This window comes from Pseudomonas pudica (assembly GCF_015680405.1).
Taxonomy (GTDB): domain Bacteria; phylum Pseudomonadota; class Gammaproteobacteria; order Pseudomonadales; family Pseudomonadaceae; genus Aquipseudomonas; species Aquipseudomonas pudica.
In genome coordinates this window covers 1-57,281 of record NZ_JADLJS010000005.1, presented here as the reverse complement: position 1 = coordinate 57,281, position 57,281 = coordinate 1, and the positions used below count along the sequence as shown (strand labels likewise).

51 protein-coding genes (1 of these 51 running past the window's edge) are annotated in these 57,281 nt (G+C 63.2%); 22 read left to right on the top strand and 29 right to left on the bottom strand.

The annotated features are described in order from the left end of the window. Positions 1-163, top strand: the 3' portion of a protein-coding gene (locus IRZ77_RS05575) for a sodium:solute symporter (protein WP_046614663.1). Its footprint begins 1,217 nt before the window's first position; 163 of the gene's 1,380 nt are visible here — the last part of the coding sequence; its start codon lies beyond the left edge, outside the window; its stop codon occupies positions 161-163. 183 nt (positions 164-346) lie between these two features. On the opposite strand, the gene IRZ77_RS27070 is transcribed toward IRZ77_RS05575, so the two are convergent. Then, on the bottom strand, positions 347-475 hold the full coding sequence (locus IRZ77_RS27070) for a PA1414 family protein (protein WP_009683677.1): 129 nt from the start codon (positions 473-475) through the stop codon (positions 347-349). Positions 476-599: 124 nt separating this feature from the next. Beyond that, positions 600-1,493 (bottom strand): putrescine utilization regulator PtrR, encoded by an 894-nt coding sequence (gene ptrR / locus IRZ77_RS05570; protein WP_046614664.1) that lies wholly within the window; start codon positions 1,491-1,493, stop codon positions 600-602. A 106-nt stretch (positions 1,494-1,599) separates the two neighbouring features. On the opposite strand from ptrR, the gene IRZ77_RS05565 reads away from it, so the two are divergent. Beyond that, positions 1,600-2,772 (top strand): MFS transporter, encoded by a 1,173-nt coding sequence (locus IRZ77_RS05565; RefSeq protein WP_085602120.1) that lies wholly within the window; start codon positions 1,600-1,602, stop codon positions 2,770-2,772. Between the two features lie 127 nt (positions 2,773-2,899). On the opposite strand, the gene IRZ77_RS05560 is transcribed toward IRZ77_RS05565, so the two are convergent. From IRZ77_RS05560 to IRZ77_RS05545, 4 genes are all read right to left on the bottom strand, one after another. Further along, positions 2,900-3,826: a DMT family transporter gene (locus IRZ77_RS05560; RefSeq protein ID WP_196173081.1), complete on the bottom strand. Its 927-nt coding sequence runs from the start codon at positions 3,824-3,826 to the stop codon at positions 2,900-2,902. A 106-nt stretch (positions 3,827-3,932) separates the two neighbouring features. Continuing rightward, positions 3,933-4,328, bottom strand: coding sequence for a hypothetical protein (locus IRZ77_RS05555; protein ID WP_013973698.1), 396 nt, complete (start codon positions 4,326-4,328; stop codon positions 3,933-3,935). 77 nt (positions 4,329-4,405) lie between these two features. Then, entirely contained in the window at positions 4,406-4,660 is a 255-nt protein-coding gene (locus IRZ77_RS05550) for a BrnA antitoxin family protein (RefSeq protein WP_196173079.1), read from the bottom strand. Continuing rightward, positions 4,638-4,916, bottom strand: coding sequence for a BrnT family toxin (locus IRZ77_RS05545; RefSeq protein WP_196173077.1), 279 nt, complete (start codon positions 4,914-4,916; stop codon positions 4,638-4,640). Before IRZ77_RS05545 ends, IRZ77_RS05550 begins: the two co-directional genes overlap by 23 nt. Positions 4,917-5,183: 267 nt before the next feature. Here IRZ77_RS05545 and IRZ77_RS05540 point away from each other — a divergent pair, with 267 nt between their 5' ends. Next, the gene (locus tag IRZ77_RS05540) at positions 5,184-5,456 is read left to right on the top strand and encodes a hypothetical protein (protein ID WP_025340165.1); all 273 of its coding nucleotides are present in this window, start codon (positions 5,184-5,186) and stop codon (positions 5,454-5,456) included. Between the two features lie 123 nt (positions 5,457-5,579). Here the strand turns inward: IRZ77_RS05540 and IRZ77_RS05535 are convergent, their stop codons facing one another. Beyond that, the gene (locus IRZ77_RS05535) at positions 5,580-6,941 is read right to left on the bottom strand and encodes a DEAD/DEAH box helicase (protein WP_046614669.1); all 1,362 of its coding nucleotides are present in this window, start codon (positions 6,939-6,941) and stop codon (positions 5,580-5,582) included. 103 nt (positions 6,942-7,044) lie between these two features. Here IRZ77_RS05535 and IRZ77_RS05530 point away from each other — a divergent pair, with 103 nt between their 5' ends. Next, complete coding sequence (locus IRZ77_RS05530) at positions 7,045-8,346, top strand: mechanosensitive ion channel family protein (RefSeq protein ID WP_196173075.1); 1,302 nt, start codon at positions 7,045-7,047, stop codon at positions 8,344-8,346. Positions 8,347-8,538: 192 nt separating this feature from the next. On the opposite strand, the gene IRZ77_RS05525 is transcribed toward IRZ77_RS05530, so the two are convergent. From IRZ77_RS05525 to IRZ77_RS05510, 4 genes are all read right to left on the bottom strand, one after another. Beyond that, positions 8,539-9,915: a purine-cytosine permease family protein gene (locus tag IRZ77_RS05525; RefSeq protein WP_196173072.1), complete on the bottom strand. Its 1,377-nt coding sequence runs from the start codon at positions 9,913-9,915 to the stop codon at positions 8,539-8,541. Positions 9,916-9,987: 72 nt separating this feature from the next. Beyond that, positions 9,988-10,869: a carboxylate/amino acid/amine transporter gene (locus IRZ77_RS05520; RefSeq protein ID WP_046614672.1), complete on the bottom strand. Its 882-nt coding sequence runs from the start codon at positions 10,867-10,869 to the stop codon at positions 9,988-9,990. Between the two features lie 285 nt (positions 10,870-11,154). Beyond that, positions 11,155-11,754: an FMN-dependent NADH-azoreductase gene (locus IRZ77_RS05515; RefSeq protein ID WP_196173070.1), complete on the bottom strand. Its 600-nt coding sequence runs from the start codon at positions 11,752-11,754 to the stop codon at positions 11,155-11,157. Positions 11,755-11,863: 109 nt separating this feature from the next. After that, complete coding sequence (locus IRZ77_RS05510) at positions 11,864-12,178, bottom strand: hypothetical protein (RefSeq protein WP_012051530.1); 315 nt, start codon at positions 12,176-12,178, stop codon at positions 11,864-11,866. A gap of 48 nt (positions 12,179-12,226) precedes the next feature. On the opposite strand from IRZ77_RS05510, the gene IRZ77_RS05505 reads away from it, so the two are divergent. The 6 genes from IRZ77_RS05505 to IRZ77_RS05485 all read left to right on the top strand — a co-directional run bounded on the left by IRZ77_RS05505 (position 12,227) and on the right by IRZ77_RS05485 (position 17,725). Further along, positions 12,227-13,150 carry a LysR family transcriptional regulator gene (locus IRZ77_RS05505; protein WP_012273620.1) on the top strand — a complete coding sequence of 308 codons (924 nt, stop codon included), beginning with the start codon at positions 12,227-12,229 and terminating at the stop codon, positions 13,148-13,150. 13 nt (positions 13,151-13,163) lie between these two features. Continuing rightward, positions 13,164-13,976 (top strand): alpha/beta fold hydrolase, encoded by an 813-nt coding sequence (locus IRZ77_RS05500; RefSeq protein WP_108481276.1) that lies wholly within the window; start codon positions 13,164-13,166, stop codon positions 13,974-13,976. Beyond that, the gene (locus IRZ77_RS05495) at positions 13,970-14,527 is read left to right on the top strand and encodes a peptidylprolyl isomerase (RefSeq protein ID WP_108481277.1); all 558 of its coding nucleotides are present in this window, start codon (positions 13,970-13,972) and stop codon (positions 14,525-14,527) included. Before IRZ77_RS05500 ends, IRZ77_RS05495 begins: the two co-directional genes overlap by 7 nt. Before the next feature lie 63 nt (positions 14,528-14,590). Continuing rightward, positions 14,591-16,423, top strand: coding sequence for an ABC transporter ATP-binding protein (locus IRZ77_RS05490; RefSeq protein WP_085602095.1), 1,833 nt, complete (start codon positions 14,591-14,593; stop codon positions 16,421-16,423). Positions 16,424-16,523: 100 nt separating this feature from the next. Beyond that, on the top strand, positions 16,524-16,883 hold the full coding sequence (locus IRZ77_RS26890) for a transposase (protein WP_051100362.1): 360 nt from the start codon (positions 16,524-16,526) through the stop codon (positions 16,881-16,883). Then, positions 16,880-17,725, top strand: coding sequence for an IS3 family transposase (locus tag IRZ77_RS05485; RefSeq protein WP_328315379.1), 846 nt, complete (start codon positions 16,880-16,882; stop codon positions 17,723-17,725). The genes IRZ77_RS26890 and IRZ77_RS05485 overlap by 4 nt, the downstream gene beginning before the upstream one ends. Before the next feature lie 76 nt (positions 17,726-17,801). Here the strand turns inward: IRZ77_RS05485 and IRZ77_RS05480 are convergent, their stop codons facing one another. Continuing rightward, positions 17,802-18,929, bottom strand: coding sequence for a GNAT family N-acetyltransferase (locus IRZ77_RS05480; protein ID WP_085602125.1), 1,128 nt, complete (start codon positions 18,927-18,929; stop codon positions 17,802-17,804). A 263-nt stretch (positions 18,930-19,192) separates the two neighbouring features. Here IRZ77_RS05480 and IRZ77_RS05475 point away from each other — a divergent pair, with 263 nt between their 5' ends. Next, the gene (locus IRZ77_RS05475; RefSeq protein WP_015271304.1) at positions 19,193-20,437 is read left to right on the top strand and encodes a putative porin; all 1,245 of its coding nucleotides are present in this window, start codon (positions 19,193-19,195) and stop codon (positions 20,435-20,437) included. A gap of 200 nt (positions 20,438-20,637) precedes the next feature. Here the strand turns inward: IRZ77_RS05475 and IRZ77_RS05470 are convergent, their stop codons facing one another. Both IRZ77_RS05470 and hrpA read right to left on the bottom strand, forming a co-directional pair. Beyond that, complete coding sequence (locus tag IRZ77_RS05470) at positions 20,638-21,759, bottom strand: beta-ketoacyl-ACP synthase III (RefSeq protein WP_196173068.1); 1,122 nt, start codon at positions 21,757-21,759, stop codon at positions 20,638-20,640. A gap of 221 nt (positions 21,760-21,980) precedes the next feature. Then, positions 21,981-25,886, bottom strand: a complete 3,906-nt coding sequence (gene hrpA / locus IRZ77_RS05465) for an ATP-dependent RNA helicase HrpA (protein WP_196173066.1) — start codon at positions 25,884-25,886, stop codon at positions 21,981-21,983. 523 nt (positions 25,887-26,409) lie between these two features. Between hrpA and IRZ77_RS05460 the strand changes: the two genes are divergently transcribed. Both IRZ77_RS05460 and IRZ77_RS05455 read left to right on the top strand, forming a co-directional pair. Beyond that, on the top strand, positions 26,410-27,774 hold the full coding sequence (locus IRZ77_RS05460; RefSeq protein ID WP_108481284.1) for a glutamine synthetase family protein: 1,365 nt from the start codon (positions 26,410-26,412) through the stop codon (positions 27,772-27,774). Positions 27,775-27,798: 24 nt separating this feature from the next. Then, a complete protein-coding gene (locus tag IRZ77_RS05455; RefSeq protein WP_085602092.1) occupies positions 27,799-29,106 on the top strand; it encodes an NAD(P)/FAD-dependent oxidoreductase in 1,308 nt (435 codons plus the stop codon). A 149-nt stretch (positions 29,107-29,255) separates the two neighbouring features. Here IRZ77_RS05455 and fadD1 read toward each other — a convergent pair whose 3' ends face one another. Beyond that, a complete protein-coding gene (fadD1, locus tag IRZ77_RS05450; protein ID WP_046614682.1) occupies positions 29,256-30,953 on the bottom strand; it encodes a long-chain-fatty-acid--CoA ligase FadD1 in 1,698 nt (565 codons plus the stop codon). Between the two features lie 358 nt (positions 30,954-31,311). Continuing rightward, positions 31,312-33,000: a long-chain-fatty-acid--CoA ligase FadD2 gene (gene fadD2 / locus IRZ77_RS05445; protein ID WP_108481280.1), complete on the bottom strand. Its 1,689-nt coding sequence runs from the start codon at positions 32,998-33,000 to the stop codon at positions 31,312-31,314. A gap of 219 nt (positions 33,001-33,219) precedes the next feature. Here fadD2 and IRZ77_RS05440 point away from each other — a divergent pair, with 219 nt between their 5' ends. Next, the gene (locus tag IRZ77_RS05440) at positions 33,220-34,164 is read left to right on the top strand and encodes an alpha/beta hydrolase (RefSeq protein ID WP_046614684.1); all 945 of its coding nucleotides are present in this window, start codon (positions 33,220-33,222) and stop codon (positions 34,162-34,164) included. Positions 34,165-34,198: 34 nt separating this feature from the next. Further along, positions 34,199-34,669, top strand: coding sequence for a MaoC family dehydratase (locus IRZ77_RS05435; protein ID WP_012273633.1), 471 nt, complete (start codon positions 34,199-34,201; stop codon positions 34,667-34,669). A gap of 126 nt (positions 34,670-34,795) precedes the next feature. Here the strand turns inward: IRZ77_RS05435 and IRZ77_RS05430 are convergent, their stop codons facing one another. The 5 genes from IRZ77_RS05430 to IRZ77_RS05410 form a co-directional block, all read right to left on the bottom strand. Next, positions 34,796-36,034 carry an RNA polymerase sigma factor gene (locus IRZ77_RS05430; RefSeq protein WP_135002387.1) on the bottom strand — a complete coding sequence of 413 codons (1,239 nt, stop codon included), beginning with the start codon at positions 36,032-36,034 and terminating at the stop codon, positions 34,796-34,798. Then, a complete protein-coding gene (locus tag IRZ77_RS05425) occupies positions 36,034-36,519 on the bottom strand; it encodes an SRPBCC family protein (protein ID WP_046614686.1) in 486 nt (161 codons plus the stop codon). The genes IRZ77_RS05430 and IRZ77_RS05425 overlap by 1 nt, the downstream gene beginning before the upstream one ends. A 21-nt stretch (positions 36,520-36,540) precedes the next feature. Further along, entirely contained in the window at positions 36,541-36,885 is a 345-nt protein-coding gene (locus IRZ77_RS05420; RefSeq protein WP_196173064.1) for a YciI family protein, read from the bottom strand. Between the two features lie 44 nt (positions 36,886-36,929). After that, positions 36,930-37,355, bottom strand: a complete 426-nt coding sequence (locus IRZ77_RS05415) for a YybH family protein (protein WP_196173062.1) — start codon at positions 37,353-37,355, stop codon at positions 36,930-36,932. Between the two features lie 261 nt (positions 37,356-37,616). Then, positions 37,617-37,874, bottom strand: coding sequence for a DUF2790 domain-containing protein (locus IRZ77_RS05410; protein ID WP_004375752.1), 258 nt, complete (start codon positions 37,872-37,874; stop codon positions 37,617-37,619). Positions 37,875-38,228: 354 nt separating this feature from the next. On the opposite strand from IRZ77_RS05410, the gene IRZ77_RS05405 reads away from it, so the two are divergent. Further along, the gene (locus IRZ77_RS05405) at positions 38,229-38,597 is read left to right on the top strand and encodes a GNAT family N-acetyltransferase (protein WP_046614689.1); all 369 of its coding nucleotides are present in this window, start codon (positions 38,229-38,231) and stop codon (positions 38,595-38,597) included. Here the strand turns inward: IRZ77_RS05405 and def are convergent. The 3 genes from def to IRZ77_RS05390 form a co-directional block, all read right to left on the bottom strand. Next, positions 38,552-39,088 (bottom strand): peptide deformylase, encoded by a 537-nt coding sequence (def, locus tag IRZ77_RS05400; RefSeq protein WP_135003020.1) that lies wholly within the window; start codon positions 39,086-39,088, stop codon positions 38,552-38,554. The two genes, IRZ77_RS05405 and def, sit on opposite strands and share 46 nt — an antisense overlap. After that, positions 39,085-40,044: a YihY/virulence factor BrkB family protein gene (locus IRZ77_RS05395; RefSeq protein WP_046614691.1), complete on the bottom strand. Its 960-nt coding sequence runs from the start codon at positions 40,042-40,044 to the stop codon at positions 39,085-39,087. Before IRZ77_RS05395 ends, def begins: the two co-directional genes overlap by 4 nt. A gap of 220 nt (positions 40,045-40,264) precedes the next feature. After that, entirely contained in the window at positions 40,265-40,444 is a 180-nt protein-coding gene (locus tag IRZ77_RS05390; protein ID WP_015271319.1) for a CsbD family protein, read from the bottom strand. A 186-nt stretch (positions 40,445-40,630) separates the two neighbouring features. On the opposite strand from IRZ77_RS05390, the gene IRZ77_RS05385 reads away from it, so the two are divergent. Continuing rightward, a complete protein-coding gene (locus IRZ77_RS05385; RefSeq protein WP_013973727.1) occupies positions 40,631-41,011 on the top strand; it encodes a hypothetical protein in 381 nt (126 codons plus the stop codon). Here the strand turns inward: IRZ77_RS05385 and IRZ77_RS05380 are convergent, their stop codons facing one another. Then, positions 41,012-41,848, bottom strand: coding sequence for a CvfB family protein (locus IRZ77_RS05380; RefSeq protein ID WP_013973728.1), 837 nt, complete (start codon positions 41,846-41,848; stop codon positions 41,012-41,014). A gap of 130 nt (positions 41,849-41,978) precedes the next feature. Here IRZ77_RS05380 and IRZ77_RS05375 point away from each other — a divergent pair, with 130 nt between their 5' ends. Then, on the top strand, positions 41,979-42,839 hold the full coding sequence (locus IRZ77_RS05375) for a DUF6279 family lipoprotein (protein ID WP_196173059.1): 861 nt from the start codon (positions 41,979-41,981) through the stop codon (positions 42,837-42,839). 110 nt (positions 42,840-42,949) lie between these two features. Here the strand turns inward: IRZ77_RS05375 and aceK are convergent, their stop codons facing one another. Beyond that, entirely contained in the window at positions 42,950-44,665 is a 1,716-nt protein-coding gene (gene aceK / locus IRZ77_RS05370; protein ID WP_153671752.1) for a bifunctional isocitrate dehydrogenase kinase/phosphatase, read from the bottom strand. A 246-nt stretch (positions 44,666-44,911) separates the two neighbouring features. Here aceK and IRZ77_RS05365 point away from each other — a divergent pair, with 246 nt between their 5' ends. Next, on the top strand, positions 44,912-45,787 hold the full coding sequence (locus IRZ77_RS05365) for a DMT family transporter (protein WP_046614694.1): 876 nt from the start codon (positions 44,912-44,914) through the stop codon (positions 45,785-45,787). A 13-nt stretch (positions 45,788-45,800) separates the two neighbouring features. Then, positions 45,801-46,259, top strand: coding sequence for a DUF4265 domain-containing protein (locus IRZ77_RS05360; protein WP_085602086.1), 459 nt, complete (start codon positions 45,801-45,803; stop codon positions 46,257-46,259). Between the two features lie 3 nt (positions 46,260-46,262). Here IRZ77_RS05360 and IRZ77_RS05355 read toward each other — a convergent pair whose 3' ends face one another. Continuing rightward, positions 46,263-47,144: a DMT family transporter gene (locus tag IRZ77_RS05355; protein ID WP_041505660.1), complete on the bottom strand. Its 882-nt coding sequence runs from the start codon at positions 47,142-47,144 to the stop codon at positions 46,263-46,265. Positions 47,145-47,260: 116 nt separating this feature from the next. After that, positions 47,261-47,425 (bottom strand): hypothetical protein, encoded by a 165-nt coding sequence (locus IRZ77_RS05350; RefSeq protein ID WP_170304001.1) that lies wholly within the window; start codon positions 47,423-47,425, stop codon positions 47,261-47,263. A 309-nt stretch (positions 47,426-47,734) separates the two neighbouring features. Between IRZ77_RS05350 and pvdO the strand changes: the two genes are divergently transcribed. Both pvdO and IRZ77_RS05340 read left to right on the top strand, forming a co-directional pair. Continuing rightward, positions 47,735-48,595, top strand: a complete 861-nt coding sequence (gene pvdO, locus IRZ77_RS05345) for a dihydropyoverdine dehydrogenase (protein ID WP_196173057.1) — start codon at positions 47,735-47,737, stop codon at positions 48,593-48,595. A 126-nt stretch (positions 48,596-48,721) separates the two neighbouring features. Then, a complete protein-coding gene (locus tag IRZ77_RS05340) occupies positions 48,722-51,181 on the top strand; it encodes a TonB-dependent siderophore receptor (RefSeq protein ID WP_196173055.1) in 2,460 nt (819 codons plus the stop codon). Positions 51,182-51,390: 209 nt separating this feature from the next. On the opposite strand, the gene IRZ77_RS05335 is transcribed toward IRZ77_RS05340, so the two are convergent. Then, on the bottom strand, positions 51,391-57,281 hold a 5,891-nt coding region (locus IRZ77_RS05335; RefSeq protein ID WP_196173052.1), incomplete at its 5' end, for a non-ribosomal peptide synthetase.

Genomic DNA, 57,281 nt, shown 5'->3' with positions numbered 1-57,281 from the left:
CGCCAGCATGTCGCTGGGCTTTGCCACCGCGCTGCTGTTCATGTTCAAGGATGGGCTGGAAGCCAATACGCCGATCTACTACAGCCTGGCGGTTGGTCTGGTGAGCTTTGTGGTGGTCAGCCTGATGTCACGTAAATCGGTGGCGGCGGTGAAGCTGGCCTGACCTTCAGCCTGAACTGGCCTCTTCGCGGGCTCGCCCGCTCCCACAGGGATACCACAAGCCTTGAAATTCATGGGGTACCTGTGGGAGCGGGCAAGCCCGCGAAGAGGCCGGTACAGGCAACACACAACTGGCAGACACAAAAAGGCCGCTGCACCCACCCAGGTGCAGCGGCCTTTGTCTGTATCAGCGACGACGCGGTTGGCGTTTGCGCTGCTCTTCATCAGTCGGGATCGGCACCGGCTGCAAAGGTGGTGGAATCAGCCCCAAGGCGACAGCCAGGTCGTGGAGCCAGTTGGATAGTGGTTTATTCATAATGCCCCCTTGACGGGTCAGCCTCACGGCAATTCAATCCTGCGATGTTTCATACAGATCATAGCCCTATGTCCTGTATTACGCATGCCTCTAAACCTACAGATACGGGCCATTTTGATACGGATCAAGCCGTAACGGCGCATTCCGACGACTGGTTAATCGTTTCGCTTTGTTGCAGGTCGACCCAGGCCTGCAAATTTGCCCCGCACATGCCCTGGCGCCACATCAACCAGGTGACCGCCTGATCGAACGGCGCCTGCAGTCGGTGCGCCCGTACCCGGTCGCGCCCGGGAAGGCTGTCGAGCATCGACCTGGCCATCATCGCCACGCCCGCACCGGCGATCACGCAGGCCAGCATGCTCTGGTACGACTCGATCTCCATCACCCGGCCCATGGGCGTATGGGCATGGGCATACCAGGCCTCCAGGCGCATGCGGTACGAGCAGCCTTGGCGGAACGTGAACACCGCCTTGCCCGCCACATCCTTGGCAGTGAGCACCGCTGGGTGCTCGGGGCTGGTGATCAGCACCAGCTGCTCATCACACAGCGGAACGCCATCCAGCCCGGCCAGGCTCGGCGGCCCATCCACCAGTGCCGCGTCCAAGGTGTGGTTCAGCAGGCCTTCCAGCAGTTCGCCACTGGGCGCAGCGCGCACCTGCAGGTTCACCGCCGGGTAGGCTTGGTGATAACGCGCCAGCAGCTCGGGCAAATGGGTCGCCGCCGTGCTGTACATGGTCCCGAGTACAAAGTCCCCCGCCGGTTGGCCGCCCCGCACGGCGGCCAGCGCCTCGTCGCGCAAGGCTGACATGCGGTTGGCGTAATCCAGCAGCACCTTGCCCGCCGGCGACAGCTGCAGACGCTGGCGTTCGCGCAGGAACAGCTCGACACCCAGTTGCTCCTCGAGCTGGCGCAAGCGCGTCGACAGGTTCGACGGCACTCGATGCAGGCGCTCTGCGGCACGGGTGACCGAACCTTCCTCGGCGACGGCCTGGAAGATACGCAGTTGGCTGAATTCCACGGCATTCTCCAAAACAGAACAACTTGATCATCATTATTCAATTTTATTGAAAAAGAAACCGCCCTAACCTGCCAGCCATCGCTTACATCCGTGCAGGAGAATCGTCATGTCGCCACTCATTCAACTGCTGGCAAGCGCCGTGGCGCTGATGATGGCCATGGGCATCGGCCGTTTCGCCCTGACCCCGCAGCTGCCGCAGCTGATCGCCGAAGGCCAGTTCGATCTGACGGTCGCCGGGCTGGTCGCCGCGGCCAACTATCTGGGTTACTTCATCGGCGCGGTCGATGCCATGTTCGCCCGCTCGCCGGGCCATGTGCGCCTGCGCCTGCAGGGTGGGCTGTGGCTTTGCGTGCTGCTGACCCTGGCGTCATGGGCTGCAGACGGGTTCTGGAGCCACCTGCTGCTGCGCTTTGGCACCGGAATGGCCAGCGCCTGGGTGCTGGTGATGATCACCAGCCTCAGCCAACAGGTGGCCAATGCCAACAACCGTCAGCGCCTGGGTGCACTGGTGTTCGCGGGGCCCGGCCTGGGCATCGCGCTGACTGGCTTGCTGGCGCTGGTGGCGCATCTGTGGGGGTTGGGTTCGGCAGCACTGTGGCTGATCTATGCCGTGGCCGCGCTGGTGATGCTGCTGGCAGTCCGGCCTTGGCTGCCAAGAGCGCTGCAAGCGGCACCAGTGCCGTCAGCTGCACGCCAGGGCCCGACCCGCAGTGTCGGCATCGGCCGCCTGGGGCTGGTGTATGCACTGTATGGCGTGGGTTACATCCTGCCGGCCACCTTCCTGTCGCAGATGGCCAACCAGCAGTTCCACGGGCAGTGGCTGGCCGACCTGTTCTGGCCGGCGTTCGGCCTGTCGGCGGCACTGGGGGTGCTGCTGGTGAGCCTGCGGCGTGGCGGCCGCACCTCGGCCTGGCTCACTGCCACCCTGTGGCTGCAGGGGTTGGGTGTACTGGCCTGCCTGATGGGTGGGGGTGTCGGGCTGGCGTTGGGCGTGGTGCTGTGTGGCGGGCCGTTCCTGGCCTGCATGCAGCTGGTGATGCAACGTTCGCGGGAGCTGGCGCCGCATGCCACACAGCGCAATGCCGGGCTGCTGACGGCCTGCTTTGCCCTGGGGCAGTTGAGCGGGCCGCTGCTGGCGGCGGTCAGCAGCCATTACAGCGGCGGGCTGCAGCCGGCGCTGATGGTGGCTGCGGGTGGGTTGGTGGTGGCTGGGGGGCTGGTGCTGCTTGGCAGCTCTGCACAGCAGGGTAGCGCCTGTCAGGCCAAGGCAGCATCCTGAATCGTGGCTGCCCGTGCCGGCTTTTTCGCGGGCTCGCCCGCTCCCACAGGGGCCGCACAATCTTCAAGACCTGTGCAATACCTGTGGGAGCGGGCAAGCCCGCGAAGAAGCCGGTACAGGTTATCGATCATCCCACAATCCGCCGCAACTGCTGCTTCACCCAAGGCTCGGCACTCACCAGGACCACCCCCAGCAGCACCATCAACGCGCCAACCACAAAGTTCAGGCTCAGCGGCTCATCCAGCAACAACACGCCAAAGGTCACCCCGAACAGCGGGGTGATGAACGAGAACACTGCCAGGTTCGACGCCAGGTATTTGCGCAGTAACCAGAACCAGGTCAGGTAGCTGATGAACGACACCACAACCCCTTGGAACAGCACACTGCCCATTGCCAGCGGCGTCAGCGTCACCGCGCCGATCTGGCCGCTGAGCAAGGCAATCAGCAGCAACCCGGCAAAGCCCACCGCCAGCTGATAGAACAGGGTCAGGGTCGCCGGCGCTTCCGACAGCCGCGAGCAACGCACCACCACCGTGGTCGCCCCCCAGGCCAGCCCGGCGATCACGCCAAAGGCATCCCCCAACAGTGTGCGGCCATCCATGTGCTCGAACGACATGCCGCCGGCAAACGCCATGGCAATGCCGCCGAAGGCCAGCAGGATCCCCAGCCATTGCAGCAGCCGCAGGCGTTCGCTGGGCAACCTGAAATGCAGGCCCAACGCAGTAAACACCGGCGCGGTATAGAGGAACACCGACATATGCGCCGCCGAGGTCAGCTTCAGCCCCTCGGCAATGAACAGGAACTCCAGGCCGAACAGCCCGCCCGCCACCACCCCGGCACGCCAGGTGCTGCCGACCTGCTCCCAGCCCCCTCGCCAGCACAGCATCAGGCCAACCAGCACGGCGGCGATGCCATTGCGCAAGGCCGCCTGCATCACCGGCGCGATATCGACAGCGGCGGTCTTGATCAACACCTGCTGGCAACCCCAGATCAGGCACAGCCCCAGCATCACCTGGAAGGCAAAGGCGTCGGGGTTCTTGCGGACCGCGCTCATAGGCGGGCCTCTGCGGTAGTCATTGGCATGGGCAAGGGCTCGGCAGTGTTCAGGAACTACCGATTATCGGGTTTCCATGGCCGCCCTTGCCAGCCTCAAAACGACCTCAGGCAATCTGTGCCTTCGCCGACACCTGCTCGAAGGTGGTTTCGTCCAGCGCATCCTCCTGCTCGTCCAGCACCTGGCGCGGGTGCTCGAAGCCGGGAATGCTGCTGTCGATCAGGCTCATCAGCCGCGAACCGCGCTCGGTCAGCACGAAGTTCTCGCCATTGCCGCCATCCTCTTCGGGCCGGGTTTCGATGAAACCACGCTCGAACAGCAGCCTTTCGTATTCGCAGGCACGGGTTTTCAGGTGGTCCAGGTCGCCCACCGGCTCCCCCTTGGCAGCCAGTGCCGCAGCGTGCTGCTCGGCATAGGGGCGTGGCGTGAAGCTGTGACCGGCGCCGTTCTGCACCTCGTGCAGCAAACGCTCGATCAGGTCCCAGTCGTAGGCGATGCTCATGGCTACGGGCTCCTGCTGTGGACGGAAGAGGTACACAGGTTGGGACCTGCCGAGGTTGCCCGGCGTTCCGAAATATCTCAGCGCTGGCGTTTTTGCGCTTGCATGTACTGGCGCAGCAACTGGTTGATCCGGGTCTGGTAGCCGCTACCCTGCTCTTTGAACCAGGCGAGAACATCGGAATCGAGGCGAATGGTCACCGTCTGCTTGGCTGGAACTCGCAGCTCAGCCTCGCGGAAGAAATTTTCATCCAGCTCAGGAATATCCGAGGTATCAATAGCCTGGTCGTCCTGTCGAGCCAGGCGACTCCAGTCAGTTTTCGATTCTTTGGTCATAATGTTTGGCCTCCCATCTGGTGGCTTTGCGTGCAGAAATGATGCGAATGACATCACCCTGCCTTTCCGTGTACACGACCACGCCTATCAGACACTTCAGCCAGCCCAGGCAGCCCCAGCGTTCCTCATCGTGGTCCGGATTGTCATCGCGGCGAATCAGCATCGGATGATTGAACATATCCGGAACATCGCTGAAGTCGATGCCGTGCTTGCGGATGTTTATCTGGTTCTTGGCATCGTCCCATTCAAAGAACATGGGACGCTCCGTATTTACATCTGTACATACGATACCTCCTGATCCAGGCCAAGGCTAGGGAGCGATCGCCCACTCTTCACTAGGTTCAGGAGGTTTTGGGAAAGGGATTACAACCTGGACGGAAGTGGCCTGGCCAAATGGCTCACAAGGCTAGGTCAGATGCCCAGCTGGGGACAGGCTGACCATGAAGTGCCACCGGTCGAAGGCGCTGAACTAACGGCCAGGCGCATGCTCCACCGGGCATCACCACCGCCGGAGGTAGGAAGGATGAAACTGCTGCTGCCCATTGCCTGCGCCACTGCCCTGTTCTGCGCCCTGCCAGCCTGGGCCTGCACCCCGGAAGAAGCGACGCAGAAACGCGAGGAGCTGGCCGGGTTGGTCACCCAGTTGACCGAGCAGAACCCGCAGAAGGCCAAGGAGATCAATGACGAGCTTCAAGGGATGGAGCTTGGGACGGCGAGCAAGGATTTGCCCGACAAGTGTCAGCTGATCGACAAGCGGATCAAGGAGTTGAAAGAGGCGGAGAAAAAGGCTGAATAGTGGTCGCCTGTGCTGGCCTCTTCGCGGGCACGCCCGCTCCCACTTGGACAACACAGCCTTCGATCTGTGATTATCCTGTGGGAGCGGGCGTGCCCGCGAAGAAACCAACAGCGATACTGAAGGTTACTCAGCCGCAGGCTTGCGCTTCTTCAGCGGCGCCAGGCCGTCAGCGCTGGCCAGCGGTGCATTGGCCTTCGGCTTGGCGGTTGGCTTGCGCTTGGCGGCCGCCTTCTTGTCGCCGGTCTTCTTCTCGACCTTTTTCTTCTTGCTGCCAGCTGCCTTGCCCGAGGCTTTGACCTTCTTCGGCCCGCTGTAGGTGCCCTTCACTTCCTTGATCACCCGGCGCTCGAACTGCTGCTTGAGGTAGCGTTCGATGCTCGACATCAGGTTCCAGTCGTTGTGGGTGATCAGCGAGATCGCCAGGCCTTCGCCACCGGCACGGCCGGTACGGCCTACACGGTGCACGTACTCGTCACCGCTTCGCGGCATGTCGAAGTTGATCACCAGGTCCAGGCCGTCGATGTCCAGGCCACGGGCCGCAACGTCGGTAGCCACCAGTACCTTGGAGCTGCCCTGCTTGAAGCGGTCCAGGGCCAGCTTGCGGTCCTTCTGGTCCTTCTCGCCGTGCAGCACGAAGGCCTTCACGTCCTTGGCCACCAGGTGGCCGTAGATGCGGTCGGCCAGGGCGCGGGTGTTGGTGAAGATGATCGCCTTGTCGAAGGTTTCGTTGGCCAGCAGCCACTGCACGATCTGCTCTTTGTGCTGGTCGTGGTCAGCGGTGATGATCTGCTGGCGGGTGCCTTCGGCCAGCTGCGAGACGCTGTTGAGCATCAGGTGCTCTGGGTCTTTGAGCACCTTGCCGATGATGTCGCGCAGGGCAGCACCACCGGTGGTGGCGGAGAACAGCAGGGTCTGCTGGCGGTTCTCGCACTCCTTGCACAGGCGCTCCATGTCTTCGGCAAAGCCCATGTCGAGCATGCGGTCGGCTTCGTCGAGGATCAGTACCTGCACGTGGGACAGGTCGAGGTTGCCGGCATTGAGCTGCTCGAGCAGGCGGCCCGGGGTGCCGATCAGCACATCCGGCACCTTGCGCAGCATGGCGGCCTGTTCCTTGAAGTCTTCACCGCCGGTAACCAGGCCCGACTTGATGTAGGTGAACTGGGAGAACAGCTGTACCTGCTTGAGGGTCTGCTGGGCCAGTTCACGGGTCGGCAGCAGGATCAGCGCGCGGATCTCCACGCGGCGCTCGCGCAGATCGACCAGGCGGTTGAGCAGTGGCAGCACGAAGGCCGCGGTCTTGCCGCTGCCGGTCTGCGCGGTCACGCGCAGGTCACGCCCTTGCAGGGCCAGGGGGATGGCCGCGGCCTGCACCGGGGTTGGCTCGACAAAGTTAAGCTCGGCCACGGCTTTAAGCAGGCGTTCGTGCAGGGCGAATTGGGAGAACACGGAGGTAACCTCAGGCAAGTGCGGAAAATTCAGTTGCATAGGGTAACGTTTTCTGCCGCCTTAGCCGAATTTCTTTTGGCAACTTTGTCGCCATCCGGGCTCTAATGGCGCTTCGTTTAGCAACAAGACTGTACGCAAGCCCATGGATATCCAACGAATCTGGCGTGACTCCCTCGACCTGTGGGGCACCCTTGACCAACATCCGATGCTGCACGCGGCCATCGGCCTGGCGGTGCTGCTGCTCCTTTCCCTGGTGATCGGCCGCCTGGCACGCTTCCTGGTGCTGCATGGCGCCCGCCTGCTGGCCCGCCAGCCAGCGCTGAAGTGGCTGGACGACCTGCGCAACAACAAGGTGTTCCACCGCCTGGCACAGACCACGCCATCACTGGTGCTGCAGTTCGGCCTGAAACTGGTGCCCGAGCTGTCCGACACCGCCCAGCACTTCCTCGGCAATGTTGCCCTGGCCTTTACCCTGCTGTTCATGACCATGGCGCTGTCGTGCCTGCTGGATGCCCTGCTCGACATCTATGCCCGCACCGAACACGCCCGCACCCGTTCGATCAAGGGCTACGTGCAGCTGGCCAAGATGATGCTGTGGATTTTCGCCTCCATCGTCATCGTCGCCACCCTGATCGACCGCTCGCCGCTGTTGCTGCTGTCGGGCCTGGGTGCCATGTCGGCGGTGCTGCTGTTGGTGTACAAGGACACCCTGCTGTCGTTCGTCGCCAGTGTGCAGCTGACCAGCAACGACATGCTGCACGTGGGCGACTGGATCGAAATGCCCCAGGTGGGCGCCGACGGTGATGTGGTGGACATCACCCTGCACACCGTGAAGGTGCAGAACTTCGACAAGACCATCGTCTCCATCCCCACCTGGCGCCTGATGAGCGAGTCGTTCCGCAACTACCGCGGTATGCAGCAGTCCGGTGGCCGGCGCATCAAGCGCAGCCTGTTCATCGACGCGGCCGGCGTGGGGTTCCTGACTCGCGAGGAAGAACAGCGACTCACCCAGGTCAGCCTTCTGCGCGACTACCTGGCGGGCAAGCGCCAGGAACTGCAAAGCTGGAACGAGGCCCTGGGGCCAGTGGCCGAGCTGTCGGCCAACCGCCGTAAGCTGACCAACATCGGCACCTTCCGGGCATTCGCCCTGGCCTACCTGAAAAACCACCCCAACGTGCACCCGAACATGACCTGCATGGTCCGGCAGATGCAGACCACCGCCGAGGGTGTACCGCTGGAGATCTACTGCTTTACCACTACCACGGCGTGGGCTGAGTACGAGCGGATTCAGGGGGATATCTTCGATTATCTGCTGGCGGTGTTGCCGGAGTTCGGGCTGAGTTTGTATCAGCAGCCGAGTGGCAATGACATGCGGGTGGGGTTGAGCGGGCGCGTATCGCAAGAGCCTGTGCCGCGTCGGCTGGAAGAAATGAGCGAGGCTTGATATTGCCGGGGCTGCTTCGCAGCCCATCGCCGGCAAGCCAGCTCCCACTGGCACCGCGCAAAATTCGAGAGGTGTGCAGTACCTGTGGGAGCAACTGTCTTGCTCAAATTCTAAAAGTTGGCGCGATCCCCTGTGGGAGCTGGCTTGCCGGCGATGGGCCGCAAAGCGGCCCCTTTCCGTGTCAGGGCCGAGTCAGGGGTGCGCATTCATGCTTGTCGAAAGCCGGTTGCTCTCGCACCCATGGACCATGCAATACAGCGCACCGGCCAGGAACAACCCCATCGCCCAACTGATATCCGCCCCCAGCCACTCGGCCACGAAGCCCGTGTAGAACGACAGTTTCATGAACGGGATGGTACCGATGATCGACACGGCGTACACCGCCAGGCTTCGACGATTGAAGCATCCATAACGCCCCTTGGCGTCATACAGCGCCCCCACATCATAGTGGCCTCGGCACACCCAGTAGTAATCCACCAGGTTGATGGCGCTCCATGGGATCAGCAGGTACAGCTGGCCGATCAGGATGTCGGCAAAGAACGTATCGAAATTGTACTGGGTGGCGATGGCGATCAGCGTTGCCGCTGCGGTCAGCCCTGCCATTACCAAGGCCTTGGCCGTCGCGGTAACGCGCCGGATGGTCTTGAAGGCGCCAAAGATCGTGACCGACGACATATAGGCGCTGTACAGGCACAGGACGTTGTACTGGATCACCCCCAGCGCGATCACTGCCAGCGCCAACGGCGCCCACGGGCCGAACAACGCGGCAATGGCTGTGGCCGGGTCATGCCCCAGTGCCGAGGGCAATTCCACCGCCACCAGCGCGCCGAGCGCCATCATGGCGAAGGAACCCAGCGCACAACCGCAATAGGTGGCCCAGAACGTGGCGCGGGGGTTGACGTTGGCCGGGAGGTAGCGCGAGTAATCGGCCACATAGGGGCCATACCCCAGCGTCCAGGAGGCCGACTGGGCCACGATCAGGTTGAAGGCGGTGAACGAGAAGCCGGTACTCACTGCCGTTGTGGTTGCCATGTCGCCGGGGTGCAACAGAATCAGCACCAGGGCGCCGGCAAAAACCAGCGTGGACAACAGGCTCATCCACGCGCCCAGGCGGTGGATGAGTTCGTAGCCGACAAAGCCGATGACAAAGGTCAGCAAGCCGACCACCACGATCGCCTGGTCATCGCTCATGGGTACCAGCGCCTGCAGGGCATTGCGCATCAGCACGCCGCTGGCGGCGAGGAACAGGACTGCGGCCGTGACCATCACCAGCAGAGGGAGCGCGGCACCATGGACACCGAACTGGGCCCGGCTCTGGATCATCTGTGGCACGCCCAGGTGAGGCCCCTGGGCAGAGTGCGCGGCCATGAACACGGTACCGATGAGGTTGCCGACCAACAGGCCCAACAAGGTCCAGCCAAGGCTTAGCCCCGATGCAATGCCCAGGGTGCCGACCATCAGCGCGGTTATCTGGAAGTTGGAGCTGAACCAGATAGTGAACAATCGTTTAGGCGTGCCATAACGCTCTGCGTGTGGGACAAATTCGATACTTCGCGTTTCTAGCTTCACGCCGGTCTCCCGATTTTGTTTTCCGGATTATCGGGTAGGGACCGGCGGAATTTGGGTTCAGTAACGAACGCGTCATAGCTGACTGCGCCATGGCTTGCTTGATAACGTCAGGGTACCCAGGCGGCTCATCCACACCGACGCCAGGATCACTGCCCCGCCGATGAACAGCCTGCCCAATGGCTCGTCCTGGTTCCAGATCAGCAGATTGAGCAGCAACCCTACCGGCACATGCAGGTTGTTCATCACCGCCAGCGTGGCCCCAGATACCAGGCACGCGCCCTTGTTCCACCAGTACAGGCCCAGCGCCGTCGGGCACAGCCCCAGGAACAGCAGCACCAGCCACTGCACGTTGGTGGTCGGCAGGTGCTGGACGTTGCCAAACAGCAGGAAGGCCGGCAACACCACGATCAACGCGCCCAGGTAGAAGTAGCCAAAACGCTTGTAGTGCGGCAAGTCGCTGGGGTGGCGTGCTACCAGGTGGCGGTACAGCACCTGGCCGGCGGCGTAGGTGAAGTTGGCCAGTTGCAGCAGCAGGAAGCCGATGAAGAACTCGCCGCTGATGGTGTCGAAGCGGATCACCGCCGCGCCGGCCACCGCCACCAGCGCTGCCAACAGGGCCCACGGGTTGAAGCGCCGGCTCATGGCGTCTTCGATCAGCGTCACGTGCAACGGCGTGAGAATGGTGAACAGCAGCACCTCCGGCACGGTGAGCACGCGAAAGCTCAGGTACAGGCAGACGTAGGTGATGCCGTACTGCAGCGCGCCGATCAGCAGCATCGAGCGCATGAAGCGCGGCTCGACCTGGCGCCAGCGGGTCAGCGGCAGGAATACCAGGCCAGCCAGCACCACGCGCGCGAGCACGGCAAAGTAGCTGTCGACGTGCCCGGCCAGGTACTCGCCGATCAGGCTGAAGGAAAACGCCTGGATCAGCGCGACGATTATCAGGTAGCCCATGGTTGCCTCTCGTGGATCAAGGCCGCGACCTTAGCGGGTTGCGATGAATGAGTTCAACCATGAGGAATGTGGGGCTGTGCCGGCCTCTTCGCGGGTAAACCCGCTCCCACAGGAATATCACGGCACCTCAGATCAGTGGTGTCCCTGTGGGAGCGGGTTTACCCGCGAAGAGGCCGGCACAGGCCCCCACAAAATTCACAGGCATAAAAAAGCCCGGCCATGCGGGCCGGGCAGGTACACCCAAAGGAGCAACAACAGGTGTCAGGGTTGGGAATTCGCTAAGCCTCAGGCCACCGCCGCCAGCTTGGCCTTGGCCTGGTTGACGCCCTTCTCGTGGAACTCGTTGCTCATGTTCAGGCCTTCGGCATGGATGAAGTCGACATCGTGAATGCCGATGAAGGCCATTACCTGGCGCAGGTACGGTTCCTGGTGGTCGCTGGTGGCACCGGCATGGATGCCGCCACGGGCAGTCAGGACGATGGCGCGCTTGCCGGTCAGCAAGCCCTGCGGGCCGGTGGGGGTGTACTTGAACGTGATGCCGGCACGCAGCACGTGGTCCAGCCAGGCCTTGAGGGTGCTGGGGATGGTGAAGTTGTACATCGGCGCAGCCATCACCAGCACGTCGGCGGCGAGCAGCTCATCGGTCAGTTCGTTGGAGCGGGCCAAGGCGTCCAGTTCGGCAGCACTGCGCTGTTCTTCGGGCTTCATCCAGCCACCCAGCAGGTTGGCGTCCAGGTGCGGCACCGGGTTCACGGCCAGGTCGCGCACACTGATCTGATCGGCCGGGTGGGCGGCCTGCCAGTGCTGAATGAAATCGCGGGTCAGCTGACGGGAAACGGAATCCTGCTGGCGGGCGCTGCTTTCGATGATCAGTACGCGGGACATGGGGTGCCTCCATCGGCAAAAAGGGTTGCGATTCGATGGAGGTGAGATTACGGCTTGACCTATCGATAAAAAAGCGTAAAAAGTGGGTTCAATCTATCGATTTATCAGCTTATTCTGCGCTGCAATTCAAGGCGATCCGTAGTTTGATGATCTGCCGGTTGAACTTGGCAGTGACATCGACGCTTTTACCGGCCGGTACGTTCACCCGACGCACCCGTGGCGCCTCCGGGCCGTTGCGGAAGGTCACCTTGCACGCGGCCGGTACCTGCCCATAGTTGTTGAGGGTGATGGCGCCAATGTCATAGGCAGTGTCATAGGCGGTGTAGTCGAGCTTTACCCCGGTCAGTTCCTTCTCAACGTCGATGGGATAAGCCATGGCCCCGAGGGGCAGGCACATCAGTATTGCCGCACAACATTTCTTCATGGGCCGCTCTCCTTGAAAGAGCGCAGCTTAGGACAACAGGAGCGAAAGATGAAAGCGCCGCGCGTAACCCTTGACCAGTGGCGAACCCTGCAGGCAGTGGTCGATCACGGCGGGTTTGCCCAGGCCGCCGAGGCACTGCACCGCTCACAGTCGTCGGTCAGCTACACCGTGGCCCGCATGCAGGAGCAACTGGGCGTGCCGCTGCTGCGCATCGACGGCCGCAAGGCGGTGCTCACCGAGGCCGGCAATGTCCTGTTGCGCCGTTCGCGCCACCTGGTCAAGCAGGCCAGCCAGCTCGAGGACCTTGCCCACCACATGGAACAGGGCTGGGAGGCGGAGGTACGCCTGGTGGTCGATGCCGCCTACCCCAGTGCCCGCCTGGTACGCGCCCTGGCCGCGTTCATGCCACAGAGCCGTGGTTGCCGGGTGCGCCTGCGTGAGGAAGTGCTGTCTGGCGTCGAGGAAGTGATGCACGAAGGCATCGCCGACCTGGCCATCAGCAGCTACAGCATCGGCGGCTACCTGGGCGCCGAACTGAGCGCGGTGGAGTTCGTCGCCGTTGCCCACCCCGAACACAGCCTGCACCGCCTGGGCCGCGAGCTGACCTTCCAGGACCTGGAAAGCCAGTTGCAGGTGGTAATCCGCGACTCCGGCCGCGCCCAGCCGCGCGATGTCGGCTGGCTGGGTGCCGAGCAACGCTGGACCGTCGGCAGCCTGGGCACCGCCGCCACCTTCGTCAGCAGTGGCCTGGGCTTTGCCTGGTTGCCCCGCCACATGATCGAGCGCGAGCTGCGCGAGGGCGTGCTCAAGCCGTTGCCGCTGGATCAGGGTGGCAGCCGCCACCCACTGTTCTACCTTTATTCGAGCAAAGAGAAGACCTTGGGCCCGGCTACGCAGATTCTCATCGACCTGCTGCGCAATTTCGACACCGCGCCACTGGACGTGCCCTTCGCAGCCCCCCCACAAGCCTGAGAGGACCGCGCCCATGGCCTATTTCGAACATGAAGGATGCGCACTGCATTACGAGGAATATGGCCAGGGCGAACCCTTGGTATTGCTGCATGGCCTGGGTTCCAGCTGCCAGGACTGGGAGCTGCAGGTGCCGGTGCTCAGCCGCCACTACCGGGTAATCCTCATGGACATCCGTGGCCACGGCCGCTCCGACAAGCCACGCGACGGTTACCAGATCGCCACCTTCAGTGCCGACCTGCTGGCCCTGCTCGAACACCTGCACACCGGCCCCGTGCACTTCGTCGGCCTGTCCATGGGCGGCATGGTCGGCTTCCAGTTTGCCGTCGACCACCCGCAATGGCTGCGCAGCCTGTGCATCGTCAACAGCGCCCCCGAGGTCAAGCGCCGCACCCGCAATGACTGGCTGTGGTGGCTCAAGCGCTGGGGCCTGGCGCGCCTGCTCAGTGTCGAAACCGTCGGCAAGGGCCTGGCCGATCGGCTGTTTCCCAAACCGCAGCAGGCCGAACTGCGGCACAAGATGGCCCAGCGCTGGGCACGCAACGACAAGCGCGCCTACCTCAAGAGCTTCGACGCCATCGTCGACTGGGGCGTGCAGGAACGCATCGGCCAGATCCACTGTCCTACCCTGGTGATCGCCGCCGACCACGATTACACCCCGATACAACTGAAAGAACGCTACGTCGCCCTCATGCCCCACGCCAGGCTGGTGGTCATCGACGATTCCCGGCACGCTACACCCCTCGACCAACCCGAGGTCTTCAACCAGACCCTGCTGCAGTTCCTTGCAGCCGCTTCCACCTCTCAAGGATCTTTGAGCCCATGCTGAAAAAACTCCTGCTCACCGCCTGCTCGGTCGCCTTCGCCACCAGCGTCATGGCCTCCGACAAGACCCCGCACGTACTGCTGGACACCAGCTTCGGCCAGGTCGAAATCGAGCTTAATGCCGAGAAGGCACCGATCAGTACCAAGAACTTCCTCGAATACGTCGACAGCGGCTTCTACAACAACACCATCTTCCACCGTGTAATCCCGGGCTTCATGGTCCAGGGCGGGGGTTTCACCGACCAGATGGTGCAGAAGAACACCCGAGCCCCGATCACCAACGAGGCCGGCAACGGCCTGCAGAACACCCGCGGCACGCTGTCCATGGCCCGTACCCAGGACCCGAACTCGGCCACCAGCCAGTTCTTCATCAACGTGGCCGACAACGACTTCCTCAACCCTGGGCGTGACCGTGGCTATGCCGTATTCGGCAAGGTGACCAAGGGCATGGAAGTGGTCGACCAGATCGTCAATTCGCCGACCACCACCAGGAAAGGCATGCGCGATGTACCGGCCGATCCGGTCTACATCAAGTCGGCCAAACGCATCGACTGACCGCAGGCTTCACAGGGACGTGAAACCGCCTGAGGGTCGGATGAAACAGGAGTGTCGTCACCCATGCTGTACCGCCGTTTCGAGCAACTGATCGATATCTTCCGCGACGCGCCCAGCGAGTCGCCACCCGGCCAGGTCTGGCCGTTCTACCTGTACTACCTGCGCCAGGTGTGGCCGAGCTTTGTCGCCCTGCTGGTGGTGGGCCTGGTCGCCTCGCTGATCGAGGTGGCGATGTTCAGCTACCTCAGCCGCATCATCGACCTGGCCCAGGGCACGCCCAATGCCAATTTCTTCAGCGAACACAGCGGCGAGCTGATCTGGATGCTGGTAGTGATCCTGCTTCTGCGGCCGGTGTTCTTCGGCCTGCACGACCTGCTGGTGCACCAGACCATCAACCCCGGCATGACCAGCCTGATCCGCTGGCAGAACCACACCTATGTGCTCAAGCAGAGCCTCAACTTCTTCCAGAGCGACTTCGCCGGGCGCATCGCCCAGCGCATCATGCAGACCGGCAACTCGCTGCGCGACTCCGCCGTGCAGGCCGTGGATGCGCTATGGCACGTGCTGATCTACGCCATCACTTCGCTGGTGCTGTTCGCCGAAGCCGACTGGCGCCTGATGCTGCCACTGTTGCTGTGGATCGCCGGCTACATCGCCGCGCTGTTCTACTTCGTCCCCCGGGTGAAGGAACGTTCGGTGATTTCCTCCGACGCCCGCTCCAAGCTGATGGGGCGCATCGTCGACGGCTACACCAACATCGCCACCCTCAAGCTGTTCGCCCATACCGACTTCGAGCAGCAATACGCCCGCGAAGCGATCCGTGAACAGACAGAGAAAACCCAGCTGGCCGCACGCGTGGTCACCAGCATGGACGTGGTCATCACGACCCTCAATGGCCTGCTGGTGGTCACAACCACCGGTCTGGCACTGTGGCTGTGGAGCCAGTCGCTGATCACCGTCGGCGCCATCGCCCTGGCCACCGGCCTGGTGATCCGTATCGTCAACATGTCGGGCTGGATCATGTGGGTGGTCAACGGTATCTTCGAAAATATCGGCATGGTCCAGGACGGCCTGCAGACCATCGCCCAGCCGGTTACCGTCGCCGACCGGCCCAACGCACCGGCGCTCAAGGTAAGCCGCGGTGCGGTACGCTTCGATGATGTGGACTTCCATTACGGCAAGGCCGCCAACGTGATCGAAGGGCTCAACCTGGACATCCGCCCGGGTGAGAAGATCGGCCTGATCGGCCCGTCCGGGGCAGGCAAGTCGACCTTGGTCAACCTGCTGCTGAGGCTGTATGACGTGCAGGGCGGGCGCATCCTCATCGACGGCCAGGACATTGCCGAAGTGAGCCAGGCCAGCCTGCGCGCGCAGATCGGCATGATCACCCAGGACACCTCGCTGCTGCACCGCTCGATCCGCGACAATCTGCTGTATGGCCGCCCCGGTGCCAGCGAGGCGGCGCTGCATGAAGCGGTGCGGCGGGCCCGCGCCGACGAGTTCATCCCGCAACTGTCGGACGCCCAAGGGCGCACCGGTTTCGATGCCCATGTGGGCGAGCGCGGGGTCAAGCTGTCGGGTGGCCAGCGCCAGCGTATCGCGATTGCCCGGGTGCTATTGAAGAATGCACCGATCCTGATCATGGACGAGGCCACTTCGGCGCTGGATTCGGAGGTGGAGGCAGCGATCCAGGAAAGCCTGGAGACGCTGATGCAGGGCAAGACAGTGATCGCCATTGCCCACCGGCTTTCCACCATTGCGCGGATGGACCGGCTGGTGGTGCTGGACAAGGGGCGGATTGTAGAAATTGGCAGCCACAGTGAACTGCTGGAGCAGCAAGGCTTGTATGCCCGGTTGTGGCATCACCAGACGGGGGGGTTTGTCGGGGTGGACTGATTCCTGTACTGGCCTCTTCGCGGGTGAACCCGCTCCCACAGGGACCGCACAAATTTCACGGTCTGTGCAGTACCTGTGGGAGCGGGTTTGAACTGGCCTAATGATTTTGGACACCTTCTTCGGGCGCTATGATGGCGCCCAATTGGAGGCAAAATCAGTGCGAAAATCTTATTCGAAAGAACACAAAATCCAAGCAGCTGAAATGGTGCTGGACGGTGGCCAGTCAGTTCCTGAGGTATGTGAAATCCTCGGGATTGGCCGCACAGCTCTTCGCCGGTGGGTTGACCAGGTACGGCAGGAGAGAGAGGGGAAAGTTCCGGCTGGTGCAAAGGCTATTACCCCGGAGCAGCGACGAATCGAGGAGCTGGAAAGCCTGGTTCGTCAAAAGGATCGGGATATCGAAATCCTAAAAAAGGCCAGTGCTCTCCTGCTTCGGGACTCCAAAGATCGTTCTCGCTGATCAACGAGCTGAGTGAGCATTACGGTGTTGTCGACTGCTGTCGCGTGCTTGGGGTCAAGCGCAGTAGTTTCTATGCATGGCGCAAACGCCAAGGGCGTGAAAATCCTGAGAGGGATGCTCTACGTTCGCGTGTAATCAACCTTTTCAATGCGTCTCGAGGCTCCGCAGGATCACGCACTCTGATGCAGGAGCTACGGCGTGAAGGCCATGAAGTCGGGCGTTACAAAGTGCGCGCGCTTATGCGTGAGGCTGGCCTGAAATGCCGGCAGCGCAGGCCGCATCGGTATCGCTCATCAGGTACAGAAGCACTGATTGCGGAAAACCAACTGAAGCGAAACTTCAAAGTTTCGACTATCAACGAGGTTTGGTGTGGGGATGTGACTTACATCCAGGTTGGCAGGCGCTGGCTGTACTTGGCCGCAGTAATCGACTTGTACGCACGCCGAGTTCTGGGCTGGGCGTTTTCAATGACTGCCGATGCCAGGTTGGCCTGTGACGCGCTGCGTATGGCGTCTGAGTCCAGGGGCAAACCTGCGGGCGTGATGTTTCATTCAGATCAAGGCTGCCAGTACACCAGCCATAAATTCAGGGCTGTGCTTGAAGAATACCGCTTGAAACAAAGCATGAGCCACCGCGGCCAATGCTGGGACAACGCTGCCATGGAGCGATTTTTTGGGGCGTTGAAATCAGAGTGGATGCCGGCAGGAGGCTATGAATCCGAAGCTGAGGCTAAGGCCGACATCATGGCTTATCTGGTGCGCTACAACCTCAAACGTCTCCACAGCTACAACGGATACGAGACCCCCGTAGCCATGGAGGAAAAACTGAGGGCAGCGGCATAAACCTTAACCGGTGTCCAAAATTACTTGACCAGATCAGTTCACCCGCGAAAGGGCCGGCACAGGCAATATGAATGGATCAGTCCCGGCGATAGGGCAACATCCCCCGGGCCTCCTCGGCATAGGCCCGCACCCCTTCCCGCTCCTGCACCAGAAAATCCTCCACCGCCCGCCGCAACCCCGGGTGCAGCAGGTAGTGCCACGACCGCGTCAGTACTGGCTCGAACCCACGAATCAGCTTGTGCTCCCCCTGCGCCCCTGCATCGAAACGCTGCAGCCCTTCGGCAATGGCAAAGTCCATGCCCTGATAGAAACAGGTTTCGAAATGCAGCCGGTCGAATTCATCCAGGCACCCCCAGTAGCGGCCGAACAGGCTGTCGCCCCCCACCAGGCTAAGGGCCATGGCCACATCACGGCCCCCCTGCCGCGCCATCACCACGCGCAAGGCCTCGGGCATGCGCTCGGCCAGCAGGCTGAAGAACTCGCGCGTCAGGTAGGGCGCTCGGCGGCGCACCGCGTAGGTATTGGCATAGCAGCGGTAGACGAAATCCCACTGCGCCTCATCCAGTTCACCCCCACGGTACCAGCGGAATTCAATACCGTGCCCGGCCACCTGTTCACGCTCCTTGCGCATCTGCTTGCGCTTGCGCGAACTCAGGCTGTCGAGAAAATCCTGGAAGTCGCGGTAGCCGTTGTTGCGCCAATGAAACTGGCAACCCAGGCGCTCCATCCAGCCCGGCTGGCCGGCCAGCTGTTCGTCCAGCGCCGGCTCGGTGAAATTGATATGCGCGCCAGACAGCCCGCCCTTGCCCAGGTACTCCGGCAAGGCCTGCAGCATCAGCAAGCCATCGGCTGTGTCGGCGGCAAGCAGGCGCGGGCCGCTGACCGGGCTGAACGGCACGGCACCGAGCAGCTTGGGATAGTAGGCAATGCCGGCCCGCTCGCAGGCATCGGCCCAGCCATGGTCGAACACGTACTCACCGAACGAGTGCCATTTGCGGTACGCCGGCAGCAGCGCCCGTACCTGCCCGTCACGCTCCAGCACCAGGTGCTCGGCGGCCCAGCCGGTGTTGCGCGCAACGCTGCCGCTGTCCTCCATGGCGCTGAGGAACGCATGGCGCAGGAACGGCTGGCCGGCCGGCACCAGGGCATCCCAGGTGGCCGCCGGTAGATCACGCAAATGGGCAAGGCTGTACAGGCTGGTCACGGTTTTGGCTCGCTGTTTCAAGGTACCCAGTATCCCCAAGGAAGGCCCGCCACTCAAATCACGATAGCCGGCACAGATCCTTTCATTCTCAATTACTTAACCGCAGTGCCACTAATTCGACATTAATCTGTCATTCGCCCCCGCAATACTTGCGCCTGTTTTCCGGAACCCCAGAACCTGTCTATTCAGGCCCTTTCCGAAGACATGCCAACACAGGGGCGGGCGCTTGAGCCTCCCCCATCTCATTCAACAGGGAGAACCTTATGCGTCTTGTTTCTACACTTACCGGAGTGAGCCTCACCGGCATGATGCTGGCTCTGAGTACTCCGGCCAGTGCAGCTGTCGACGCCAAGCTGCTCGAAATGCTCCGCGCCAACGGCTCGATCAACCAGGCGCAGTACAACGAACTGCAGGCGGACCTGGCTCAAGAAACCAAGGAAAAGGCCGCTCAGAAAGCGCAATCCGAACGGATGAGCTCCTTTGAACAGAAAGTGGCATGGGCCGCCAAGACCCAGGTCAAGGGCGATGTGCGCCTGCGTTACGAAGACGTCAACGTCGACGACCCTAACAGCAGCAGCGGCAACCAGGACCGCCAGCGCGTGCGTGCCCGTGTCGGCTTCTACAGCGAAATCAACCCGCAGGTAGACGCGGGCATCCGTATCGCCACCGGCAGCAGTGCCGACCGCCGTTCGACCAACCAGAGCTTCGACAACTACTTCGACAAGAAGTCGCTGTGGGTCGATCAGGCCTACCTCGACTGGCACCCGACTGCAGTTCCCAACCTGCACCTGATCGGCGGCAAGATGGCGCAGCCGTGGGTGAGCATGGGCGACATCATCTGGGATAGCGACATCAACCCGGAAGGCGTGGCAGCCACCTACAAGACCGACCTGGGCGGGGCCGAGGTGTTCGCCAGCGCCGGTCAGTACACCCTCAAGGACAACGTCGATGGCGACGGCGTGCAATACAAGCATGACGCACAGGTCTATCACGGCCAGTTGGGCGCCAAATTCGCCCCGGCCGATGTGCTCAAGCTGACCGTAGGTGCCAGTATCTATGGCTACGACAACGACAAGGAAGCCACCATCCTGCAGTCGTTCGGCAACACCACCAACGAGTTCAACCTCGTGGAAGGCTTCGGCCAGCTGGACTTCACCGGCTTTGCCATCCCGCTCTCTGCTTACGGCCAGTATGTGAAAAACACCGAAAGCACCGATGGGGAAGACCAGGCCTGGTTGGCGGGCTTGAAAACCAAAGTCGGCGCCTGGAGCCTGGACTACAACTACCGCGATGTGCAGCGTAACGCCGTGGTCAGCCTGTTCACCGACTCTGACTTTGGCAACGGCTTTACCGGTTCGCGCGGGCACAAGTTCAAGGTCGGGTATGAAATCGACAAGAACTTCTCTCTGGGCGCTGCCTACCTGATGGCCAAGACCGACCTGTCGCAATTGCCCAACAGCGATGCCGATGTAGATACCCTGCAGGTCGACCTGGAAGCCAAGTTCTAAGCGACACCCTGCACTGTTTCACCTGAAGCGGGAAATGCCGACCCCATCCGGCATTTCCCGCTTTTTCTTGCCTGGCAGAAATGCGCCGGCCTCTTCGCGGGCTCGCCCGCTCCCACAGAATCACCACAGCTCTTGAAAACTGTGGAGTACCTGTGGGAGCGGGCAAGCCCGCGAAGAGGCCGGTACAGGCGCCAGATAAATCAGCGCTTGCGCAGGATCACGCTACCAATCGAATACCCCGCACCAAACGAGCTCAACACGCCCAGCGAGCCCTTGGCCAGGTCGTCCTGGTACAGGTGGAAGGCAATCACCGACCCCGCCGAACTGGTGTTGGCGTAACGGTCGAGAATCACCGGTGCGTCTTCCTCGGCCACTTCACGCCCCAGCAGCTTCTTGACGATCAGGTGGTTCATGCTGAGGTTGGCCTGATGCAGCCAGAAGCGTTTTACATCGCTTGGCTGCAGCCCGTTTTCCTGCAGGTGCTCACCGATCAGCTCGGCCACCTTCGGGCACACCTCGCGGAACACCTTGCGGCCTTCCTGGATGAACAGCTTGTCCGCCGCACCCTCGCCCTCTTCCGCCGCGCGGTTGAGGAAGCCGAAGTTGTTACGGATATTGTTGGAGAACTCGGTCCACAGCTTGCTGCTGACGATCTCGAACTGATGCGCCGAGGTGGCCTTGTCGGCACGCTCGAGCAACACCGCGGTGGCGGCATCACCAAAGATGAAGTGGCTGTCGCGGTCACGGAAGTTCAGGTGGCCGGTGCATACCTCCGGGTTGACCATCAGCACCGCGCGCGCCTGGCCCTGGGCCACGCTGTTGGCGGCGGTCTGGATGCCGAAAGTGGCGGACGAGCAGGCCACGTTCATGTCGAAGGCAAAGCCCTGGATGCCCAGCGCCTGCTGCACTTCGATGGCGATGGCCGGGTACGGGCGCTGCAAGTTGGAGCAGGCGACGATCACCCCATCGACATCGGCCGCTGTACGACCGGCGCGCTCCAGGGCCTGGCGGGCGGCGGCGACAGCCATTTCGCAGAGCACCGACGGTTCGTCGTTGGAGCGCTCGGGCAGGCGCGGTTTCATGCGCTGCGGGTCGAGGATGCCGGCCTTGTCCATGACGAAGCGGCTCTTGATGCCCGAGGCCTTTTCAATGAAGGCCGCATCGGACAACGGCGCCGCCTCGATTTCACCGCGCTCGATGGCGGCGGCGTTGTCCTGGTTGAACTGCTGCGACCAGGTGTTGAAGGACGCTACCAGTTCTTCGTTGGAAATGCTCTGGGCCGGGGTGTACAGGCCGGTGCCGCTGATCACGACGTTATGCACGGTCGTTCCTCTGGTCAAAGGCCATCGCCACGGGGCGCTGGCTGGGAAACATGACAGGTTAATGGCACTTTAGTGCCAATTTAAAGGCGAGGTCTGTACCCTCGTTCGCGGGCATGCCCGCTCCCACAGGGATCGCACCGCTCCCTGAGGACACTGCTATACCTGCGAAGGGGCCGCCAGGCGGCCCCAAATTGCGTCAATATTGCCACAACTGTGGAAGTTTAGCCCTCCACCTGGCTCCATTGCTTGCTCAATCGCTTGTCCGAAATCGGCACCTTGGTCCCCAACTGCTGGGCAAACAACGACACCCGATATTCCTCCAGCCACCAGCGGTACACCGTCAGTTGCTCATCGCGCTTGCCTTCCTGGGCATGCTTGTCGGCACGGGCCTTGTACTGCGCCCACAGGTTGGCCAGCTCGCCGCTCCACACACGGTCCTTCTGCACCTGCGAACCCAGCTTCTCCAGGCGCAGTTCCACCGCCTTGAGGTAACGCGGCAGCTCCTTGAACCAGCCCACAGGGGTCTCGCGCACGAAGCCCGGGTACACCAGGTTGCCGAGCTGTTGCTTGATGTCGTTCAGCGCCACCGCCTGGCTCAGGTCGATCTTGCCCTTGAAGCGCTTCTGCAGCCCATGCCACAGCTTCAGCACTTCCAATGTCTGCCGTGCCAGGCGCTCGGCATGCTCGGCCCAGCTGCCGCGCTTGCGCTCGGCCAGGCCAGCCAGTGCCGCACCGTCGCGTGGCAGCGGCTGTTCGCCTTCGAGGATGCAGCTGTCCAGGCTTGCCAGCAGAATGTCCTCGACCAGCGCCTCGACCCGACCCATTTCACGGTACAGCAGGCCCAGCTCGGTCAGCCCAGGCAGCTTGCCACGCAGGTACTTGGCCGGCTCGGCCAGCTGCTGCAGCAACAAGCGCTGCAAGGCGCGGCGGTGCTGGAACTCGGCCTCGGCCTGGGTCGAGAAGCGCCCTTCGCGCACGGTGCCGCCCTCTTCCACCAGCGCCGGGTACACGGTCATCGACAGGCCGGCGATCTTCTGCTGCGCGGTCTGCTTCACCTCGCTGAAAGCCTTGGCCTGCACCGGCTGCTCGCTCTTGGCGTCACGCGGCACGGCCAACGCTGCCTGACTGGCGGCGGCAAAGCGCGCGGTCAGCTCGGCCAGGTCGCGGCCTTCACCCAGGAACTTGCCCTGGCCATCGACCACTTCGATGTTCATGCGCAGGTGGCCTTCCACCAGGTTGACCGACTCGTCCCAGGCCTCGTCGGGCACACGGGCGCCGGTCATGCGCAGCAGCTCCTGGCCCAAGGCCTGCGGCAATGCGCCCTGGCCGAAGGTCATGCGCGCCAGCGAGGCCTTGACGAAGTCCGGGACCGGCACGAAGTTCTTGCGCAGGGCCTTGGGCAGGTTGCGCACCAGCGCCACGCACTTGGCTTCCAGCAGGCCCGGCACCAGCCATTCCAGGCGCTCGCCCGGCAGGCTCGGCAGCAGCGGTGCCGGCACCCGCACGGTCACGCCATCGCGGGGGTGGCCAGGCTCGAAGTGGTAACTCAGCGGCAGGCGCAGCTCGCCCACCTGCATGCTGTCGGGGTACTGCGCGGCGGTGACTTCGCTGGCCTCGCGGGCCAGCACGTCTTCCTCGCGCATGATCAGCAGGTTGGCGTCCTTCTGGCTGCCCATGCGGTACCAGCTGTCGAAGGTCGCGGTCTGGTGAATTTCCGCCGGCAGACGCGCTTCGTAGAAGGCGTACAACGTCTCTTCGTCGGCCAAGATGTCACGGCGGCGGGCTTTGGCCTCCAGTTCGTCGAGCTCTTCCAGCAGGCGCTTGTTGGCCGTCAGGCACTTGGCTCGCGACTGGATTTCGCCACCCACCAGGCCTTCGCGGATGAACAGCTCGCGCGAGGTGACCGGGTCGATCGGGCCGAAATGCACCGGCCGACGGCCGACAAGGATCAGGCCATAAAGGGTGATCTGCTCGTAGGCCACCACCTGCCCGCGCTTCTTCTCCCAATGCGGCTCGAAGTGGTTCTTCTTGACCAGGTGGCCGGCCAGCGGCTCGATCCAGTCCGGCTCGATCCTGGCCACCATGCGTGCGTACAGTTTGGTGGTTTCGACCAGTTCGGCCGCCATCACCCACTGCGGGCGCTTGCGCCCCAGGCCCGACGACGGGTGCACCCAGAAGCGCCGCTGACGGGCGCCCTGGTAGTCGCCCTCTTCGGTCTTCTGGCCGATCTGGCTGAGCAGGCCACTGAGAATGGCCTTGTGCATTTTCGGGTAGTCGGACGGCTCCTTGTTCACTGTCAGCTGCAGATCACGGCAGATCAGCGCCAACTGGCGATGGGCATCGCGCCATTCGCGCAGGCGCAGGTAGTTCAGGAAGTTCTTGCGGCACCAGTTGCGCAGCGGGTTGGCGGTCAACGCCTGACGCTGTTCCTCGAAGCCACGCCACAGGTTGACCAGCGCGGCGAAGTCGGAATCCACGTCCTTCCACTGCGCGTGCGCCTGGTCGGCGGCCTGCTGGCGCTCCGGCGGGCGTTCGCGAGGGTCTTGCACCGACAGTGCGCTGGTGACGATCAGCACTTCCTGCAGGCTGCCCAGGCGGGCGCCTTCGAGCAGCATGCGGCCCAGCCGTGGGTCGATCGGCAGGCGCGCCAGCTGGCGGCCGATCGGCGTCAGCTGGTTTTCGCGGTTGACCGCCGACAGCTCCTGCAACAGGTTGAAACCGTCGCTGATGGCCTTGCCATCCGGCGGCTCGATGAACGGGAAAGCGTCGATTGCGCCCAGGCGCAGGTGCAGCATCTGCAGGATCACTGCCGCCAGGTTGGTGCGCAGGATCTCCGGGTCGGTGAACGCCGGCCGGCTGTTGAAATCCTCTTCGCTGTACAGGCGCACACAGATGCCCGGCTCGACCCGGCCACAGCGGCCCTTACGCTGGTTGGCACTGGCCTGCGACACGGCCTCGATGGGCAGGCGCTGGACCTTGGCGCGGTAGCTGTAGCGGCTGATGCGCGCGGTACCGGTGTCGATCACGTAGCGGATGCCAGGCACGGTCAACGAGGTTTCCGCGACGTTGGTGGCCAGCACCACACGCCGCCCGGTGTGTGGCTGGAAGATGCGCTGCTGCTCGGCCGGCGACAGGCGCGCGTACAACGGCAGGATCTCGGTGTGGCGCAGTTGCGCCTTGCGCAGGATCTCGGCGGCATCACGGATCTCCCGCTCGCCCGGCAGGAAGATCAGCACATCGCCGGGGCCTTTGCCCTCGCTTCGTTCGTGGTGCGCAAGCTCGTCCAGCGTGGCGAGGATTGCCTGGTCGACGGTGAGGTCGTCCTCGATCTGGTTGCCCTCCTCGTCCTGCTCGCTGGTCAGTGGGCGGTACCAGGTTTCCACCGGGAAGGTACGCCCGGACACCTCGATGATCGGCGCGCCGTCGAAGTGCCTGGAGAAACGTTCCAGGTCGATGGTCGCCGAGGTGATGATCAGCTTCAGGTCCGGGCGGCGGTGCAGCAGGGTCTTCAGGTAGCCGAGCAGGAAGTCGATGTTCAGGCTGCGCTCGTGGGCTTCGTCGACGATGATCGTGTCGTAGCGCTCGAGGAAACGGTCGTGCTGGGTTTCGGCCAGCAGAATGCCGTCGGTCATCAGCTTGACCAAGGTGTTGGCGTCGCTCTGGTCCTCGAAGCGCACCTGGTAGCCAACCAGCCCGCCCAGGGGCGTGCCCAGCTCTTCGGCGACCCGCGCGGCAACGCTGCGGGCGGCGATCCGGCGTGGCTGGGTATGGGCGATCAAACCATGGCTGCCACGGCCCAGCTCGAGGCAGATCTTCGGCAACTGGGTGGTCTTGCCCGAGCCGGTTTCGCCGGCGATCACCAGCACCTGGTGCTCGGCCAGGGCCTTCTTGATTTCGTCACGCTTGGCAGCGATGGGCAGGCTGTCGTCGTAGCGCACGGTCGGCACGCTCTGCTGGCGCGCGGTGACCTGGGCGCAGGACGCCTGGACCTTTTCCACCCACTGCGCCAGCTTCGCCTCGTCGGGGCGCTTGCGCAGTTCGTGCAATTGCCGGCGCAGGCGATGGCGGTCGGCGATCATGGCGTGGTCGAGGTTTTGCAACAGTTTGTCGATGGCGTGGTCAGTCATGGGGCTTTTTAGTGATGCAGGTGGGCCTGCTTTTTCATGATCGGCATTCGAAGGATGCGCGATTGTCGCAGATTTGCCGGTTTTCTGCTGCCTGTGCCGGCCTCTTCGCGGGTAAACCCGCTCCCACAGGTCTCAGCCTTGATGCGATCCTGTGGGAGCGGGTTAACCCGCGAAGAGGCCAGTTGCAACAGCGTATATGTTTAGCCAAACGCGATGTAAAGGTTGCCATTCACTGCTTTAATCAACCTTACGCCGCATGTGAGTATCAAAGGCATGACGCCCGCCCAGCCCATCGCCCCACCGCTGTCCCGCCCTTCGCTGCCGAAGGCCCGGCGCCGTGCCGGTGAAAATCCGCTGGTCCACATCATCCTCGCCTTCTGGGCCCTTTGGCACTGCCGTCACGCACGCCCACCGGATTTCTCGCTCACGCCTTCCTGACCCAACCCGGCCGTCGTCTGGCCGTTTTAATCAGCCGGGCCGCCTGCATGCGCGGTGGCTCCGTGCGCCCGTGAGCGAATCCATCATGCACTTTGCACCCGTAGAGCAGGCCAGCCGTTTTCTGGCCGACAACCCCGATATCGAACTGTTCGAACTGTTCATCCTCGACGCCAACGGCGTGCCGCGCGGCAAACTGCTGCACCGCGAGGAACTGCTGGCCGTTTACCAGACCGGCCGGCCGCTGCCCAGCACCATCCTTGGCCTGACCCTGAACGGCGACGACGTGGAAAACTCCGGCCTGGTGTGGGATGTGGGCGATATCGACTGCCGCGCCTACCCGCTTGAAGGAAGCCTGGTGCGCCTGCCCTGGCGTCGGGTGCCGACCGCCGCGGTGCAGGTGAGCATGCACCCAAGCGAGGGCCTGCCGGCCAGCATCGCCGACCCGCGCCATGTGTTGCTGCGTACCATCGAAGCCCTGAAGGACGACGGCTACCATCCGGTGATGGCCTGCGAGCTGGAGTTCTACCTGCTCGACCAGCAACCTGATGCCCAGGGCCGCCCGCAACCGGCGCTGGACAACGACGGCGGCCGCCCACGCACCACCCAGGTGTATGGCCTGCGTGAACTGGAGCAGATCGAGCCGTTCCTCGCTGACCTCTACGCCGCCTGCAAGGCCCAGGGCATCCCGGCCCGCACGGCGATTTCGGAATACGCCCCCGGCCAGGTGGAAATCACCCTCGAGCACGGCGACGCCCTGCAGGCAATGGACCAGGCCGTGCGCTACAAGCGCCTGGTCAAGGGCGTGGCCCATGCCCATGGCATGCAGGCCTGCTTCATGGCCAAGCCGTTCGCGCAACTGGCCGGTACCGGCATGCACATGCACCTGAGCCTGGCCGACAGCGCCGGCAACAACCTGTTCGCCAGTGAGGACAAGGCCGGCACCCCGCTGCTGCGCCAGGCCGTGGCCGGCATGCTGCGCCACCTGCGCGATTCGCTGCTGCTGTTCTGCCCCAACGCCAACTCGTTCCGCCGCTTCCAGGCCAACAGCTATGCCCCGCTGGCGCCGACCTGGGGCGTCGACAACCGCACCGTGAGCCTGCGCATACCGGGCGGCCCAGCCAACAGCCGGCATGTGGAGCACCGCATCTGCGGCGCCGACGCCAACCCCTACCTGGCCGCTGCGGCGATCCTCGCCGCCAGCCATCGGGGCATCCGCGAACAGATGGACCCGGGCGCGCCGGTGGAAGGCAACGGCTATGCCCAGGCCACCGAACACCTGCCCACCGACTGGTTGACGGCCCTCGACGCCCTGCAGCACTCCAGCTGGGCTCGCGAAGCACTGGGCGAGGACTTCCTTGGCGTGTACCTGAAGGTCAAGCGCGCCGAGTACCGCCAGTTCATGGCCGAAGTCAGCGAGCAGGACTGGCGCTGGTACCTGCACCAGGCCTGAGCCCCCAGATAACAAGGAACCCTCATGAACGCAGCATTGAACAAGGGCCCGGCGCAACGCGCGCCGTCCTACTACAGCGCCACCCTCAACGACCACACCGAGTACCCGCAGCTCAAGGGCACGGTACAGGTGGATGTGGCGATCATCGGCGGCGGCTTCACCGGCGTGGCCACGGCGGTGGAGCTGGCCGAACGTGGCCTGAAAGTGGCCATCGTCGAAACCAACCGCATCGGCTGGGGTGCCAGCGGGCGCAACGGCGGCCAGGTCACCGGCAGCCTGTCGGGCGACGAAGCCATGCGCTCACAGATGCGCAACCGCCTGGGTGCCGAGGTCGATGACTTCATCTGGCACTTGCGTTGGCGCGGCCACCAGGTGATCGAGCAGCGCGTGGCGCGGTACGGCATCGACTGCGACCTCAAGCACGGACACCTGCACGCGGCCATGAAGCCCTCGCACATGGAGGAGCTGCGCGCATTCGAAGCCGAAGCCCGGCGGCGCGGCATGGGCGAGCAGGTGCAACTGCTGGACCGCAATGGCACCGCCGAGCACCTGCAAAGCCCGCTGTATCTGGGCGCTCTGAAGAACCTGCGCAACCTGCACCTGCACCCGCTCAACCTGTGTTTGGGGGAGGCCCGTGCCGCCCATGGCCTGGGGGCACTGATTTTCGAAAACTCCGAGGTGCTGGACATCGTCCACGGCCCGCGCCCGGCGGTGGTCACTGCCCACGGGCGGGTCGAGGCGCGCCAGGTGATGCTGGCCGGCGATGTGTACCACAAACTGGAAAAGCGCCAGCTCAAGGGCAAGATTTTCCCGGCCATGGGCGGCATCGTCACCACCGCGCCGCTGGGGGAACTGGCCGAACAGATCAACCCGCAGGACCTGGCGGTGTACGACTGCCGCTTCGTCCTCGACTACTACCGCCTGACCGCCGACAAGCGCCTGTTGTTCGGCGGTGGCGCCAACTATTCCGGCCGTGATTCACGGGATATCGAAGGCGAACTGCGCCCGTGCATCGAGCGCACCTTCCCGGCGTTGAAAGGCGTGCCGATCGAGTTCCAGTGGAGCTGCGCCATGGGCATCGTGGTCAACCGCATCCCGCAGCTGGGCAAGCTGTCGGACAACGTGTGGTATTGCCAGGGTTATTCGGGGCACGGGATTGCCACCAGCCACATCATGGGCGAGATCATGGCCGAGGCGTTGACCGGGACGCTGGAGAAGTTCGACACCTTTGCCCAGTGCAAGCATGTGCGGGTGCCGATGGGGGACTTGCTGGGCAACCCGCTGCTGGCGGCGGGGATGTGGTACTACCAGATGCTGGAGAAACTGCGCTGATTACGCGGTCTCTGTGGGAGCGGCCTTGTGTCGCGAAAGGGCCGCAAAGCGGCCCCAGGGTCTCAGCTGTGATGCTGAAATTGCTGGGGCCGCTTCGCGGCCCTTTCGCGACACGAGGCCGCTCCCACACTGAGCGTGCAGGGCTCTGATCAGGCGATCTTCTTCAAGCCCTGTTTCTTCAGCTCTTCATCGCGCAGTTCGCGGCGCAGGATCTTGCCCACGTTGGTGGTTGGCAGCGCATCGCGGAACTCGATCTGGCGCGGGACCTTGTAGCCGGTGACGTTGGCGCGCATGTGCTCCATCACCTGTTCCTTGGTCACGGTCATGCCCGGCTTGACCACGATGAACACCTTGATCACTTCACCGGACTTCTCGTCCGGCACGCCGATAGCCGCGCACTGCAGCACGCCCGGCAAGGCCGCCAGCACATCTTCCAGCTCGTTGGGGTACACGTTGAAGCCCGAGACCAGGATCATGTCCTTCTTGCGGTCGACGATGCGCATGTAGCCGTCCGGCTGGATCACGGCGATGTCACCGGTCTTCAGCCAGCCATTGCTGTCGAGGATCTCGGCGGTGGCGTCCTCGCGCTGCCAGTAGCCCTTCATCACCTGCGGGCCCTTGACGCACAACTCGCCCACCTCGCCCAGCGGCAGCTCGTTGCCGTTGTCGTCGATGACCTTGCACAGGGTGGACGGCACCGGAATACCGATGGTGCCGACCTGGTTGGCTTCCGCCGGGTTCACCGCGGCCACCGGGCTGGTCTCGGTCATGCCGTAGCCTTCGCAGATGGCGCAGCCGGTCACGGCTTTCCAGCGTTCGGCCACGCTCAGCTGTAAGGCCATGCCGCCGGACAGGGTGATCTTCAACGCCGAGAAGTCCAGAGCACGGAACGCCTCGTTGTTGCACAAGGCAACGAACAAGGTGTTGAGGCCGACGAAGCCGCTGAACTTCCACTTGCCCAGCTCCTTGACCATGGCCGGCAGGTCACGCGGGTTGCTGATCAGCACGTTGTGGTTGCCGATCAGCATCATTGCCATGCAATGGAAGGTAAAGGCGTAGATGTGGTACAGCGGCAGCGGGGTGATGAGGATTTCGCAGCCTTCGTGCAGGTTGGAGCCCATCAGCGCCCGGCACTGCAGCATGTTGGCCACCAGGTTGCGGTGGGTCAGCATCGCGCCCTTGGCCACACCGGTAGTACCACCGGTGTACTGCAGCACCGCCACGTCGTTGGCCTGTGGGTTCGCCTCGGTCACCGGCTGGCCCTTGCCCAGCGCCAGTGCATCGTTGAAACGTACGGCACGCGGCAGATTGTAGGCCGGCACCATCTTCTTCACGTACTTGATCACGCTGTTGATCAACAGGCGCTTGAGCGGCGGCAGCAGGTCGGCGACTTCGGTGACGATGACGTGCCTGACCTGGGTCTTGGGCACCACCTTCTCGGCCAGGTGGGCCATGTTGGCCAGGCACACCAGGGCCTTGGCGCCGGAGTCGTTGAACTGGTGTTCCATTTCCCGTGCGGTGTACAGCGGGTTGGTGTTGACCACGATCAGCCCGGCACGCATGGCACCGAAGACCGCCACCGGGTATTGCAGTACATTAGGCAGCTGCACGGCAATTCGGTCACCCGGCTTGAGGTCGGTATGCTGCTGCAACCAGGCGGCAAACGCCCCCGACAGCGCATACAGCTCGCCATAAGTGATAGTCTTGCCCAGGTTGCTAAAGGCCGGTTTGTCGGCAAAGCGTTGGCAGGATTGCTTGAGTACCGCCTGGATATTGGGGAATTCGTCAGGATTGATTTCCGCCGTAATCCCGGCTGGGTACTTATCCTTCCAAAAATGTTCGATCATGGAAGCCCACTCCTTCAGCAACAGCGAAGTTCGATTCACGCGTCGATGCGCTTATTATTGATATGAGATGACGGCTCGTTGCAAACCGGATCATCTGAAAGCGGGCCGAGAGTAACAGCTTTGCCTGGGGTCGCCTAGAGGCCAAAACAGGCCTCACGGTCACAAAAATGACTCAATGAACAATACAGGTCATTTTTAGAGTAATTATCCAAAATGTCGCAGATCGGGCTATAAATAGCCTGTTAGAGCGGTTTCACGGCATTCGCGGGCTTGCCCGCTCCCACAGGGACCTCACAGTTCTCGAATGCTGTGCAGTACCTGTGGGAGCGGGCAAGCCCGCGAAGAAGCCAACTCGGTATCAAGCTATGTCGCGCAGCTCCCGCCGCAGGATCTTGCCCACCGGCGTCATCGGCAACGACTCGCGCAGCACGATGTGCTTGGGCACCTTGTAACCGGTGAAGTTGGCCTTGCAGTAGGCCTTCAGCTCATCCACGCTCAGCCCGCCCTCGCGCGGCACCACGAACAGCTTCACCGCCTCTCCGGAGCGCTCGTCCGGCACGCCGATGGCAGCGCAGTTGGCAACCTTGGGATGCCCCATCACCACATCCTCGATCTCGTTGGGGTACACGTTGAAACCCGAGACGATGATCATGTCCTTCTTGCGATCGACAATGCGGGTGAAGCCGTCCGGGTCGATCACCGCGATGTCGCCGGTCTTGAACCAGCCCTCCGCATCCAGGGCCTGGGCCGTGGCCTCGGGCTGCTGCCAGTAGCCTTTCATCACCTGCGGGCCCTTGATGCACAGCTCGCCCCGTTCGCCCAGCGGCAACTCGTTGCCATCATCGTCGATCACCTTGAAGGCGGTGCCGGCCACCGGGATGCCCACCGTGCCCAGACGCGCCAGCTGGCCATAGGGGTTGGTGCTGGCCACCGGAGAGGTTTCGGTCAGCCCGTAGCCTTCGACGATGCGGCAACCGGTAAGCGCCTCCCAGCGTTCGGCCGTGGCCTTGACCAGCGCGGTGCCGCCGGAGTTGGTGACCTTCAGCGCCGAAAAGTCGAGCTGACGGAAGCCCGGGTGGTCCATCAGCGCGACGAACAGCGTGTTCAGGCCCAGCAAGGCGGAGAAACGCCATTTGCCCAGCTCCTTGATGAAGCCGGAAATATCCCGAGGGTTGGTGATCAGCACGTTGTGGTTGCCGGTGACCATCATGCACATGCAGTTCGCGGTAAAGGCATAGATGTGGTACAGCGGGAGCGGCGCGATCATCACTTCCTGGCCGTCCTTGATCAGCTTCTGCCCGTCCGGCCCGTGCTGCGAGAAGCAGGCCAGCACCTGCAGCATGTTGGCCACCAGGTTACCGTGGGTGAGCATGGCGCCCTTGGCCAGGCCGGTAGTGCCGCCGGTGTATTGCAGCACGGCGATGTCGTCCAGGCTCAGTGGCACCGCCTTGTGCGACGACTCGCGGCCCTGGCGCAGCACCTGCTTGAACTGCACCGCCTGGGGCAGGTGGTAGGCAGGTACCATCTTCTTCAGTTTGTCGACCACCGTGTTGACCAACCAGCCCTTGGCGGTGGGCAGCAAGTCGCCCATCTTCGCCTCGATCAGGTACTCGATGCCGGTATCGGGAAGCACCTCCTGCACGCGCTTGCCGAACATGTTCAGGTACACCAGCGCACGCGCACCGCTGTCCTTGAACTGGTGGCGCATCTCGCGCTCGGTGTACAGCGGGTTGGTGTTGACCACGATCAGGCCTGCGCGCAGGGCACCGAACACGGCGATGGGGTATTGCAGCACGTTGGGCATCTGCACCGCGATGCGGTCGCCCGGCTTGAGGTCGGTGTGCTGCTGCAACCAGGCGGCGAAGGCCGCCGAATGGCGCTCCAGCTCCGCGTAGGTCAGGGTCACGCCCAGGTTGCTGAAGGCCGGGCGGTCGGCGAAGCGTTTGCAGGAGCGCTCGAACACCTCGACGACCGAGGTGTAGGCATTGATATCGATGGTAGAAGGTACGCCCGCCGGGCGCTTGTCATTCCAGAAGTCGGCTTGCATTTATTATTGTTCCTCTGCCTGGACCTGCTGTGAGTCCTGTAGTCCTTTCACCTGCCCGCCCGAAAGCGAAAAGGCGTTGATCCGACGTTAGCAGGTAAGCCCAAGGCGGCATATACGCCAAGTGCCGCCATTAACATTGTGAATCTTATTTGTGCCCTTCCTGCAATCCGGTCGGTTGTGCATACACTGTTCGGGTATCTGTGCGCACAAGGACCCGCCATGCCTCACGACGCCTTCTGGCTGCCCGCCAGCGAGCACTGCAGCCTGTATGTGCACCAATGGTTGCCAGCCACACCGGTAAAAGCCGTTGTGTTGCTGGCCCACGGCATGGCCGAGCATGCCGGGCGCTACCAGCACCTGGGCCATGCCTTGAGCGAGGCCGGCTTTGCCCTGTTCGCCGCCGACCAACGCGGCCATGGGCGCACCGCCGAACTGGGCAGCCTCGGCCTGTTCGCCCGCCATCATGGCTGGAATGCCGTGGTCAACGACCTCGGGCTGCTGGCGCAGCACATCGGCCAGCAGTACCCGTGCACGCCGCTGTTCCTGTTCGGCCACAGCATGGGCAGTTACATCGCCCAGGCCTATCTGCTGCACCACAGTGGCAGCCTGCATGGGGCGATCCTCAGCGGCTCCAACTATCAGCCAGCGGCGCTGTACCGCGTGGCGCGGCTGATTGCCCGGCTGGAAGCCTGGCGCCAGGGGCCGCTGGGCAAGAGCGCGCTGATCGAGTGGTTGTCGTTCGGCTCGTTCAACAAGGCCTTCAAGCCCAACCGCACGGCGTTCGACTGGCTCAGCCGCGACCCGGCGCAGGTCGACCTGTACGTCAAAGACCCGCTCTGCGGCTTTCGTTGCAGCAACCAGTTGTGGCTCGACCTGCTACAAGGCTTGGCGCAGATCAGCCAGCCGAGTAACCTCGCGCAGATCGATCCGAACCTGCCGCTGCTGGTTATCGGTGGTGAATGTGATCCGGTCAGTGCCGGCAAGCGTCTCACCCACCTGGTCGACGCCCTGCGCGCGACCGGCAATCGACATGTACAGCTGCGCATCTATCCTGAGGCGCGACACGAAGTACTCAACGAAACCAACCGTGACGAGGTCACCGCCGATATTCTCGGCTGGCTCGAACAGGCACTGGCTCTAGGCCGCCCTGTGCGCAGTGAATGATAGCCGCCCTCGCCTACCGCTTAAGGAAGCCCCGATGTCCCAGGTCACCAACACGCCTTACGAAGCCCTCGAAGTCGGCCAGAAGGCCGAGTACAAGAAGTCCGTCGAAGAACGCGACATCCAGTTGTTCGCCGCGATGTCCGGTGACCACAACCCGGTACACCTGGACGCCGAGTTCGCTGCCAAGAGCATGTTCCGCGAGCGCATCGCCCACGGCATGTTCAGCGGCGCGCTGATCAGTGCTGCAGTGGCCTGCACACTGCCTGGCCCTGGTACCATCTACCTGGGCCAGCAAATGAGCTTCCAGAAGCCGGTCAAAATTGGCGATACCCTGACCGTGCGCCTGGAAATCCTGGAGAAGCTGCCCAAGTTCAAGGTGCGCATCGCCACCAATGTGTACAACCAGAATGATGAGCTGGTGGTCCAGGGCGAGGCCGAGATCCTGGCGCCGCGCAAGCAGCAGACCGTCGAACTGGTTTCGCCGCCGAATTTTGTGGCTAGCTGAAAAGTGATGTAGGCAGCACCGGCCCTATCGCCGGCAAGCCAGCTCCCACCGGATCACCACAATGTTCAAGCCTGTGATGACCCTGTGGGAGCTGGCTTGCCGGCGATAAGGCCGGTAAAGCAAACATCATTCGATAGCCTGCAACCGCCGCTCGATATGCCTGCGCTCCGGCTCCTGCCGGGTCAGCGCCAGCGCCTGCCGCCAGGCCGCACGCGCCTGCTCCACATGCCCCAGCTGGTAATACAGCTCGGCCCGCGCCGCATGGGCCAGGTGATAGTCCAGCAGTTCACCCCGCGCCAGAATCCCTTCGACCTCCCGCAGGCCAGCCTCCGGCCCATCCCGCTTCGCCAGCGCCACGGCCCTGTTCAGCTCCACAACTGCTGACGGCCAATGCCGCTGCAGCACGTCATACAGCCCGACAATCTCCGCCCAGTCGGTCGCTGCTGCCGTCGCCGCTTCGGCATGCACCGCCGCAATCGCCGCTTGCACGGTATAGGCACCAAACGCCCGGCTTTGCAGGGCCTGGCGCACCAGCTCGCAGCCTTCTACGATGCGTTGCCGGTCCCACAGGCTGCGGTCCTGATGCTCCAGTAATACCAGGTTGCCCCGGCCATCGGTACGTGCCCGCTGCCGGGACGCCTGCAGCAACATCAAGGCCAGCAGGCCGACCGCCTCCGGGTCGGGCAGCAACTGCACCAGCAGCCGCGCCAGGCGAATGGCTTCGTCGCTCAGTTCCTGCTGCAACAGCGCCTCGCCCGACGACGCCGAATAGCCCTCGTTGAACACCAGGTAGATCACCCGCAGCACGCTCTCCAGCCGCTCGGGCAGTTCGTTCAGCTCCGGCACCTGATAAGGGATGCCGGCATCGCGGATCTTGGCCTTGGCGCGCACGATGCGCTGGGCGATGGTGGCCGGGCTCTGCAGGAATGCACGGGCAATCTGCTCGGTGGTCAGGTCGCAGACTTCGCGCAGGGTCAGCGGCACCTGGGCATCGGCGGACAAGGACGGGTGGCAGCAGGTGAAGATCAGCCGCAGACGGTCGTCAGCCAGCAGTTCTTCCTCGCTGGGGTCCTGTGCCTGGCCGTCGAGCAGCATGCTCAGGTCTGCCTGGGAACGGTCGAATCGGGCCCGTCGACGCAACGCATCGATGGCCTTGAAGCGGCCGGTGGACACCAGCCACGCCCGCGGGTTATCGGGAATACCGTCGCGCTGCCAGCGCTCGACGGCGATGAAGAAGGCATCGTGCATGGCCTCCTCGGCCAGGTCGAAATCACCCAGAAGGCGGATCAGTGTCGCCAGGATGCGCCGTGACTCGCTCCGGTAGACCGCCTCGACCTCGGCACGTACCTGCGCCAGTACCGACATCAGTCGGGCATCCGCTGGGTCACCACCTCCACCAGGCGGTCCAGGCTTTCTCCCCAACCCTGGTGGAAGCCCATTTCCTCATGGGCGCGGCAATCGGCGGCATTCCAGTGCCAGGCGCGGGCGGTGTAGCGGGTCTTGCCCTGCTCCTCGTCAAAACTGATCACGGCAGTCATGAAGGCCTTGTCCGAAGGTACCCAGCCTGGGCCGAAGGCATCGGTGAACACCAGACGCCGTGGCGCGGCGATTTCCAGGAACACGCCCTGGTTCGGATACTCGCTGCCATCCGGCGCCCGCATCAGGGTGCGGAACAGGCCACCGCTCCACAGCTGCATCTCGCACTCCGGGGTGGTCATGCCGTGCGGCCCCCACCACTGCATCAGCCACTGGGGCTCGGTCCAGGCGCGGAACACCTTGGCCGGTGGCGCGTCGATCAGGCGGCTGATGGACAACTCGTGTTGCGCTTGCGCGGGGTGTGCAAGGCTCATGCTGTTAGGTCTCCATTGCTGTCAGGGTTGCAGTTCGCGCACCGGCCGCACCTCGACACTGCCGACCCGCGCGGCGGGGATGCCCTTGGCGATGTTCAGCGCCTCGTTCAGGTCGCGGGCTTCCACCAGGTAGAAGCCCGCCAGTTGCTCCTTGGTCTCGGCGAACGGGCCGTCGGTCAGGCTCATGTGCCCGTTGCGCACGCGCACGGTGGTGGCGGACTGCACCGGCTTCAGCGCCTCGGCCGCCAGCATTCGCCCGGAGCCTTGGATGGATTCGGCATACGCCATGCATTCGGCGTCTTCCGGGCTGTCGGGCAGGCTGTGCAGCAGCCCCTCGTCACAATAGACCAGGCACAGGTATTTCATGGTCACCTCCAGGGCATTGGCAAAGTGCGTTTGGCGATAACGGCTCAGGGCTTGAGATCGAACAGGGCTTTCTGAGTTGCCATGTCGAATGGCGCCGACCAGTGTTCGTGGATTACCTGCCACTGGCCACCTTGACGACGATAGCCCACGGTGGCGCGCATGAAGCCGCACTGGCTTTCGTTGTCCGCTGGGCCACAGCGGTTCAGCCAGTGCGCCAGGGCCAGGTCGCCAGCGGCATGCACGGTAAGTTCAGCGAATTCGAAAACCATCGGGCCGGGGCACATGTTCATGCACATCTCCCAATGCGCCTGGTAGGTTGCCTTGCCTTTGAATTGCAGGGCCTGGATGGCATCGAAGGCGACAATATCGTCGGCATAGGGAGCGACGATGTTGGGGATGTCGCGGTCGCGCACGGCCTGCATCCAGCGCTCGATCAATTGGCGGATCTCGGTTTCGGCTGCGGTGCTCATCGGGGGTTCCTCCGACAGGTCATGGGTGATTGGGCACGGGGGTGCAACGTGCTCTCACCTATGGTCGAACGGGGGACGGAGGAATCGACAGGTCGAGGAAATTATTCTGGGTTGATTGTGGTTTGAAATGCATATCGGGGAATTGCATAGGGGCGACAAGGTGCATGCCTTGGGTGATGTGGCGCCTGTGAGACCGAGCGCCGCGCGGGCGGCGCTCGGTCCCACAGGTGCTGAAAATGCTGTGGCGGGTCCTTGGCGGGCTCAACCCTGCTGGCACCCCTCACCCATGGCCCGGTACTGAATGGTGTGCACCTGGCCCTGGTGGTCTTCGTAAGTCATGGTCGCAGGTACCACTTCGCAGACGTTGGGGATGGTCGACAGGTTGATCACCCGCTTGATGTCCAGGTTCATGGAGTAGTCGTACTGCTGGGCGACGGGCTCGCTGGAGACGGGTCTGGCCTCATCGGCGAGGGCGAACGAGGACATACCGACCAATGCAAGAATCAGTAATGGTTTCATGTGAGTCTGCCTTTTGAGCATTCAAGCTGATCGATTGACTTCTATTGCCGTGCCCGGCGCGGAGAAGTTGCCATCTGCGGTGAAGATGGCACGAAGTACCGATCCCGCTTCGTACTGCCAGTGGGGATGAGTAAAAGTCTACTCCCGGCCTGGAATAGTTGAACCCCGAACTCGGACATTCACCCTTGCCAGATATGCAACAATCTGCGACAAGTTCACCGCAAAACATCGGGCCAGAGCCTCTGGCCACCTTTCAGGGCAGGGCGAGCAATTTCTGAAAATTTATACTGTTCGAAGCTTTCGGCCCCGGAACGCCGGCTGCTGGACCACTTCTACCGTCAGCACGGCTCACGCATGCGTGCTGCGGGCGATGCTGAGCTGTGGGTGGCGCGGGGCCCCGGCATCATCGCAGGCTTGAGCCTGAGCCCGGTGGGGGATGGCTTCTGGCTGACCGGGTTGTTCGTCGACCCGCAGCGGCGCAGCCAGGGGGTGGCCGGGCGGTTGGTCGAGGCGGCGCTGGCGCAGGCTGGCGGGCCCACCTGGCTGTTCTGCCACCCGGACCTTGCGCCCTTCTACCAGCGCCTGGGCTTCGACATGGCCCTGCAGCTGCCGGAAGCCCTGGCTGGCCGCTTGCAACGCTATCAGCGCAGCAAGCGCCTGGTGGCACTGCAACGAGGTCAGTCGTCGCTGGCGTCGAGCCCGGGGAACAGCACCTCGGTGTAGCCGAACCGGGAAAAGTCCTGGATGCGTGACGGGTACAACCGACCGATCAGGTGGTCACATTCATGCTGCACCACCCGCGCATGGAAGCCGTCGGCAAAGCGGTTGATCGGATTGCCATGGGGGTCGATGCCTTCATAGCAGATGTGCTTGAAACGCGGCACCACACCGCGCAGGCCGGGCACTGAAAGGCAGCCTTCCCAACCATCCTCGATCTCGCTGGATGTCGGCGTGATGACCGGGTTGAGCAGGATGGTCTGCGGCACCGGTTCGGCATCCGGGTAGCGCTCGCTGCGCTCGAAGCCGAAGATCACCAGCTGCAGGTCGATGCCGATCTGTGGCGCGGCCAGCCCCACGCCGCCCACATGGCGCATGGTTTCGAACATGTCGTCGATCAGTTGCTGCAGTTCGGCACTGCCGAGCAGGTGCTCGGGCACTGGTGGGGCGATGCGCAGCAGTCGTTCGTCGCCCATCTTGAGAATGTCACGGATCATCGGGGTGTCGGCTCTGAAGATTGGTGCTCGCTCGGTACCGGGTGCTCATGGCCCAGCACGCTAATGGTCTCGCGGGGCTTGTGCTCATCGACGTCCTTCTCGCCAGGGTTCTTGCCCTCGCTCGACATGTGTTCGATCACTGCGTTCATCTCCGCGCCCAGCAGCAAAACGGCAGCAGAGATATAGAAATACAGCAATAGCACGATGATTGCACCGATACTGCCGTACATGGCGTTGTAGTCGGCAAAGGTCTTCACGTAGTAGGCAAAGCCCAGCGACGCCACGATCCAAACCACCACCGCCAGCACCGAGCCCGGGGTGATGAAGCGGAACTGCTGCTTCACATCGGGCATCACGTAGTAGATCAGCGCAACCGCCACCATCATCAGGATGATGATTGCCGGCCAGCGCAGAATGGTCCACACCGTGACGATCACCTCCTGCATGCCGACCTGGGCGGCAATCCACTCCATCACCTGCGGCCCCAGCACCATCAGCGCCGCAGCCACCAGCAACATGCCGGCAATGCCTACGGTGTAGACGATCGACAACGGGATGCGCTTCCACACGGGGCGGCCCTCGGGCACATCGTAGGCGGCGTTCATCGCGCTCATCATCAAGCGCACACCCGCCGATGCAGTCCACAGGGCAATCACGATACCCGCCGACAGCAGCCCGCCCTTGGACTGCTGCAACTGGTCGATCACCGGGTTCACCTGCTCCAGCGCCTGGGGTGGCAACACCAGCTCCGATTGAAGGCGCAGCCAGGAGAAGAAGTCCGGCAGGTGCAGGAAACCGATCAGGGCGATCAGGAATAGCAGGAAGGGGAATAACGAAAACAGCATCTGGTAGGCCAGCGCGGAAGCGTAGGTCGACATTTCGTCGTCGAGGAATTCCTTGACGGTGCGTACCAGCACGCGGTGCAGGGGCAGACCGCGCAGGTCGGGGAAAATCATAGCGTCTCCTTTCGCCGCTCGATTCGTGAGTACCACGGTAAGTCTAATAGACCATGCCGTTACTGTGCTGATCCCGGCCATGCTGCAAGAATTTGCTTACGCCAGTACCGGCCTCTTCGCGGGTAAACCCGCTCCCACAGGTGCTGTACAGTGCGTGAAGTCTGTGCAGCACCTGTGGGAGCGGGTTCGCCCGGGAAAAGGCCGGGACAGGCCACTTACATCAAGGCTTTTTCACCGCGTCCTTCACGTTGCCCTTGATCTGTTGCCCCTCGCCCTTGAGCTCCTGCGCTTCACCCTCGGCCCGCAGTCGCTCGTTGTCGGTCACTTTGCCGACACCCTGCTTGACGTTGCCGATCGCTTCGTTGGCCAGGCCTTTCGCTTTGTCTTTGGTACCGCTCATGGCAAAACTCCTGCAATTGGGGGCACGTGGACCGTGCCGACAGTCGGTGGACCCAACGCCTTCGCCAAGCGTTCCAACAGTTTTCTCGCCCTCGAGCCGAACGGCAAGGCGGTTGGCAAACCTTGCCCCGCTACCCGCCACCCCTCACAATGCAGGCCTTCATAGCGTCAACCCGCAGGAACCTGCATGAAACTCGACAAACCCGCCGCCATCGCCCGGCGCAACGAAGCACTGGCCCGCCCGGTGCTGACCAGCAGCAACACCCTGTTCGCCATCCTCGACCGCAAGCGCAACCTGTGGTGGTTCGAGGTGCCGGTGGCGCTGCTGCGCAAGGGCCAGCCCGACTGGGTCAACCTGCTGCTGCACACCCCGGAAAGCGACGAGCTGCAGCACTTGAAGGTGCCGACCAACTTCCTGCGTGCTCACCAGGAACAGATGGAAGTGCGCAACCCTGGCAAGCGCCGCTCGACCATCAGCCTGGCCCTCAGCGCCGACCGCGACTCGCTGCTGCGCGACACCCGCCCGGGTGGCGAGCAGCTGGACTTCCGTACCTTCGTGCAGGCCTGATCAGGCCTTCTCGATGCGATCGTCATGGATGACGATGCGGCCTTGCTTGAACAACCCGCCAATGGCCTTCTTGAAGTTGCCCTTGCTGACGTTGAACAGCTTGCTGATCAACGCCGGATCGCTCTTGTCGCACACCCCCAGCACTCCGCCTTCGGCCTCCAGGCGCGCCATGATCTGCTCCTGCAGGCTATCGGCCAGGGCAGCGCCGACCGGCTGCAGGCTCAAGGCGATCTTGCCGTCCGCGCGCACTTCCTTGATGAAACCCTTCTCATGCATGCCCGAGCGCAGGAACTTGAACACCTCGTTCTTGTGGATCAGGCCCCAGTGGCGGTTGTTGATAATCGCCTTGAAGCCCATTGGCGTCTCGCCGGCCACCAGAAGTTCGACCGGCTGGCCTACCTGGTAGTCCGCCGGGGTGCGGTCCAGGTAACGGTCCAGGCGAGAGGTGGCAGTGATGCGGCGGGTGCGCTTGTCGAGGTATACGTGCACCACGCAGTAGTCGCCGATCTTCAGCGGCCGCGCCTCTTCCGAGTACGGCATCAGCAGGTCCTTCGACAGGCCCCAGTCGAGGAAGATGCCGGCACCGTTGATGTCCTTGACCTTGAGGCTGGCGAACTCGCCAACCTGCACCTTGGGCTTTTCGGTGGTGGCGATCAGCTGGTCTTCGCTGTCCAGGTAGATGAACACGTTCAGCCAGTCATCCACTTCGGTTTCGGCGTTTTTCGGGATGTAGCGCCCGGGCAGCAGGATCTCGCCGTCGGCGCCGCCGTCCAGGTACAGGCCGAAGTCCACGTGTTTCACGATTTGCAAACTGTTGTAACGCCCAAGCAGAGCCATTTCCGATGTTCCTCAAGACAAGGCGACTATTCTACACCTGAAGCCAGCGCGCCGCCCGACCGCTGATGCAGTGGAACCGTCAGCGCCTCTTTGCGTCTACCGTCGGGCAAGCCCCCGCAAGGAACAGCCCATGCCGCTACGCCTGTCCAAAGCCCTGCTCGTCGCCATCGGCTGCGCCCTGGCCCTGGCCGCCTGCAGCCGTATCGACCTGGCCTACCGCAACCTCGACCGCCTGGTGCCGTGGTCGCTTGGCGACTACCTGGCCATGAACAGCGAGCAGAAGGCCATGCTTGACGACCGCCTGCGGGAGCACCTGGCCTGGCATTGCAAGACCCAGTTGCCCAGCTATCTCGACTGGCTGGACCGGGTACGCGACATGGTCGCCGACGACCAGGTGACCGACCAGGCCCTGCAGCAGCGTACCCGCGAAGCCCGCGAGGCGATTGGCCGGGTGGCCGAGGAAATCACCCCTTCGGCCACCGAACTGCTGCGCGGCATGAGCGATGCCCAGGTGGCGGAGATGCGCGAGGCCTTCCGCGAGGACATCAGCGAACGGCAGAAGAAGTATGTGGATACGCCGTTGGACAAGCAGATTGCCCGCCGTGCCGAACGCATGGAGAAACGCCTGACGCCATGGTTTGGCGAGCTGACCGCGGTACAAAAGCAGCGCGTGCAGGCCTGGTCCCAGGCGCTGGGCGACCAGAACCGCGAATGGATCGCCAACCGCGCGCACTGGCAACAGCAATTGCTGCTGGCGATGAACCAGCGCAACGACGCCAGTTTCGAGCCGCGCCTGGCGACGTTGTTGCAGCGCAAGGAGAGCTTGTGGACGCCGAAGTACCGGGCGGCGTACCAGAATACCGAGCAGCAGGCCCGCAGCTTGCTGGTGGACCTGGTGCACCAGAGTACCCCGCAGCAGCGGCGGTACCTGCAGGAGCGGCTGGGCAAGGTGCGCACCGATTTCAGTGAGTTGAAGTGTTTGAAAGGGTGAAGGTGGAAAGCAGGCCCGGCCTCTTCGCGGGTAAACCCGCTCCCACAGGGACCCACTGGTTTCAAATCCTGTGCCATACCCGGGAAGAGGCAAGGCCTGCTAAAGCACAGTCACCGCCCCTTGCGCCGATACGGAAACACATCGATCACCTTCCCTTCACGAATCGCCGCCTGCAGCCCCTTCCAGTAATCTGCGTCGTACAACTCCCCATGCAACCGGCTGAACAAGCGCCGCTGGCCGATATCGGCAAACAGGAACGGCGGAAACTCCTCGGGGAACACGTCATGCGGCCCGATCGAGTACCACGGCTCGCCCGACATCTCGTCTTCCGGGTAACGCGGCGGCGGGATATGGCGGAAGTTCACTTCGGTCAGGAAGCTGATCTCGTCATAGTCATAGAACACCACCCGGCCATGGCGGGTAACGCCAAAGTTCTTCAGCAACATGTCGCCTGGGAAAATATTCGCCGCCGCCAGCTGCTTGATGGCCAGGCCGTAATCCTCCAGCGCCTCCAGCACCTGGCCCTCGCTGGCGTGTTCCAGGTACAGGTTCAGCGGCGTCATGCGCCGTTCGGTCCAGCAGTGGCGGATCAGCACCGTGTCACCCTCCAGCGCCACGGTCGATGGCGCCACCTCCAGCAGTTCGGCCAGGCATTCCGGCTCGAACTTGCTGCGCGGAAAACGAAAATCGGCGAACTCCTGGGTATCGGCCATGCGCCCGACGCGGTCGACGCTTTTCACCAGCCGGTATTTGTCGATCACCGTGGCGCGGTCGACTGTCTTCGACGGTGAAAAACGGTCCTTGATGATCTTGAACACGGTATTGAAGCCCGGCAGGGTGAACACGCTCATGACCATGCCGCGCACCCCGGGCGCCATGACGAAGCGGTCGTCGCTGCTGGCCAGGTGGTTGATCAGCGCCCGGTAGAACTCCGACTTGCCGTGCTTGTAGAAACCGATGGAGGTATACAGCTCGGCAATGTGCTTGCCCGGCAAGATGCGCTTGAGGAAGTTGACGAACTCCGCCGGCACCGGCACATCGACCATGAAGTACGAGCGGGTGAAGGAAAAGATGATCGACACCTCGGCCTCGTCGGTGATCAGCGCATCGGCCTCGATACCGTGCCCTTCGCGGTGCAGCAGCGGGATTACCAGCGGCCACTGCTCGTCGCTGTTGAACAGCCGGCCGACCAGGTAGGCACCCTTGTTGCGGTAGAGCACCGGCACAAACAGCTCCAACGCCAGGGTCGAATCCTTGCATACCCAGTCCGGCAGGCACTCGCGCAACTGATCTTCCAGGCGCGCCAGGTCGCCCTCCAGGTCGCCGTACGGCACTTCGAACGGGTAATCGCTGAACACCGCCCGCAGCAGGCTCTTGAGCCCAGCGTCAGGCCGATAGGTACGGGTTTGCGCGGCGCGCTCACGGCTGCGCATGGACGGCCGGGTGGTGTGGATGAACATGCAGCCGTCGCTGATCTGGTCGTGGCTGAACAGGCTGCAGAACAGCGAGTTGTACCAAGTCTCGGACAGCTCGTCGTCCAGCCGTGGGTCGATCAGGTGGATATAGGCGTTCTTCACCAGGGGCCATTGATCCACATCCAGCAGCACATCCTCGGCGAAGCCCTGACGTAGCCAGCCGTTGACCTCGGCGACCTTCTCTTCATAGAGATTGATGCGGGCGGCGGAGGCACGCTGGATATCCTGCCAATGCGCCTGCTCGAAGCGCTTGCGGGCACCGAGGGTGATGCGCTGGAAGTGGTCGCGGTAGTTGTCGAAGCCGGCGAGGATCATCCGGGCGATTTCGACAGCGGGCCAGGGCTGGGACATGCGAAGACCTCGGTGCGGTGTTGAGTTACAGAGCTTAGTCGCCTCTTGGTTTTTGCGGAGCCTGTGCCGGCCTCTTCGCGGGCTCGCCCGCTCCCAGGATTACCACAGGGCCGAGCATTGCAGAGAACCTGTGGGAGCGAGCGTGCCCGCGAAGAGGCCGGCACAGGTTTACACCGCAAGAAAGCACAAGAATCCCCTGCCCCCCTGGCGTACACTCGCGCCCCTGCCCTGCCTCCGGAGACCGTTGTGAGCCCCATCGCCCTAGCCCGTCTGCTGACCCTTGCCGCCGTCTGGGGGGCGAGCTTCCTGTTCATGCGCATCATCGCCCCCGAACTGGGCACGGTGCCGACGGCGTTCTTCCGCGTGTCCATCGCCTGTCTGGGCCTGGTCGCCCTGCTTGCCGCCGCCCGCGTGCGCTGGGACTTCCAGGGCAAGCTCGGCGCCTGCCTGGTACTGGGCATGATCAACTCCGGTATCCCCGCCACCTTCTACTCCGTGGCCGCCCAGGTGCTGCCAGCCGGCTACTCGGCAATCTTCAACGCCACCACGCCGCTGATGGGCGTGCTGGTCGGCGTGCTGTTCTTCCGCGAACCGATGACCCTGGCCAAGCTCTGCGGCATCTTCCTGGGCCTGTTCGGCGTCGGCATCCTCAGCGGCGCCGGCCCGGTGGCCCTGGACCTGGCCCTGCTGCAAGGCGCCCTTGCCTGCCTGGCGGCCACCACCTGCTACGGCTTTGCCGGCTTCCTCGCCCGCCGCTGGGTCAGCGGCCTGGACAGCCGCCTGTCGGCACTGGGCAGCATGCTCGGCGCCACCTTGATGCTGAGCCCATTGTTCGCCTGGAGCGCGCTGAGCCAGCCACCGGCCAGCTGGGGCGGCTGGCAGGTGTGGCTGTCGCTGCTGGGCCTGGGCCTGCTGTGCACAGCGTTCGCCTACATCCTGTACTTCCGCCTGCTGGAGGAGATCGGCCCGGTCAAGGCTAGCACCGTGACCTTCCTGATCCCGGTATTCGGTGTATTGTGGGGTGCGTGGCTGCTGGACGAACCGCTGTCGATGGCGCACCTGTACGGCGGCCTGCTGATTGGCCTGGCATTGTGGCTGGTGCTGCGCCCGGCGCGCAGCTGAAGCGGGGTACAGGATGAACGACGCGTACAAGAAGGTCCTGTTCCGCCTGGAGCAGGACGAAAACGGCTACCCGCCCGCCTCGGTCGAGGGCCTGTGGGCCAAGGCCGTGGAAGGCGGCCATGCCGTCGACAACATTCCCTTCCATGTCTACGGCATCGCCCCGGGCGACGTGATCGGCACCCGTGAGGAAGCCGGCGAAACCTGGTTCGCCGAACTGCGCCACAGCAGCGGCAGTTCGGTGTTCCGGGTTATCGTCAGGCCCCCGGAAACCCTGGACCAGGTACGCGCGGCCTTGCACGACTTCGGCTGCAACTGCGAAACCGAGCAGGCGGTGAAGATGCTGGCGGTCGAGGTCCCGCCGCAGCGCTCGCTCGACACCTTGCTCTACTACCTGCTCACCCAGCGCGAAGCCGGCCTGCTGGACTTCGAGGAGGGCGTATTGCGCCACGCCATCCCCGAAGAATTCCGCTAGGGCCTACGCCTCGGCCAAGCGCGCGGCGGGCTTGCGGAACACGAACAGCAGGCCCACCACGATCAACCCCATGCCCAGCAGGCTGAGCGGTGCCAGGCGGTTGCCGAAGATCAGCAGGTCCATCACCGCGGTCACTGCCGGCACCAGGTAGAACAGGCTGGTGACATTGACCAGGTTACCCTTGGCGATCAGTCGGTACAGCAGCAGGGTCGCCAGCAGCGAGACCACCAGCCCCATCCACAGCAGCGCGCCGACGAAACCGCCAGTCCACTCCACATGCAACGGCTGCAGCGGCGCGAACAACGCGCACATGGCAAAGCCGGCCAGGTACTGCAGCGGCAGCGTGCCCATGGGGTTGTCGGTGATGCGCTTCTGCAGGATCGAGCCGAAGGTCATGCTGGCCAGCGCCAGCAGGGCGAACAGCATCCCCGCCAGCGACACCCCGCCCAAGTTGATGCCCTGGTAGACCACCATGATCAACCCGCCAAGCCCCAACCCTAGGCCGAACAAGCGGCTCCAGGAGCGCTGGCGCTCCATCAGCACCACGGTCAGGATCGGTTGTACGCCCATCACCGTGGCCATGATGCCGGGGGTGACATGGGTATCGAGCGCCAGCAGGTAAAAGATCTGGTAGGCGCCGAGCAGCACACAGCCAGTGCCCAGGGCCCGAAGGATGGCCCCGCGACTGCGCGGCCAGCGCAGCCCCAGCAACGGGCCGATCAGCAGCAGGCCGGCCAGGGCCAGCGCCGAGCGCAACAGCAGGAAGGCGAACGGGCTGGCATGCGCCAGGCCGAGCTTGGAGACGATCGCCCCGCTGCTCCACAGCAGGACGAACAGGCTGGTAGTGGCCGCCGAGGCCACGGATGCTTTGCTAAAGACAGACATGTATTGCCACCTGATTCAAGGCGAATAAGCCAGACGGACGGCGTGCGCTTCAGCGAGGGAAGCCGCCGACCGTGTTCAGTAGGTTGCGTGTGCGAAGGGTTGCGGCCAGAAGCCGATCAGCCCAGCACGACCACGCAAGGAGGCGGAGCTACGCCGCCTACGACGCCACTGACAGGTGGTGGTGGATAGTGACTGATCATCGCCGGCTGCTGGCAGCCACGCACGACCATGCCCGCGACTGGCGCGATGGCAAAGCTTGTGGTGGAAGGGCTGGCTGGCATGAACAGGTCTTCGGGAAGAGAACAATGGGCTGGACTATAGCCCGGTGCCCCATGCCTTGCAACCACTGCCTACGGTACTCGCGGGAACAGCTTTTGTGGGAGCGGCCTTGTGTCGCGAAAGGGCCGCAGAGCGGCCCCAGCAATATCTGCGGCGAAGCTGAGAGTGTGGGGCCGCTGCGCGCCCCTTTCGCGACACAAGGCCGCTCCCACAGTAAGACCGCGCTACCTTGGATGTTGGTTAATTTCTCACCGCCCCGGCTCGTCTGAATGCGAAACGCAGCCCGCATTCACCCGTTTCGAGGACCACCGATGAACGTATCCGCCTGGCTCTACCGGCCAGCCCAGATCACCTGCCTGCTGCTGGTCAGCGCCTACGCCCACGCCGCCAAGCCCGGCCACGTGTTCAAGGACTGCAAGGACTGCCCCGAGATGGTCGTACTGCCCGCCGGCAGCTACGTGATGGGTGCCCCCGATGACGAAGTCGGTCGCCAACCCGACGAGGGCCCGCTGCACACCGTGACCTTCGCCAAGCCCTTCGCCATGAGCCGCTACCAGGTCACCGCCGGCGAACTGGATGCCTACATCAAGGCCACCGGCACCGTCATCAGGAGCGGCGACGAGCGCCCCGGCCGCTGGTGCGAAGCCAGCAAGCCCAGCTACAAGCAAGGCCCCCGCCAGCCGGCGGTGTGCGTCGACTACGACGAGGTGCAGGCCTACACCCGATGGCTGGCGAAAACCACCGGCAAACCGTACCGCATGGTCAGCGAAGCCGAACGCGAATATGCCGCCCGTGCCGGTTCCAGCGGCCCGTTCCCCTTCCCCTTCGACGAACCGGGCAAGTACGAGATCAGCAAGCACGCCAACACCTATGGCCCCAAGGACGGTCATGCCTTCACCGCCCCGGTGGGCAGCTACCCGCCCAATGCCTTCGGCATGTACGACATGCACGGCAACGTCTACGAATGGGTCGCCGACTGCTACCACGACAGCTACGAAGGCGCCCCCACCGACGGCAGTGCCTGGATCCAGGACCCCAAGTGCATTCGCGCGCACATGCGCGGCAACGACTGGGGCGAGCCGCCGATCTTCTCCCGCTCGGCCAACCGCAACGACCGCCTCAAGACCACCCGGGGGGACTTCCTCGGCTTTCGCGTAGCACGCGAACTGTGAAGTTGTGACGCGGTTAACGCAGCACCGGCCAAAAAAATCGCCAATAAGAATCGTTCCGGTTTTTCACAGGTGCTGCGTCCTATAGCTGACATAGAAAAAAACCCTCTGCCAACGAGACCGCAATAGATGTCCAAGTCCCTCCCCGGCCCGCTCAACCCGCTTGCCAAAGCATTACTGATCCGTCATTCCCTTCGTCCCCAGCGCGCGTTCACACGCATCGGCCTGGGCCTGGCGATATCCGCTGCGATGGTTGCCCAGGTGCAGGCACAGGAGTGGACCCTGGATATTCCTGCGCAGTCGATGAATTCGGCGTTGCAGGCACTGGCCAGGCAGACCGATACCCAGTTGCTGTACAGCCCGGAAGATATCGGTGGCCTGCGCTCCTCTGCACTCAAAGGGCGCCATGACCTCGCTTCGTCCCTGCGCATCCTGCTGGGCGGCAGCGGGCTGCGTTATCAGATCGACGGCAACACCGTGACGGTAACAGCGAGTTCAGCCGCAAAGGACGGTCAGGTCGAGCTTTCGGCGACCAACGTCAATAGCGTGGGCCTGGGGGCCACTACCGAAGGCACGGGTTCCTACACTACCGGCGTGACCAGCACGGCCACCCGCATGAACCTGTCGATACGCGAAACACCACAAAGCATCAGCGTCATCACCCGTCAGCAAATGGACGACCAGCACCTGGCGACCATTACCGACGTGCTGAAGCAGAACCCGGGCATCACCATGTCCCAGGACGGTGGCGAGCGCTTTCACATCTATTCGCGCGGCTCGGAAATCAGTACCTACCAGCTCGATGGCGTGAACACCACGCAAGACTACCTGACGCGCAACATGCCCAACACCCTGATGGACATGGCCATGTTCGACCGCATCGAGATCGTCCGCGGTGCCACTGGCCTGATGACCGGTGCGGGCGAGCCCAACGGTGTGGTCAACATGGTACGCAAGCGCCCCACGCGAGAATTCCAGTCGTATGTGCAGGCCGGTGTGGGCTCGTGGGACTACTATCGCACCGAGGCCGACGTTTCCGGCCCGCTGATCGAAAGCGGCAAGCTGCGTGGCCGCCTGGTGGCCGCCAAGCAGAGCAACCAGAGCTACATGGACTGGTACAGCCAGGACCGTGACCTGGTCTACGGCGTGCTCGAAGCAGACCTGACCGATACCACCACCGTGCGCTTCGGCATGGACTACCAGACCTACGACGCCAATGGCGCGCCAGGTGTGCCGCTGTTCTTCAGCAATGGCCAGCCCACCAACTTCTCCCGCTCGACCAGTTCCGGGCCGCGCTGGATGTATGAAGACTACACCACCAAGAACTACTCCTTCGGCCTGGATCAGGAGCTTGGCAATGGTTGGCAGTTGAAAATGGCCGGCAACTACATGGATGTCGATCGCGACTCGCTGTCGGCGTTCTATCGCACCGGTGCCGGGGTCTCTACCCTCGATCAAGCCACCGGCAACGCCAAGTCCGACCTGCTGCAAGTCGATGCCCATCAGGTTCAGCGGGGCATGAACATCACGCTGCAGGGGCCTTTCGAGCTGTTTGGCCAGACCCACGAACTGGTTACCGGCTTCGACTACATGGATTACGAGAACAACCACTTCACCGGAACAGCTGGGGAAGCCACATTCAACTTCTACACCTGGGGCAATCGCATACCGCAACCTGGCAACTATTCGCCACTGCTGGATTATGATCTGACTATCCGCCAGACCGGCTACTTCATTGCCACCCGGTTCAACCTCACCGACGACCTGCACATGATTCTCGGTGCCCGTACCACCAATTACCGTTCGGACTCGAACCAGGTGGTATTGACCACTGGCAACGGCAACCCCACGCAACTGAATGAGCGCGGAGAGGTAACACCGTACGCCGGCCTGATCTACGACCTGACCGATGAGCAATCGGTGTACGCCAGCTACACCGATATCTTCAAGCCACAGACCAGCCGCGACCGTACCGGCAAGGTGCTGGACCCTGTAATCGGGCAGAACTATGAAATGGGCTGGAAGGGTGAATTCTACGACGGCCGCCTGAACGCCAACGCGGCGATCTACCTCATCAAGCGCGACAACCTTGCAGAGGAAGACACCGGCTTCAGCGTACCGGGCGTGCCTAACTCCACCGCTTACCGCGCGGTCAGCGGCGCCGAAACCAAAGGTATTGATCTTGAACTGTCCGGCGAAGTGGCTCGCGGGCTGGAAGTTCATACCGGTTACAGCCACTCCCGCACGGAAGATGCCAATGGCACTCGCCTGACATCTCAACTGCCGCTGGATACATTCCGCCTGTGGACTACCTACCGCCTGCCCGGCGAATGGGAGCGCCTGACTGTTGGTGGTGGGGTCAACTGGAACTCCCAGCAATCCCTGGCCACCCGCTACAACACGCGCATCACCCAGGAAGACTACGCCGTGGCCAGCCTGATGGCCCGCTACAAGATCAGCGAGCACCTGGCCGCCACGCTGAACGTGGACAACCTGTTCGACAAAAAGTACTACGCAGGCCTGGCCGGCAACTATGGCCACTATGGCGCGCCGAGAAACGCGACGCTGAACCTGCGCTACGATTTCTGATCAGCAGAACGAAAAAAGGCGACCCTGGAGGTCGCCTTTTTCATGCCTGCATGGTCTTCGCATCGGTACGCGGGCCGTTGCAGGAGCGGCCTTGTGTCGCGAAAGGGCCGCAACGCGGCCCCGGCGGCTCAGCAGTTATGCAGGAATTGCCGGGGCTGCCTTGCAGCCCTTTCGCGACACAAGGCCGCTCCTACAAAGAGTGAGCAGGTTTACGGGCTGATCGTATCTGCCAGCAACAGCCTGGCGATCATCCCCTCAAGGACATCCACCTGTTCGAGGATGTCATAGTGCCCGGCATCAACAGCAATGTCCTGGCAGCTACCCGAAATGCCACCCGCGTGCGCGCCCTCCCCCGCCCACCAGCAACTTGCCGCTGCCTCGGTAGACGGTAGCTGGCGCAATTGACGCGAAAGCGCCTTGAGTTTCATTGCCACAACAAAGGTCTGCGCCAGATCAGCGTTGCCGATTTCGGCATAGGCCGACTGTGCAGCCTGCGCGGCCCTTGCCGTTCCGATCACGCGCTCCAGGGCATCCTGAGTACTGCCGGCGGGCACGATCGGCAGCACCAGTGCATCGGCCGAAACCCCGAGAATCACCGCCAGGAAGCCACGCAGGTCGGCGCTCCAGTCACTTTCCTGCACGGCTTGCCTGGCCGAGGGCACGAAGCTGTCCACCAAGGCCAGCACCGCAACCCGCTGCCCCTGGCTTTCCAACTCCTTGGCCACCAACACCGCCAGGGTGCCGCCCAGCGACCAACCTGCCAGCTGATAAGGCCCTTCGGGTTGCTTCTGCCGAATGTACTGTGCGTAATCGATAGCCATCGTTTCCAGCGAATCATCCACCCAGGCGTGATCCAGCAGCATCCGGCATTGCAGGCCATAAACCGTGCAACGGCCTTCCAGCCGGCGCGCCAATGGCTCGTAATCGAACACCGTGCCAAACCCGGCATGCAGGCAGAACAGCGGCGTACTCACGCTCACTCGGCTGTTCAGCAACAACAGCGGGTCCAGGCTGGCATCGTCGGGGGCATAACCCGACAACTCGGCGATGGTCGGCCGGGCAATCACATCACGCAGTTTCAGTTCGATAGGCAAATCCTCGCAGGCGCGGACCTTGGACAGCATCTTAAGCACGCGCAGCGAGTCACCACCCAGTTCGAAGAAGTTGTCATCGACACCGACCTGCTCGACTTGCAGTACTTCCTGCCAGATCGCTGCCAGCGCCTGCTCGATCGCATTACGCGGGGCAACCCATGCCCGGCTTGCGGCAAACTCGGGTGCCGGCAGGCCATTGCGGTCGATCTTGCCGTTGGGGGTGAGCGGCAGCGCCGGCATCAGTACAAGCTGTGCCGGCACCATGTGATCCGGCAGGTCGGCGCGCAGGGCATCACGTAATTGCTCGGCGCGGGTATCGGCTTTGTCCGTTACCACGTAGCCGATCAGTTGCTTGCCCGTGCTGATGTCACGCGCCACCACCACGGCATCGCGCACGCCAGCCAGGTTGCGCAAGCGTGCCTCGATTTCTCCCGGCTCGATGCGGAACCCTCGAATCTTCAGCTGGTTGTCCAGCCGCCCGAGGAAGTCGATGACGCCATCGGCGCGGCGACGCACCCGGTCACCGGTACGGTACAGTCGGCCACCCGTGGCAAACGGGTCGGCCACGAAGCGCTCGGCCGTGAGTGCGGCCCGCTGGTGATAGCCACGCGCCACGCCCTCTCCGCCGATATAAAGCTCACCGGCCACACCATCGGGCAGCGGGTTGAGGTGCTGGTCCAGCACGTGCAGCGCACGCTCGCCAACGCGGTCGCCGATCGGCGCGTACACAGCCTCACAGGTTCGTTGCACCGGCACTTTCCACAGCAAAGGCGTAACCACGGTTTCCGTCGGCCCATAGCCGTTGGTCAACCAGCGCGGGCGCAGCGTGCGCTTGACGTGCTCGAACAGGGCGTCCGGTACCGCATCGCCGCCAAAGCAGTACACCCGCACTGCTGGCGCGGGCTGCTGCTGGCTATCGGCGAATTCGGCCAACTGTTGCAGGTAGGCCGGCGGGAAGCAGGCGATGTCGATACGCTGGGCATGCAAGGTCTGCCAGGTTTCTTCTGCCGTCCACAGCCGGTTGTCACGCACCACCAGGCAACCACCCGAGGACAACGTCGACAGCCAGCGTTCCTGCGCCCCGTCGAAGGCGAACGACATGAACAGCAGCTCGCGGGTGTGCAGGTCCATCTCGTACAGCCCGGCGATGGCCTGGCAGTGCATGCGAATCTGGCCATGGCTCACCGCCACACCTTTGGGCTTGCCAGTAGAACCAGACGTGTAGATCAGATAAGCCAGGTTATCCGCGCACGCGCGCTGTACAGGTGCAGTAGCAGGCAGATGGTCCAGCGCTTGCTCGTCGAGCTCGACGCACCGCGCTACCTGGGTAAAGCGCTGGCGCAGGCCACTGCTGCTGACCAGCAGGTGCATTGCCGAGTCCTCGACAATCCACTGCAGGCGCTCTTGTGGGTAGTCGATATCCAGTGGCACATAAGCTGCGCCAGTCTTCATCACTGCCAGGAAGGCCACGATCACCTCCACCGACCGCTCCAGGGCAATGCCCACGCAGCTTTCCGGGCGCACGCCCTGCGCGATCAGGTGGTGGGCAAGGCGGTTCGCGCGAGCGTCCAGCTGGGCATAGGTCAACTGTTGGCCACCGCAGACTACCGCCATGGCCTCACCACGCTCACGGGCATGCCCGGCGATACGCTCGGCGAGCAGCGGCTGCTCGCGCCCAGGTGCCGCAAGCTGGTTGCGCAGGTCGGCGTGCCTTGCCTGCGCCGGCGTCAGCATGCCCAGGCTGCCCAGCGTGGCCTGGGGATTGTCCAGCATGGCGCTCAGCAGGCTTTCGAAACTGCCGCGCAGGCACTCGACAGCGGCTTCGGTAAAGCGGTTGCGCAGGTACAGGAACTCTACCGAAAAGGTTTCGCCCAATTGCACGGCCAGGTCCATGGCATAGTTGGTGACGTCGCGGTTACGTACTTCACCAAAGCGCAACGTTCCGCCGCCGCCCTCGCGCAGGCGATCGTCAACCGGGTAGTTCTCGAACACCACGATGCTGTCGAACAGCGCTTGCCCTGGCCGCCCGGCCCAGCGTTGTACATCGGCCAGCGCTGCATGCTCGTGGTCGCGCAGCTCCAGGTTGTAGTGCTGCAGCTGGTGCAGCCAGTCGCTGACAATGTGCTGGGGTTGCGGCGCCTGCACCACCGGTAGCGTGTTGATGAACAGCCCCAGCATCTCGCCTGCACCAGCCAGGCTGCTGGGGCGCCCGGCCACTGTGGCGCCGAAGCACACGCTGGCCTGGCCGGTGTAGCGTTGCAGCAGCAACAGCCAGGTGGCCTGGACCAGGGTATTGGGCGTGACCCTCAGGCGCCGGGCCTGGTCACGCAGGTGTTGCGTGCGCTGCGCATCCCAATGGAGGTACAGCGCATGGTGCCCGACAAGCTTGCCGTCCGCCTGCGGCGCAACACTTTCGGCCAACAGCGTCGGCCCCTCCAGGGCACGCAGCTTCTCGCTCCAGAACTGCTCCAGCTTGCCCATCGGCTGCTCGGCGAGCCAACGGATGTAGTCACCGAAGCGCCCCCCCGCATGGCTGGCAGGCCGGCCGTGATAAACCTGCAACACCTCGCCCAGCAACCGTGAATTGCTCCAGCCATCCATGAGGATGTGGTGACGCGACCAGATCAGGTGCAGGCGTTGCTCGTCCACTCGAACCAGCGTCAGGCGCATCAGGGGGGCACACGCCAGGTCGAAGCCTTCGGCAGCCTCTTCGGCTGCCAGCGCCTGCAAGGCGTCGCTGGTCACCTCACGCCCACGCCAGTCGAGCACGCGCAGCGGCAGACTGGCCTGACGCTGCACCACCTGCAAGGGCTCCGCCCACCGGGCCGATGACAGGAAGACCGTGCGCAGGATGTCGTGGCTGGCGATCACCTGGTTCCAGGCCGCGACGAAGCGGTCGATGTCCAGGCCGTGCACATCAACCGCAGTCTGGTTGATGTACAGCGCGGCGTCGCTCTCCTGCAGGGTATGGAACAGCATGCCCTGTTGCATCGGCGACAGCGGGTAGATATCGGCAATCTGAGCAGCAGGTACCGGCAGGTCGTCCAGTTGCGCCTGGCTCAGACGGGCCAATGGGAAGTCCGATGGCGTGAGGCCTTGGGTGTCATCCTGGCAGCAATGGTCGATCAAGGCCTTGAGTTCTTTTGCATAGGCATCGGCCAGTTGCTGGATGGTCGAGGTATCGAAGACTTCACGGCTGAACGTCCAGCCCAGTGTCAGCTCGCCGCCGTACACCTGCCCATTGAGCGCCAGCAGGCTGCTCAATGGCGCGCCCTCATCCTGGTTCAGCCCGGCATTCTCGCGGGCCGGTTTGAACAGGCTCGCCTGCTGGTCGAAGCTGCCATCGAACTGCCCCAGGTAGTTGAAGATGATCGCCCCCTGGGCCAGCGCCGCTAACGTCTGCCGAGCTTCACCAGCCCCCAGGTAACGCAGCACACCATAGCCCAGGCCCTTGTGGGGCACCGCGCGCAGTTGCTCCTTGATGGTCTTGATCGAGCTGGCCAGCTCGGGCTGAGGGCTGAGGTTGACCGGGTACATGCTGGTGAACCAACCCACCGTGCGGCTCAGGTCGATACCGTCGAACAGGTCTTCGCGGCCATGGCCTTCCAGGCGTACCAGTACCTGCGGCTGCGCAGTCCAACGGCTGACCACACGGGCCAATGCCGTCAACAACAGGTCGTTGATCTGCGTGCGATAGGCTGCCGGTGCCTGCTGCAGCAGCTTGCGGGTCCAGAGCGGGTCCAGGCGAGTGCTGACCGACGTTGCATGCTTCTGCCGGTTTTCGCCCTGGGGATGATCGCAAGGCAAAGCATCGCTGGCGCCTTGCAGTTGATCACGCCAGTAGTGCAGTTCATGTTGCAGTGCCTGGCTGCTGGCATAGGCCTGCAGCTGTTCGGCCCAGACCTTGAACGCGCTGGTCTTGGCCGGCAACTTCAGCGGCTGGCCGAGGGCAAGCGCCTGGTAGGCCTGTTGCAGGTCTTCCAGCAGGATCCGCCATGACACGCCATCGACCACCAGATGATGAATGACCAGCAGCAGCCGCTGGCTGCCGTCTGCCAGCGTTGCCAGCACGGCGCGCAACAGTGGCCCCTGAGCCAGGTTCAGGCTGCGCTGGGCCTGATCGGCCAAGCGTTCCAGCGTCTCGCTATCAACACACTCGCGAACCCATAGCAGCTCGGTCGATACCGGCGCGCCGATCGTGGCCTGCCAGCGCCCGGCACTCTGCCAGGCATTGAGCCGTAGCAGGTCGTGATGGGCATGCAGGTTGCCCAGCGCCATGTTCAAAAGGTGCGCATCCAGTGCCTCAACAGGTTCGAGCAGCACCGACTGGTTCCAGTGGTCACGTACTACAAGCGCTTGCTCGAAGAACCAGTGCTGCACCGGAACAAGTGGCAGAGGCCCGGTGACCGCGCCCTGCTCCAGCACTTGTGCTTCGCTGCACCGGGCAACCGAGGCCAGCCCCTGCACTGTCTGATGCTGCAGCAACTCCTTGGGGGTGAACTGGATATCCACCTGGCGCGCACGGCTGACCACTTGCAACGAAATGATCGAATCGCCGCCCAGCTCGAAGAAGTTGTCGGTCAGGCCGACCTTCTCCAGCTTCAGCACATCCGCCCAGATCGCCGCGATCTGCTGTTCCAGATCGCTCTGCGGCGCGACGTACTCGCCCTGCAACTGGCTGGCATCCGGCTGCGGCAGGGCCTTGCGGTCCAGCTTGCCGTTCGGCGTCACCGGCAGCTTGCCGAGCAGCAGCAGGTGCGCCGGCACCATGTAGTCCGGCAAACCGGCCTTCAGCGCCTCGCGCAGGCTGTCGCGCAATGCACCTTCGTCTTGCGAGCTGTCGGCAGGCACCACATAACCCACCAGCTGCTTGCCGCTTGGCCCGTCCAAGGCCAACACCACGGCTTCCTGCACGCTCGGCAGCTCCAGCAGGCGCGCCTCGATCTCGCCCAGCTCGATACGCAAGCCGCGGATCTTCACCTGGTGGTCGATGCGCCCGGCGTAGT

Bases quoted from the DNA above. Each gene is read 5' to 3' on its own strand.
- IRZ77_RS05520 (WP_046614672.1), bottom strand. From the start codon at position 10,869: ATGGGCTACCTGATAATCGTCGCGCTGATCCAGGCGTTTTCCTTCAGC.
- IRZ77_RS05430 (WP_135002387.1), bottom strand. From the start codon at position 36,034: ATGTCGGTACTGGCGCAGGTACGTGCCGAGGTCGAGGCGGTCTACCGG.
- IRZ77_RS05385 (WP_013973727.1), top strand. From the start codon at position 40,631: ATGAAACTCGACAAACCCGCCGCCATCGCCCGGCGCAACGAAGCACTG.
- IRZ77_RS05440 (WP_046614684.1), top strand. From the start codon at position 33,220: ATGCCTCACGACGCCTTCTGGCTGCCCGCCAGCGAGCACTGCAGCCTG.
- IRZ77_RS05500 (WP_108481276.1), top strand. From the start codon at position 13,164: ATGGCCTATTTCGAACATGAAGGATGCGCACTGCATTACGAGGAATAT.
- IRZ77_RS05535 (WP_046614669.1), bottom strand. From the start codon at position 6,941: ATGCAACTGAATTTTCCGCACTTGCCTGAGGTTACCTCCGTGTTCTCC.
- IRZ77_RS05390 (WP_015271319.1), bottom strand. From the start codon at position 40,444: ATGAGCGGTACCAAAGACAAAGCGAAAGGCCTGGCCAACGAAGCGATC.
- IRZ77_RS05460 (WP_108481284.1), top strand. From the start codon at position 26,410: ATGCACTTTGCACCCGTAGAGCAGGCCAGCCGTTTTCTGGCCGACAAC.
- fadD1 (WP_046614682.1), bottom strand. From the start codon at position 30,953: ATGATCGAACATTTTTGGAAGGATAAGTACCCAGCCGGGATTACGGCG.
- IRZ77_RS05545 (WP_196173077.1), bottom strand. From the start codon at position 4,916: ATGTTCTTTGAATGGGACGATGCCAAGAACCAGATAAACATCCGCAAG.
- IRZ77_RS05380 (WP_013973728.1), bottom strand. From the start codon at position 41,848: ATGGCTCTGCTTGGGCGTTACAACAGTTTGCAAATCGTGAAACACGTG.
- IRZ77_RS05475 (WP_015271304.1), top strand. From the start codon at position 19,193: ATGCGTCTTGTTTCTACACTTACCGGAGTGAGCCTCACCGGCATGATG.
- IRZ77_RS05375 (WP_196173059.1), top strand. From the start codon at position 41,979: ATGCCGCTACGCCTGTCCAAAGCCCTGCTCGTCGCCATCGGCTGCGCC.
- IRZ77_RS05550 (WP_196173079.1), bottom strand. From the start codon at position 4,660: ATGACCAAAGAATCGAAAACTGACTGGAGTCGCCTGGCTCGACAGGAC.
- IRZ77_RS05540 (WP_025340165.1), top strand. From the start codon at position 5,184: ATGAAACTGCTGCTGCCCATTGCCTGCGCCACTGCCCTGTTCTGCGCC.
- IRZ77_RS05530 (WP_196173075.1), top strand. From the start codon at position 7,045: ATGGATATCCAACGAATCTGGCGTGACTCCCTCGACCTGTGGGGCACC.
- IRZ77_RS05505 (WP_012273620.1), top strand. From the start codon at position 12,227: ATGAAAGCGCCGCGCGTAACCCTTGACCAGTGGCGAACCCTGCAGGCA.
- IRZ77_RS05350 (WP_170304001.1), bottom strand. From the start codon at position 47,425: ATGCCAGCCAGCCCTTCCACCACAAGCTTTGCCATCGCGCCAGTCGCG.
- fadD2 (WP_108481280.1), bottom strand. From the start codon at position 33,000: ATGCAAGCCGACTTCTGGAATGACAAGCGCCCGGCGGGCGTACCTTCT.
- IRZ77_RS05420 (WP_196173064.1), bottom strand. From the start codon at position 36,885: ATGAAATACCTGTGCCTGGTCTATTGTGACGAGGGGCTGCTGCACAGC.
- IRZ77_RS27070 (WP_009683677.1), bottom strand. From the start codon at position 475: ATGAATAAACCACTATCCAACTGGCTCCACGACCTGGCTGTCGCCTTG.
- IRZ77_RS05425 (WP_046614686.1), bottom strand. From the start codon at position 36,519: ATGAGCCTTGCACACCCCGCGCAAGCGCAACACGAGTTGTCCATCAGC.
- IRZ77_RS26890 (WP_051100362.1), top strand. From the start codon at position 16,524: ATGATTTTGGACACCTTCTTCGGGCGCTATGATGGCGCCCAATTGGAG.
- IRZ77_RS05560 (WP_196173081.1), bottom strand. From the start codon at position 3,826: ATGAGCGCGGTCCGCAAGAACCCCGACGCCTTTGCCTTCCAGGTGATG.
- IRZ77_RS05515 (WP_196173070.1), bottom strand. From the start codon at position 11,754: ATGTCCCGCGTACTGATCATCGAAAGCAGCGCCCGCCAGCAGGATTCC.
- IRZ77_RS05360 (WP_085602086.1), top strand. From the start codon at position 45,801: ATGAACGACGCGTACAAGAAGGTCCTGTTCCGCCTGGAGCAGGACGAA.
- IRZ77_RS05555 (WP_013973698.1), bottom strand. From the start codon at position 4,328: ATGAGCATCGCCTACGACTGGGACCTGATCGAGCGTTTGCTGCACGAG.
- def (WP_135003020.1), bottom strand. From the start codon at position 39,088: ATGATCCGTGACATTCTCAAGATGGGCGACGAACGACTGCTGCGCATC.
- hrpA (WP_196173066.1), bottom strand. From the start codon at position 25,886: ATGACTGACCACGCCATCGACAAACTGTTGCAAAACCTCGACCACGCC.
- aceK (WP_153671752.1), bottom strand. From the start codon at position 44,665: ATGTCCCAGCCCTGGCCCGCTGTCGAAATCGCCCGGATGATCCTCGCC.
- IRZ77_RS05435 (WP_012273633.1), top strand. From the start codon at position 34,199: ATGTCCCAGGTCACCAACACGCCTTACGAAGCCCTCGAAGTCGGCCAG.
- pvdO (WP_196173057.1), top strand. From the start codon at position 47,735: ATGAACGTATCCGCCTGGCTCTACCGGCCAGCCCAGATCACCTGCCTG.
- IRZ77_RS05340 (WP_196173055.1), top strand. From the start codon at position 48,722: ATGTCCAAGTCCCTCCCCGGCCCGCTCAACCCGCTTGCCAAAGCATTA.
- IRZ77_RS05410 (WP_004375752.1), bottom strand. From the start codon at position 37,874: ATGAAACCATTACTGATTCTTGCATTGGTCGGTATGTCCTCGTTCGCC.
- IRZ77_RS05495 (WP_108481277.1), top strand. From the start codon at position 13,970: ATGCTGAAAAAACTCCTGCTCACCGCCTGCTCGGTCGCCTTCGCCACC.
- IRZ77_RS05415 (WP_196173062.1), bottom strand. From the start codon at position 37,355: ATGAGCACCGCAGCCGAAACCGAGATCCGCCAATTGATCGAGCGCTGG.
- IRZ77_RS05455 (WP_085602092.1), top strand. From the start codon at position 27,799: ATGAACGCAGCATTGAACAAGGGCCCGGCGCAACGCGCGCCGTCCTAC.
- IRZ77_RS05565 (WP_085602120.1), top strand. From the start codon at position 1,600: ATGTCGCCACTCATTCAACTGCTGGCAAGCGCCGTGGCGCTGATGATG.
- IRZ77_RS05355 (WP_041505660.1), bottom strand. From the start codon at position 47,144: ATGTCTGTCTTTAGCAAAGCATCCGTGGCCTCGGCGGCCACTACCAGC.
- IRZ77_RS05510 (WP_012051530.1), bottom strand. From the start codon at position 12,178: ATGAAGAAATGTTGTGCGGCAATACTGATGTGCCTGCCCCTCGGGGCC.
- IRZ77_RS05490 (WP_085602095.1), top strand. From the start codon at position 14,591: ATGCTGTACCGCCGTTTCGAGCAACTGATCGATATCTTCCGCGACGCG.
- IRZ77_RS05395 (WP_046614691.1), bottom strand. From the start codon at position 40,044: ATGATTTTCCCCGACCTGCGCGGTCTGCCCCTGCACCGCGTGCTGGTA.
- IRZ77_RS05405 (WP_046614689.1), top strand. From the start codon at position 38,229: ATGCGTGCTGCGGGCGATGCTGAGCTGTGGGTGGCGCGGGGCCCCGGC.